At 41.6% G+C, this 57,671-nt stretch carries 51 protein-coding genes, 5 tRNA genes, 1 other RNA gene and 1 pseudogene (1 of these 58 running past the window's edge); 44 read left to right on the top strand and 14 right to left on the bottom strand.

Annotated features, from left to right (window positions below; all coding sequences use genetic code 11):
- From mnmG to rpmH, 7 genes are all read right to left on the bottom strand, one after another.
- On the bottom strand, positions 1–429 hold the beginning of the coding sequence (mnmG, locus tag JL57_RS06165; protein ID WP_034141178.1) for a tRNA uridine-5-carboxymethylaminomethyl(34) synthesis enzyme MnmG. It extends 1,476 nt beyond the left edge of the window; the window shows 429 of its 1,905 coding nt (coding positions 1–429); its start codon is at positions 427–429; its stop codon lies off the left edge, out of view.
- A gap of 8 nt (positions 430–437) precedes the next feature.
- Positions 438–1,802: a tRNA uridine-5-carboxymethylaminomethyl(34) synthesis GTPase MnmE gene (gene mnmE, locus JL57_RS06160; RefSeq protein ID WP_034141177.1), complete on the bottom strand. Its 1,365-nt coding sequence runs from the start codon at positions 1,800–1,802 to the stop codon at positions 438–440.
- 136 nt (positions 1,803–1,938) lie between these two features.
- The gene (gene jag / locus JL57_RS06155; protein WP_034141176.1) at positions 1,939–2,565 is read right to left on the bottom strand and encodes an RNA-binding cell elongation regulator Jag/EloR; all 627 of its coding nucleotides are present in this window, start codon (positions 2,563–2,565) and stop codon (positions 1,939–1,941) included.
- A gap of 29 nt (positions 2,566–2,594) precedes the next feature.
- Positions 2,595–3,269: a YidC/Oxa1 family membrane protein insertase gene (locus JL57_RS06150; RefSeq protein WP_034141175.1), complete on the bottom strand. Its 675-nt coding sequence runs from the start codon at positions 3,267–3,269 to the stop codon at positions 2,595–2,597.
- An 11-nt stretch (positions 3,270–3,280) separates the two neighbouring features.
- Complete coding sequence (yidD, locus tag JL57_RS33670; RefSeq protein ID WP_291299762.1) at positions 3,281–3,487, bottom strand: membrane protein insertion efficiency factor YidD; 207 nt, start codon at positions 3,485–3,487, stop codon at positions 3,281–3,283.
- Positions 3,484–3,831, bottom strand: coding sequence for a ribonuclease P protein component (rnpA, locus tag JL57_RS06145; protein ID WP_034141174.1), 348 nt, complete (start codon positions 3,829–3,831; stop codon positions 3,484–3,486). The genes yidD and rnpA overlap by 4 nt, the downstream gene beginning before the upstream one ends.
- Before the next feature lie 128 nt (positions 3,832–3,959).
- A complete protein-coding gene (gene rpmH, locus JL57_RS33665; protein WP_007777819.1) occupies positions 3,960–4,094 on the bottom strand; it encodes a 50S ribosomal protein L34 in 135 nt (44 codons plus the stop codon).
- Positions 4,095–4,450: 356 nt separating this feature from the next.
- Between rpmH and dnaA the strand changes: the two genes are divergently transcribed.
- From dnaA to JL57_RS06075, 14 genes are all read left to right on the top strand, one after another.
- Positions 4,451–5,812 carry a chromosomal replication initiator protein DnaA gene (gene dnaA, locus JL57_RS06140; protein ID WP_034141173.1) on the top strand — a complete coding sequence of 454 codons (1,362 nt, stop codon included), beginning with the start codon at positions 4,451–4,453 and terminating at the stop codon, positions 5,810–5,812.
- 262 nt (positions 5,813–6,074) lie between these two features.
- On the top strand, positions 6,075–7,178 hold the full coding sequence (gene dnaN / locus JL57_RS06135; RefSeq protein ID WP_034141172.1) for a DNA polymerase III subunit beta: 1,104 nt from the start codon (positions 6,075–6,077) through the stop codon (positions 7,176–7,178).
- 7 nt (positions 7,179–7,185) lie between these two features.
- Positions 7,186–8,277, top strand: a complete 1,092-nt coding sequence (gene recF / locus JL57_RS06130) for a DNA replication/repair protein RecF (RefSeq protein WP_034141171.1) — start codon at positions 7,186–7,188, stop codon at positions 8,275–8,277.
- A complete protein-coding gene (gene remB / locus JL57_RS06125) occupies positions 8,278–8,538 on the top strand; it encodes an extracellular matrix regulator RemB (protein ID WP_034141170.1) in 261 nt (86 codons plus the stop codon).
- Between the two features lie 95 nt (positions 8,539–8,633).
- Positions 8,634–10,568 (top strand): DNA topoisomerase (ATP-hydrolyzing) subunit B, encoded by a 1,935-nt coding sequence (gyrB, locus tag JL57_RS06120; protein WP_034141169.1) that lies wholly within the window; start codon positions 8,634–8,636, stop codon positions 10,566–10,568.
- A 14-nt stretch (positions 10,569–10,582) separates the two neighbouring features.
- Positions 10,583–13,066 carry a DNA gyrase subunit A gene (gyrA, locus tag JL57_RS06115; protein ID WP_034141168.1) on the top strand — a complete coding sequence of 828 codons (2,484 nt, stop codon included), beginning with the start codon at positions 10,583–10,585 and terminating at the stop codon, positions 13,064–13,066.
- A 192-nt stretch (positions 13,067–13,258) separates the two neighbouring features.
- Entirely contained in the window at positions 13,259–14,143 is an 885-nt protein-coding gene (gene pdxS, locus JL57_RS06110) for a pyridoxal 5'-phosphate synthase lyase subunit PdxS (RefSeq protein WP_034141167.1), read from the top strand.
- Positions 14,144–14,145: 2 nt separating this feature from the next.
- Positions 14,146–14,733, top strand: a complete 588-nt coding sequence (gene pdxT / locus JL57_RS06105) for a pyridoxal 5'-phosphate synthase glutaminase subunit PdxT (protein ID WP_034141166.1) — start codon at positions 14,146–14,148, stop codon at positions 14,731–14,733.
- A gap of 30 nt (positions 14,734–14,763) precedes the next feature.
- Positions 14,764–16,029 carry a serine--tRNA ligase gene (serS, locus tag JL57_RS06100; protein ID WP_034141165.1) on the top strand — a complete coding sequence of 422 codons (1,266 nt, stop codon included), beginning with the start codon at positions 14,764–14,766 and terminating at the stop codon, positions 16,027–16,029.
- Between the two features lie 104 nt (positions 16,030–16,133).
- Positions 16,134–16,223 (top strand) — tRNA-Ser (locus JL57_RS06095).
- Positions 16,224–16,301: 78 nt separating this feature from the next.
- A tRNA-Arg gene (locus JL57_RS06090) sits at positions 16,302–16,378 on the top strand.
- An 80-nt stretch (positions 16,379–16,458) separates the two neighbouring features.
- Positions 16,459–16,536, top strand: a tRNA-Arg gene (locus JL57_RS06085).
- A gap of 15 nt (positions 16,537–16,551) precedes the next feature.
- Positions 16,552–16,998, top strand: coding sequence for a tRNA adenosine(34) deaminase TadA (gene tadA, locus JL57_RS06080; protein ID WP_034141218.1), 447 nt, complete (start codon positions 16,552–16,554; stop codon positions 16,996–16,998).
- Between the two features lie 65 nt (positions 16,999–17,063).
- A tRNA-Ser gene (locus JL57_RS06075) sits at positions 17,064–17,152 on the top strand.
- Between the two features lie 317 nt (positions 17,153–17,469).
- Here the strand turns inward: JL57_RS06075 and JL57_RS06070 are convergent.
- The 3 genes and pseudogenes from JL57_RS06070 to JL57_RS06060 all read right to left on the bottom strand — a co-directional run.
- The gene (locus JL57_RS06070; RefSeq protein WP_034141164.1) at positions 17,470–18,141 is read right to left on the bottom strand and encodes an RloB family protein; all 672 of its coding nucleotides are present in this window, start codon (positions 18,139–18,141) and stop codon (positions 17,470–17,472) included.
- Positions 18,138–19,400: an ATP/GTP-binding protein gene (locus JL57_RS06065; RefSeq protein WP_034141163.1), complete on the bottom strand. Its 1,263-nt coding sequence runs from the start codon at positions 19,398–19,400 to the stop codon at positions 18,138–18,140. Before JL57_RS06065 ends, JL57_RS06070 begins: the two co-directional genes overlap by 4 nt.
- A gap of 233 nt (positions 19,401–19,633) precedes the next feature.
- Positions 19,634–20,005, bottom strand: a pseudogene (locus JL57_RS06060) (DUF3102 domain-containing protein); the annotation flags it as partial.
- Between the two features lie 1,270 nt (positions 20,006–21,275).
- Between JL57_RS06060 and spoIIR the strand changes: the two are divergent.
- A complete protein-coding gene (gene spoIIR / locus JL57_RS06055; protein WP_034141162.1) occupies positions 21,276–21,995 on the top strand; it encodes a stage II sporulation protein R in 720 nt (239 codons plus the stop codon).
- Positions 21,996–22,134: 139 nt separating this feature from the next.
- On the opposite strand, the gene speD is transcribed toward spoIIR, so the two are convergent.
- Positions 22,135–22,911 (bottom strand): adenosylmethionine decarboxylase, encoded by a 777-nt coding sequence (speD, locus tag JL57_RS06050; RefSeq protein WP_034141217.1) that lies wholly within the window; start codon positions 22,909–22,911, stop codon positions 22,135–22,137.
- 232 nt (positions 22,912–23,143) lie between these two features.
- On the opposite strand from speD, the gene JL57_RS06045 reads away from it, so the two are divergent.
- From JL57_RS06045 to rsmI, 17 genes are all read left to right on the top strand, one after another.
- A tRNA-Ser gene (locus JL57_RS06045) sits at positions 23,144–23,235 on the top strand.
- Positions 23,236–23,298: 63 nt separating this feature from the next.
- An RNA gene (ffs, locus tag JL57_RS33660) (signal recognition particle sRNA large type) lies at positions 23,299–23,564 on the top strand.
- Positions 23,565–23,643: 79 nt separating this feature from the next.
- Positions 23,644–25,317, top strand: a complete 1,674-nt coding sequence (gene dnaX, locus JL57_RS06040) for a DNA polymerase III subunit gamma/tau (protein ID WP_034141161.1) — start codon at positions 23,644–23,646, stop codon at positions 25,315–25,317.
- Positions 25,318–25,374: 57 nt separating this feature from the next.
- Positions 25,375–25,722 (top strand): YbaB/EbfC family nucleoid-associated protein, encoded by a 348-nt coding sequence (locus JL57_RS06035; RefSeq protein WP_034141160.1) that lies wholly within the window; start codon positions 25,375–25,377, stop codon positions 25,720–25,722.
- Between the two features lie 7 nt (positions 25,723–25,729).
- Positions 25,730–26,326: a recombination mediator RecR gene (gene recR / locus JL57_RS06030; protein WP_034141159.1), complete on the top strand. Its 597-nt coding sequence runs from the start codon at positions 25,730–25,732 to the stop codon at positions 26,324–26,326.
- Positions 26,327–26,696: 370 nt separating this feature from the next.
- Complete coding sequence (gene nifJ, locus JL57_RS06025) at positions 26,697–30,227, top strand: pyruvate:ferredoxin (flavodoxin) oxidoreductase (RefSeq protein WP_034141158.1); 3,531 nt, start codon at positions 26,697–26,699, stop codon at positions 30,225–30,227.
- Between the two features lie 194 nt (positions 30,228–30,421).
- Positions 30,422–30,676, top strand: a complete 255-nt coding sequence (locus JL57_RS06020) for a pro-sigmaK processing inhibitor BofA family protein (RefSeq protein WP_034141157.1) — start codon at positions 30,422–30,424, stop codon at positions 30,674–30,676.
- A gap of 353 nt (positions 30,677–31,029) precedes the next feature.
- Entirely contained in the window at positions 31,030–32,601 is a 1,572-nt protein-coding gene (locus tag JL57_RS06015; protein ID WP_291299761.1) for a spore germination protein, read from the top strand.
- A gap of 2 nt (positions 32,602–32,603) precedes the next feature.
- Positions 32,604–33,725, top strand: coding sequence for a GerAB/ArcD/ProY family transporter (locus JL57_RS06010; protein WP_034141156.1), 1,122 nt, complete (start codon positions 32,604–32,606; stop codon positions 33,723–33,725).
- Positions 33,726–33,727: 2 nt separating this feature from the next.
- Positions 33,728–34,822, top strand: coding sequence for an endospore germination permease (locus JL57_RS06005; protein ID WP_034141155.1), 1,095 nt, complete (start codon positions 33,728–33,730; stop codon positions 34,820–34,822).
- Positions 34,819–36,051: a Ger(x)C family spore germination protein gene (locus JL57_RS06000; protein ID WP_034141154.1), complete on the top strand. Its 1,233-nt coding sequence runs from the start codon at positions 34,819–34,821 to the stop codon at positions 36,049–36,051. The genes JL57_RS06005 and JL57_RS06000 overlap by 4 nt, the downstream gene beginning before the upstream one ends.
- A gap of 28 nt (positions 36,052–36,079) precedes the next feature.
- The gene (locus tag JL57_RS05995) at positions 36,080–36,343 is read left to right on the top strand and encodes a sigma factor G inhibitor Gin (protein ID WP_034141153.1); all 264 of its coding nucleotides are present in this window, start codon (positions 36,080–36,082) and stop codon (positions 36,341–36,343) included.
- Positions 36,344–36,585: 242 nt separating this feature from the next.
- The gene (locus JL57_RS05990) at positions 36,586–38,010 is read left to right on the top strand and encodes an aminotransferase class I/II-fold pyridoxal phosphate-dependent enzyme (protein ID WP_291299760.1); all 1,425 of its coding nucleotides are present in this window, start codon (positions 36,586–36,588) and stop codon (positions 38,008–38,010) included.
- 53 nt (positions 38,011–38,063) lie between these two features.
- Complete coding sequence (locus JL57_RS05985; protein WP_034141151.1) at positions 38,064–38,942, top strand: DNA polymerase III subunit; 879 nt, start codon at positions 38,064–38,066, stop codon at positions 38,940–38,942.
- Entirely contained in the window at positions 38,935–39,750 is an 816-nt protein-coding gene (locus tag JL57_RS05980) for a stage 0 sporulation family protein (protein ID WP_034141150.1), read from the top strand. The genes JL57_RS05985 and JL57_RS05980 overlap by 8 nt, the downstream gene beginning before the upstream one ends.
- Positions 39,747–40,052, top strand: a complete 306-nt coding sequence (locus tag JL57_RS05975; protein WP_034141149.1) for an initiation control protein YabA — start codon at positions 39,747–39,749, stop codon at positions 40,050–40,052. Before JL57_RS05980 ends, JL57_RS05975 begins: the two co-directional genes overlap by 4 nt.
- Positions 40,053–40,087: 35 nt before the next feature.
- Positions 40,088–40,945, top strand: a complete 858-nt coding sequence (rsmI, locus tag JL57_RS05970; protein WP_291299769.1) for a 16S rRNA (cytidine(1402)-2'-O)-methyltransferase — start codon at positions 40,088–40,090, stop codon at positions 40,943–40,945.
- A gap of 285 nt (positions 40,946–41,230) precedes the next feature.
- Here rsmI and JL57_RS05965 read toward each other — a convergent pair whose 3' ends face one another.
- The gene (locus JL57_RS05965) at positions 41,231–41,506 is read right to left on the bottom strand and encodes an AbrB/MazE/SpoVT family DNA-binding domain-containing protein (RefSeq protein WP_034141148.1); all 276 of its coding nucleotides are present in this window, start codon (positions 41,504–41,506) and stop codon (positions 41,231–41,233) included.
- Between the two features lie 277 nt (positions 41,507–41,783).
- Between JL57_RS05965 and metG the strand changes: the two genes are divergently transcribed.
- The 9 genes from metG (at position 41,784) to JL57_RS05915 (ending at position 51,154) form a co-directional block, all read left to right on the top strand.
- Positions 41,784–43,733, top strand: a complete 1,950-nt coding sequence (metG, locus tag JL57_RS05955; protein ID WP_034141146.1) for a methionine--tRNA ligase — start codon at positions 41,784–41,786, stop codon at positions 43,731–43,733.
- Positions 43,730–44,497, top strand: a complete 768-nt coding sequence (locus JL57_RS05950) for a TatD family hydrolase (protein WP_034141145.1) — start codon at positions 43,730–43,732, stop codon at positions 44,495–44,497. Before metG ends, JL57_RS05950 begins: the two co-directional genes overlap by 4 nt.
- 62 nt (positions 44,498–44,559) lie before the next feature.
- Positions 44,560–45,435, top strand: a complete 876-nt coding sequence (locus JL57_RS05945) for a G5 and 3D domain-containing protein (RefSeq protein ID WP_034141144.1) — start codon at positions 44,560–44,562, stop codon at positions 45,433–45,435.
- A 73-nt stretch (positions 45,436–45,508) separates the two neighbouring features.
- Complete coding sequence (locus JL57_RS05940; RefSeq protein WP_034141143.1) at positions 45,509–46,681, top strand: 3D domain-containing protein; 1,173 nt, start codon at positions 45,509–45,511, stop codon at positions 46,679–46,681.
- Between the two features lie 134 nt (positions 46,682–46,815).
- Positions 46,816–47,526 (top strand): N-acetylmuramoyl-L-alanine amidase, encoded by a 711-nt coding sequence (locus JL57_RS05935; protein WP_034141214.1) that lies wholly within the window; start codon positions 46,816–46,818, stop codon positions 47,524–47,526.
- A gap of 110 nt (positions 47,527–47,636) precedes the next feature.
- Entirely contained in the window at positions 47,637–48,815 is a 1,179-nt protein-coding gene (locus JL57_RS05930; RefSeq protein WP_034141142.1) for a glycosyl hydrolase family 18 protein, read from the top strand.
- A gap of 116 nt (positions 48,816–48,931) precedes the next feature.
- Positions 48,932–49,489, top strand: coding sequence for a ribonuclease M5 (gene rnmV, locus JL57_RS05925; protein ID WP_034141141.1), 558 nt, complete (start codon positions 48,932–48,934; stop codon positions 49,487–49,489).
- Positions 49,473–50,300 carry a 16S rRNA (adenine(1518)-N(6)/adenine(1519)-N(6))-dimethyltransferase RsmA gene (rsmA, locus tag JL57_RS05920; RefSeq protein ID WP_034141140.1) on the top strand — a complete coding sequence of 276 codons (828 nt, stop codon included), beginning with the start codon at positions 49,473–49,475 and terminating at the stop codon, positions 50,298–50,300. Before rnmV ends, rsmA begins: the two co-directional genes overlap by 17 nt.
- Before the next feature lie 263 nt (positions 50,301–50,563).
- The gene (locus JL57_RS05915; RefSeq protein ID WP_034141139.1) at positions 50,564–51,154 is read left to right on the top strand and encodes a hypothetical protein; all 591 of its coding nucleotides are present in this window, start codon (positions 50,564–50,566) and stop codon (positions 51,152–51,154) included.
- Here JL57_RS05915 and JL57_RS05910 read toward each other — a convergent pair.
- Positions 51,138–52,010 carry a glycosyltransferase gene (locus JL57_RS05910; protein WP_045691762.1) on the bottom strand — a complete coding sequence of 291 codons (873 nt, stop codon included), beginning with the start codon at positions 52,008–52,010 and terminating at the stop codon, positions 51,138–51,140. The genes JL57_RS05915 and JL57_RS05910 overlap by 17 nt on opposite strands.
- Before the next feature lie 187 nt (positions 52,011–52,197).
- On the opposite strand from JL57_RS05910, the gene yabG reads away from it, so the two are divergent.
- The gene (gene yabG, locus JL57_RS05905) at positions 52,198–53,034 is read left to right on the top strand and encodes a sporulation peptidase YabG (protein WP_034141138.1); all 837 of its coding nucleotides are present in this window, start codon (positions 52,198–52,200) and stop codon (positions 53,032–53,034) included.
- A 108-nt stretch (positions 53,035–53,142) separates the two neighbouring features.
- Here yabG and JL57_RS05900 read toward each other — a convergent pair whose 3' ends face one another.
- Positions 53,143–53,481 carry a L,D-transpeptidase gene (locus tag JL57_RS05900; RefSeq protein ID WP_034141137.1) on the bottom strand — a complete coding sequence of 113 codons (339 nt, stop codon included), beginning with the start codon at positions 53,479–53,481 and terminating at the stop codon, positions 53,143–53,145.
- Positions 53,482–53,603: 122 nt separating this feature from the next.
- Here JL57_RS05900 and JL57_RS05895 point away from each other — a divergent pair, with 122 nt between their 5' ends.
- Positions 53,604–54,404: a cyanophycinase gene (locus tag JL57_RS05895; protein ID WP_034141136.1), complete on the top strand. Its 801-nt coding sequence runs from the start codon at positions 53,604–53,606 to the stop codon at positions 54,402–54,404.
- Positions 54,405–54,496: 92 nt separating this feature from the next.
- On the top strand, positions 54,497–57,154 hold the full coding sequence (gene cphA / locus JL57_RS05890; protein WP_034141135.1) for a cyanophycin synthetase: 2,658 nt from the start codon (positions 54,497–54,499) through the stop codon (positions 57,152–57,154).
- The last annotated feature ends 517 nt before the right edge of the window (positions 57,155–57,671 follow it).

The raw sequence follows: 57,671 nt of genomic DNA, 5'->3' as shown, positions 1-57,671 counted from the left end.
AGTTCGAGTCACAACTCCAACAATTGAGTTTTGTTCAACAACAATAGTTTCAACCAACGCCTGAATTATGGTAAGTCTGGGTTGTGACAAAAGGATATTTCGCATCCGACTATGATACGCCTGTTTATCGGATTGAATACGTAAGGCATGCACGGCAGGGCCTTTCCCAGTGTTAAGCATTTTAACTTGTAAGGAAGTCTCATCAGCAACTATGCCCATTTGACCACCAAGAGCATCAATCTCCCTCACTAAGTGTCCTTTAGCTGGGCCTCCAAGGGATGGATTACAAGGCATATGGGCGATCGTATCCAGATGTAAAGTCAGCAGGAGTGTTTCAGATCCAAGTCTAGCCGAAGCAAGTGCTGCCTCACAACCTGCATGTCCTGCGCCAACTACTATAACATCATACTTTCCAGCAAAATATTCCAATGTTTGACCTACTTTCCGATACAAAATCGAGAAAAAATATCTTCGAGAAGCGATTCTTGCACATTATGTCCCGTAATTTCGGAAGCATATTGTAAAGCTTGGCGTATATCAATTGAAAGTATATCCCAAGGCATTCCTTGCTGTAAACTTTTTAATGATTGTGATAAAGCATTGTCACACCGTTCTAGAGACGTAATCTGCCGTACATTGGAGAGAAATGGCTCATTGGTTCCGATAGCCTCACCCTGGTAGACTCGTTTACGAATTTCCTTTTCAAGCTCATCAAAACCCTGTAGTTGTAGAACAGAAATTGGAATCCAAATACCTTTCTCGTTGCTCCAAATATTAGTTTGACCTTGTTCTAGTAAATCAATTTTATTGACAAGTACAATCACCTTATCAGAGTAACTATCAAGTATATGTCGTTCTACCTCAGTCAGTGGCAAATTAGCCTGTACCACTAATAGAATTAATTCAGCAGTTTTTAAGGCCTTCCAAGTTCTCTCTATGCCAAGACGCTCCACCAGATCATCACTCTCGCAAATACCAGCGGTATCAACCAATTGTAATAGAATTCCACCAACACTAACAGATTCTCGGATCTCATCACGGGTTGTACCAGGGATATCTGTCACAATAGCTCGTTCCTCATGTAAAAGTGCATTTAACAAACTAGATTTACCAACATTAGGCTGTCCTACAATAACAGTAATTAACCCATCTCTTAAGATCTTACCTGTTTTACTTCCTTCTAAAAGAAGTTTTATATCTGCATGAGCTTTGTTAATCATTGATTCAAGAGACTCCCGATCTAAGCTTTCAACATCATCTTCAGGAAAATCAATACCCGCTTCGATAAAGGCGAGGATTTCTAAAATCTCTTCACGTAATGCTAAAATTGTCTCTGAAAGTCCTCCACTCAATTGAGATAGAGCCAAATTCGCAGATGTCTCAGTGCGGGAACTTATTAAATCAATGACTGCCTCCGCTTGAACTAAGTCAAGCTTTCCATGTAAAAAAGCTCGTTTAGAGAACTCACCAGGCTCCGCTAATTGGGCACCATGTCGGAGAATAGCTTGTAGAATTCGCTGGGCAATAAATAAGCCACCGTGACAATTAACTTCATAAACATCTTCTCCTGTGTAGGAGGAGGGGGCCAACATTCTCCCAACAAGTACTTCGTCTAAAACCCGATTGTTATCACTAAAAAAACCCCGATTTAAAGTAAACTTTTCTCCGCGTAACCAACGTTCTTTATTGCGTGGTTCAAAGCATTCTTCAATAATCTCGGTCGCTTTAGGGCCACTCATCCGAATGATATGAATACTTGCATCACCTATGGCCGTTGCCATAGCAACGATAGTATCTAGCAAAACAACTCATCTCCAATAATAAAAATTGCTATTCTTTATTCTTTTCAAGTAAACAACATCACATACCAACTATCTAATGAGATAGAAATTATATGGGGGAGTCTGACTGTACAAAAAAGAGGGGGTTATTCCCCCTCTATCCTCTTTTAAGTGCTATGACAACACGACGATTTGGATCATCACCTTCACTAAATGTAGATATTCTGGTTTCATCCTGTAAGGAAGTGTGAATTATGCGCCGTTCATGAGCATTCATTGGCTCTAAAACAATTCTCGTTCCATTCCTCTTAACCTTTTCAGATAATCTTTTTGCTAGACGGATGAGTGTTTCTTCTCGGCGTTGTCTATACCCTTCCACATCAACAATAATTCGAACTCTTTCTGATAATCTCTTGGCCACAGCTAAATTCGTTAAATACTGAAGAGCATCTAATGTATCCCCGCGTCGACCGATCAAAATTCCAAGCTCAGGCCCCGTAATATTAATATGCCAATGTTCGCCGGTATTACTGACCTGAGTATCTGCCTTAACCTGTATTGATTGACAGATTTTTTCAATGAATTCAATAGCCAATGCTCCAGGATTATCTTCATAAAAAACTCTTACTCTTGCTAGAGTGGTCCCAAATAGCCCAAATAAGCCTTTTTTAACGGGTTCTTCTAATACTTCAACTTTAACACGATCACGATCTACAGCTAACTCCATAACACCAGCGCAAATCGCCTCTTCAACCGTTTTCCCGGTTTTCTCTGCAATCCTCATGAACGATCCTCCTCACGCCTTCCACGTTCCTATATTGCTTTTTTTGTTTGACTAGACAATCGCTTATTTATAAAAAGCTGTTGGAAAATCGAAACAACGTTCATAGTTACCCAATATAAGGCCAATCCCGCTGGGACTGTAGCACTAATGTAAGCGAAAAATATTGGCATCATATAAAGCATAGTCTTCTGGGTAGGATCCGTAGTTGCATTAGGACTCGTTAATTTTGTCTGCAAATAGGTCGTAGCAGCGGCGAAAATCGGTAAAACTAAATGATATGAAGGTGCAAATCCGTAAGTTTTAATTAAATCAAAGCCTAGAAACCAATGGGCTGCAGCATTTGCTGGATCGTAAGGAAAATTAAGTAATGTACTATACAATGCCCAGAAAATTGGTAATTGAACAAGTATAGGCAGACAACCACCTAAAGGGTTTACCTTATGTTCTTTATATAACTCCATAACGGCTAGATTAGCTTTTTCTTTATCATTTTTATGTTTTGCTTGAATTGCCTTAATCTTAGGTTGTAAATCAACAGTCTTTCGCATTGAAGCCATTTGTTTATAAGTTAATGGGAAAATCAAAGTTTTAATTAAAATAGTTAAGAGAATAATCGCCACACCATAATTAGGAAGACCGATAGAAGCAGATAAGTTATAAAGTATATTTAGTAAATAAGTCATCCATTCAACAATAATACTCACAAAAGCCCTCCTTAAACTGGGTCATGCCCACCAGGGTGAAACGGATGACACTTAAAGATCCGTTTAATTGATTTCCAAAGTCCTTTAATAAGCCCATATTTTCGTAACGCTTGAATAGAATATTCTGAACAACTGGGATAAAAGCGACATGTTTGCCCTTTTATAGGCGAAATAACTATCTGATATAGACGAATCAATCCAACTAAGATTATCTTCATTCAAGTTTACTCACTTTAATTAGTGTATTAGCATTTTTAAGCATATTCATCATATATCTTTCTACTTCGATGAAGGAAACTCCTTTGATTCTCGCCCTCGCAATAAAAATTATTTGTATATCATTTCTGATTTCCGAAATATGAAGCCGGATAACTTCTCGCATCAGTCTTCTGGCCCTATTTCTTTGAACAGAATTTCCAACTTTCTTGGAGGCAATAAAACCAAACCGTTTAGGACCTTTAATAAGGTACATTGCTACATATTTTACCGAGTAATTTCTACCTTCTTTAAAGATAGTTTTAAAGCTCGATTTACGGCGTAAGCGGAACTTTCTTTGTAACATAACTCCTCCAAAGCTTACATACCTTTCAATCTCTATTCTAACTCTTATTGCTTTGATTTAAACGTTTTAGAAAAATATTAATGCTTGTCAGAAAAATTTATTTAAAAAAAGGCCACATAATTGCGGCCTTAAACTGATAATTTTTTCCGACCTTTTAAACGACGGCGCTTTATTACATTTCGCCCCGTTGGCGTACTCATTCTACTCAAAAAACCGTGAACGCGTTTATGACGCCTATTCTTCGGTTGATAAGTTCTCTTCAATTTAACGACACCTCCTTTATTTCAAACCAGAAAAACATCCCATGTAATCAAACTTACTTAGAGATTATACTCTAAAAAAATTTAATCTGTCAAGCAAAGGACTTTGTTAAGATGTGGATAACCTCAAGTTTAAAAGTTATCCACTGTGAATAATTTTTTGAAACTGACTATCTACCTGTTGATAACCCCGTGAAAACTTGATATTATATTTGCACAGCCCCTTACGACAACAATAAATCGTGTAATAGTTATTCACAACACGTAATTTATTTAAGTTATCCACAAATGTGTATAAGTTTGTGTATAACTTTTTTATTGTCATCATTCCTACAATTTTAGACAAGGGAGGTCCGTCCATGCCACCACAACCTGTGTCGCCCCAATTATTGTGGCAGGAAACTTTAGCAAAACTGAAAAATGAACTATCCAAGCCGAGCTTTGAAACATGGTTAAGCTCCACAAGGCTTCTTCATATCGAGGGCGATACGCTAATCATTAGTGTTCCTAATGACTTTGCTAAGGACTGGCTGGAAAGCCGTTATGCATCCTTGATTCGATCTTCAGTTCAATCAGTCTTAGGCCATTCAGTTAGTCTCCGTTTCATTATTCCTTCTCCTGAAGTTTCTTATGCCGAAGACAAAGTAGTCCCTAAACAGGATTCCTTTGTTATCCCTAAGCCTAGCGATCCTCTGCCTAATTCCCTTAATTCAAAATACATTTTTGAAACATTTGTTATCGGTAACAGCAACCGTTTTGCCCATGCTGCTTCTTTAGCTGTTGCAGAATCACCCGCTAAGTCCTACAATCCTCTATTTATATATGGAGGGGTTGGTTTAGGAAAAACCCATCTTATGCATGCAATTGGGCATCATGTTCTACAACGATCCCCCAATACAAAGGTTCTTTATGTTTCCAGTGAAAAATTCACAAATGAATTGATTGACTCGATTAGAGACGAAAACTCTATTGAATTTCGTAATCATTACCGTAACGTAGATATTCTGCTGATCGATGATATTCAATTTTTAGCAGGCAAAGAACGAACTCAAGAAGAGTTTTTTCATACGTTTAATGCACTTCATGAAGCCAATAAGCAAATTATTATTTCTTCAGATCGTCCACCTAAAGAAATTCCCACTTTAGAAGATCGCTTACGCTCGCGTTTTGAATGGGGCCTTATCACAGATATTCAAGCACCTGATTTGGAGACCCGAATAGCAATCCTTAGGAAAAAAGCTAAATTAGAGAATCTACAGGTTCCGAACGAAGTTATGGTCTACATTGCTGATAAAATTCATTCCAACATTCGTGAACTCGAAGGTGCACTTATAAGGGTAATGGCTTTTGCTTCTCTTAGTTCATTCCCTATAACGACTGAAGTCGCAGTAGAGGCATTAAAGGATATTATTCCCGCCAATAACACCAAGCAAATTACAATTGAAATTATTCAACAATCCGTAGCAGGATATTTCCATATGTCTCCTCATGAGTTTAAAGCTAAAAAAAGAACCCGCGAAGTAGCCTTTCCCCGACAAATCGCCATGTACCTTTCTCGTCAACTTACTGATTCTTCTTTACCGAAAATTGGGGAAGAGTTCGGTGGGAGGGATCATACGACCGTAATGCATGCTCATGATAAAATTACACAAGCTATCCTTAATGATCCCTTACTCGAAAAAAAAGTAAATGAGATGATTCAACGAATTCAATCTGAGTAAACGTAGGATTAAAGGATATGTTAATAACTTGTCTATAAATACTTGAAAACTAAATTTTACAGTTCTATTTGTGGACATGTGGATAACCTCAATCCGTTTGTCCACACCTTTTTCAACATACATTTTAGCAGTAAATTAGCGCTATACGTATACTTATCCACATGTTGACAAGTAATACTACTATAACGACTACTTATTATCCTATTATTAATAACCTCTGTTTAGAACATGTAAGAAAAATTTATAGGAGGATTCGATAGATATGAAAATCTTCTGTTCCAAAGATGCCTTGCTTTCAGGTGTAAATGCTGTTCAAAAGGCTATATCAAGTAAGAACACACTACCAGTCCTTCAAGGAATTTTGATGACAACCGAACAACAGTCTTTACAATTTGCAGCAACTGATCTTGAAATGGGGATTCGATGTGAAGTAACCTCAAATGTTACAGAAGAAGGAACAATGGTAGTTCCAGCAAAACTCTTCTCCGAGATTGTTCGTAAACTACCTGACACAACTATAACTTTAGAAGAAAAGGATAAATCAATCACCATTTGTTATTACGAGTCCGAAATTGTCCTAAATGGCTATGATCCAGAAGAATTCCCCTTGTTGCCAGACCTTATGGATCCGATTACCTTTTCTTTACCAACCGTAATTTTCAAAAATATGATTAGACAGACTGTATTTTCGTGTTCTACTGAAGAAAATCGACCAGTATTCACGGGTACTCTTCTACAAATTGAAGGTACAAATATTCGATTAGTAGCAACGGATACACACCGCTTAGCGTATAGTATTTCTGAAATATCTAATACAGAAGAATCACGTTTTAGTGGAATTATTCCAGCAAAAACACTAACCGAAATATATCGCCTATTGAGAGATGAAGATGAAAATTTAACCATTAGCTATGGTAATAATCAAGTTGTATTTCAATTTGGATCTATATATTTGATATCCCGACTTATTGAGGGACAATTTCCAAACTACAAACAAGTTATTCCCCAGAGCTGTGAAACAAAAGTCATTTTAAGTGTAAAAAAACTTTTAGAAGCAGTAGAACGTGCCTCAGTACTTACCCGTGATAAAAGCGGAGCAAATATCATTAGAATTAGCGTGGAAAATAATGAATTAAAAATAGATCAAACGTCTGAATTGGGTAAAATTTCAGAGCAGATCGACGTTGAGATGGAAGGTAAAGATGTAACAATTGCCTTTAATGCAAAATTTCTTATTGATGCGCTAAAAGTAATTGATAGTGATCAAATTTTATTTGAATTATCAGGGCCATTTAGTCCAGGAGTAATCAGACCTATAGACAATAGTAATTATATATATCTTGTATTGCCGATCAGGACGTCATAATTGAATTATGATAATTAAGAACTTTCATCTCCAAAATTTTCGTAATTATATTGATGAGAACGTAAAGTTTATGCCTGGTACTAATATTTTGATAGGTGATAATGGTCAAGGTAAAACGAATATTGTTGAAGGAATTTATTATCTCCTGACAGGAAAGTCATATAGAGTACAAAGGGAACAAGACCTATTGCGCTGGGAACAAAGTGAGTTTCATCTGTACGGAGACTTCGTTTCCAAAGATCACAGAATCTCTTTAGAAAGTCATTATAGAAATAAAAAGAAAATGATCAAGATTAACAAAGTGCCCTGTCAGCGCTTATCAGATTTTGTGGGTACCATTAATGTAGTTTTCTTTTCTCCGGATGACCTTATAATGATCAAAGGAGGGCCTTCCGAAAGAAGAAGGTTTTTAGACTTACATATTGCCCAAATGCGTCCAGGACACGTAAGCATTCTTAATGCTTATAACAAGGTTATTCAACAAAAAAGCGCGCTTCTAAAAACATATTTAGAAAAATCTCATAAATATTCACAGTTGCAACTTTGGAATGAGCAAATAATTGAGTTAGGTAAAAAAATAATTCTTAATCGGGCAGACATGACCGAACGATTGCAAGCTGCAGCAGACTCAATTTATGCTAATTTAACGTCTGAACAAGAAAAAATGCAGGTTTTTTATCTTGCTTTGGGTAAAAAAAATATTAGCGAAGCTATTTCTGAATATCCAAAAATACTTCATGATAAATTGGATCAAGAAATAGAGCGCCAAATGGTATTAGTAGGGACACACCGCGATGACCTTCAAATTCTTTTAAATGATAAACCTGCACGTCTATTTGCTTCACAAGGACAACAGCGATCGATCGTCTTAAGTCTAAAGCTAGCTGAATTAGAGATTATAAATCAGGAAAAAGGGGGGTATCCTCTTCTTCTTCTAGATGATGTATTGTCTGAATTAGACCGTTTTAGGAGAGAATACTTAATAAAATTCATTGAGTCATCACGGATTCAAACGATAATAACTATGACAAGTGCTGAAACTCACCAGTTAGGTGAGATGTATCGTGTGGAAAAGGGACGTATAAGGAGGGAGCCTTAGATGTATTTACATCTTGGAGGAAATATTCTTATTAAAAAAGATAAGATAGTTGCAATGATTGACTTAGATACAACAAAGAAAGGGCAAACAAACCAAGATTTTATTAGTAAACTCAATAAAGATAAAAATTTAAACTATATTTGTGAACCAGGAAATGAAAAAACCCTAATTGTTACAAGGAATGAACTATTTTTCTCACCTATTTCTTCTACAACATTATTTAAACGTTCATTTGATGATAAAGTTAATGATTATAATTAGAGCAATTTTCCAATTATTAGTTACATTAAATTGAATCAGTTAAATATATGGTGTACAATAAAAAGGTTGAAGGTATTTTTTGGGAGGAAAAGGCTTTGCAAGAAAATAATGATGTACAAGTTCAGAATAGGGATGATAATTATAATGCAGGGCAAATAGAGGTTCTAGAAGGACTTGAAGCCGTACGTAAACGCCCTGGTATGTATATTGGCTCCACAAGTACCCGTGGACTTCATCATCTCGTATATGAAATAGTCGATAATAGTATTGATGAGGCATTAGCCGGTTTCTGCAATAAGATTGATGTTATGATTCATGAAAACAACAGTATTACAGTGGTCGATAATGGACGAGGGATTCCTGTTGATATTCATACTAAAACAGGGAAACCGGCTGTAGAAGTTGCTTTGACGGTATTGCATGCCGGAGGAAAATTTGGGGGAAGCGAAAGTGCTTATAAGGTATCCGGTGGACTTCATGGTGTTGGTCTGAGTGTAGTCAATGCCTTATCAAAGTGGTTAATCGTTGAGGTCTCTAAAGGGGGACATGTTTTTCAGCAAGAATATGCCCAAGGAAAACCGACGACTCTATTGGCTAACATTGGACAAACAGAGAACACGGGTACTAAGATAACCTTTATCCCCGACCCAGAAATTTTTGAAGAAACTGTTTATGATTTTAATATTCTGGCACATCGGTTAAGGGAATTATCCTTTTTGAATAAAAGTGTGACTATTAATTTAACGGATGAGAGAACAAATATTAAAGAAACGTTCTTACACACCGGTGGGATCCAAGATTTTGTAAGATATTTAAATAAAAGTAGAGATTGCTTACATCCCCAGCCGATTTTTATTGAAACGACTAAGGATAATGTACAAGTAGAAGTTTGTATTCAATATAATGATAGTTATGCCGAAAATTTATTTTCCTATGCTAATAATATTAATACTCAAGAAGGGGGAACCCATGAGGCGGGTTTCAAGTCAGCTTTGACAAGGGTGATTAATGATTATGCTCGTAAAAGTAATATGCTTAAAGCAGCTGATTCAAATCTGTCCGGAGATGATATTCGCGAAGGACTAACCGCTGTTATTTCTGTCAAAGTCCCTGATCCTCAATTTGAAGGACAAACCAAAACAAAACTTGGCAACAGTGAGATTCGGGGGATTGTGGACTCTGCCACTGGTGAAGGGTTATCCACGTTTTTAGAAGAAAACCCATCTATTGCTAGAAAGTTTATTGATAAATCTGTTCAAGCAGCTCGAGCTCGGGATGCTGCTCGTAAAGCACGAGAATTAACACGTCGTAAGAGTGCTCTAGAGGGTACTTCTCTGCCCGGAAAACTAGCTGATTGTTCTTGGAAGGAACCAGACCTATGTGAGATGTATCTTGTCGAGGGAGATAGTGCAGGTGGTTCTGCAAAACAAGGAAGGGATCGCAGGTTTCAGGCGATCTTGCCTTTACGAGGGAAAATTATCAATGTGGAAAAGGCAAGACTGGATAAAATATTGGGAAATGTTGAAATAAGAGCCATGATTACAGCGATGGGTACTGGTATTTCGGATGAATTTGATATTTCTAAAGCACGCTATCACAAATTGATTATTATGACGGATGCTGACGTAGATGGTGCCCATATTCGAACCCTTTTATTAACATTTTTCTACCGTTATATGAGACCACTGATTGAAAATAATTATATCTATATTGCCCAACCCCCTCTCTTTAAGGTAAAAAAAGGGAGAGATCTTCAATATGCCTACTCTGACATTGAACTCAATAAGATTCTTGAGAAAATAGGGAGAGATAAAGTCGAGATTCAGCGTTATAAAGGCTTGGGTGAAATGAATCCCGAACAGTTATGGGAAACCACCATGGACCCTGCCAAACGCACGATTTTGCGAGTGACTATGGAAGATGCCATGAGAACTGAAGAAATGTTTACGGTCTTAATGGGAGATAAAGTAGAACCACGCCGTGACTTCATAAATCGTTATGCTAAAGATGTACGTAATCTAGATACTTAAAGGAGTGCTCATTGATGTCGGATGAAATACTGGGAGGAAAAGTCCTTCCCATGGAAATTGCGGATGAAATGCAAAAATCATTTATCGACTACTCGATGAGTGTTATCGTGAGCCGTGCTTTGCCCGATGTCCGAGACGGGCTTAAACCGGTACATCGCAGAATATTATATACCCTACACGAATTAGGGCTGACTCCCAATAAGCCTTATAGTAAGTCTGCGCGCCTTGTCGGGGATTGCATGGGTAAATTTCATCCTCACGGAGATAGTTCAATTTATGATGCCGTTGTAAGGATGGACCAAGATTTTGCAAGTCGCTATCCACTAATTGACGGACATGGAAATTTTGGCTCTATTGATGGAGATTCCGCTGCTGCTATGCGTTATACAGAACTTCGTATGGCAAAAATAGCGACCTATATGTTGGCAGATATTGACAAAGAAACCGTTGATTTTACTCCAAATTACGATGAAAAACAGGAGGAACCCACGGTATTACCTGCTAAATTCCCAAATTTACTAGTGAATGGGTCATCAGGAATTGCGGTTGGCATGGCAACAAATATTCCTCCCCATAATTTATCAGAAGTTGTTGAAGCTACGATGGCCTTGTTAGATAACCCCGAGTTATCCATCGACGAACTGATGAATTATGTCAAAGGCCCTGATTTTCCAACGGGTGGAACGATCATGGGTTATGAAGGGATAAGATCTGCCTACACGACAGGAAGAGGGTCTGTCAAAACACGAGCAAAAGCCACCATTGAACGCATGGAGAAGTCTGGAAAGACGCGAATACTTGTCACGGAAATCCCTTTTATGGTTAATAAAGCAAGAATGATTGAGAAGATCGCGGATCTTGTTCGTGATAAAAAACTCGATGGAATTACAGATTTGCGAGATGAATCAGACCGATCGGGGATGCGGATTGTAATAGAGCTCAGGCGGGATGTCAATCCACAGGTCATCTTAAATCAACTTTATAAACATACACAAATGGAAGATACATTTGGCGTTAATATGCTCGCTCTAGTCAATGGACAGCCGCGGACTCTCACTCTTAAAGATATGATTCGTTACTTTATTGAACATCAAAAGGAAGTTATCGTTCGCAGAACTCGATTCGAACTCAATAAAGCAGAGGCAGAAGCGCATATTATTGAGGGGCTGAGGATTGCTCTAGACAATATTGATGAGGTTATTGAAACCATCCGTTCTTCCTCAGATGAAGCGAATGCCAGAATCAATCTCAGCCAGAAATTTGGTTTGAGCGAGAGACAAGCTCAGGCTATCGTGGATATGAGATTAAAACGACTAACAGGATTAGAACGTGAAAAATTAGAAAACCAATATAACGAACTGATGAATACTATTGCCTATCTGAAATCCGTTCTAGCGTCTGAGCAGATGGTTATTAACATTATAAAAGCTGAATTAACCGATATTAATCATAAATTTGGAGACGCACGTCGAACGCGCATAACCGTTGATGTTAGTAAGATGGATATAGAAGATCTGATAGCAGTAGAAGACGTGGTTATTACTGTTACCCATTATGGCTATATTAAGAGATTGCCCTTGAATACTTATAAAAGCCAGCACCGGGGAGGTAAGGGTGTTCACGGAATGGCAACCAAAGAAAGAGACTTTGTAGAGCATCTCTTTACCACCACGACACATCACAATATTCTTGTCTTTACGTCCCAAGGTAAAGTGTATCGACTGAAAGCGCATGAGATTCCTGAAGCCAGTCGAACAGCCAAGGGGACTGCTGTCATTAATCTCTTAAATTTGAGTCAGCATGAAATGATCACAGCAGTTATGGCAATCAAGGATTTTAGTCCTGACTTTTTCTTGATAACAGCGACTAAAAAAGGGATTATGAAAAAGACTGCCTTGAAAGAATATGACTCATCCCGACGTGACGGTTTAATTGCTTTAACCTTGGACGAAGGGGATGAACTGATTGGTGTTAAGTTAACCCAAGGGTTAGATGATATTCTACTAGCTACAAAAAATGGTATTGCCATACGTTTCCCTGAATCCGATGTGCGCTATATGGGACGTACAGCGCGTGGTGTGAAAGGAATAAGGCTAGAAGAAAATGACACAGTCGTCGGCATGGATGTGATTGGCGATGAAGGTGAGCTCTTAACCATGAGTGAAAATGGCTTTGCTAAACGCACCAATCTTAAGGAATTCCGAATCCAAGGGCGTGGTGGTAAAGGGATTATCGTCATGAAATTAAATGCCAAAACCGGTACATTGGTTGGAATCAAGGTTGTTCAAGAGGAAGACCAACTGATGGTCATCACTAATAATGGCATCATGCTGCGAATTCAAGTGTCCAGTATATCCACACAGGGCCGTTCTGCTCAAGGGGTAATGGCCATGCGTACGGGGGCAAGTAGTGTGGTTGCGATAGCCAAAGTTGTCATGAAAGATGAAGCAGAAATCGAAGATAATGATCTTACTGAGGATACCTTAGGTGAGGACTAAATTGACAAATTTTGCGCTAGGTGTTAACATTGCTGGAATCGGAAGTCAGAAGTCAGAGTCCAGAGGCCTAAAAAAGGGTATTATAAGTAAAAGATATGTGGACTTTAGCCCCCCTGGTAACTTAACTGAACTAGACTTCAGATGAGTATAAACACACTATGTCAACTGAACAAATTTTGAGGAGGAACTATAATGACTGATATTGGATCTTTAAAAGTAAAGACCGGACTTGCAGAAATGCTCAAAGGTGGCGTCATCATGGATGTCACTACTCCCGAACAGGCAAAAATTGCAGAAGAAGCTGGGGCATGCGCAGTAATGGCACTGGAGCGTGTGCCTTCGGATATACGAGCTGAGGGTGGAGTTGCTCGGATGGCAGACCCTTCTATCATTGAGGGTATTATGGCTGTAGTTTCCATCCCCGTTATGGCGAAAGCACGGATCGGACATTTTGTAGAAGCCCGAATCTTAGAAGCTTTAGGTGCTGATTACATAGATGAGTCTGAAGTATTAACACCTGCCGATGATACTTATCATATTAACAAACATGACTTTAAAGTGCCTTTTGTATGTGGTTGCCGTAATCTAGGGGAAGCATTGCGCCGAATCGGCGAAGGGGCGGCTATGATTCGTACTAAAGGGGAACCTGGAACAGGTAACGTTGTTGAAGCTGTGCGACATATGCGTACGGTTATGAGCGAAATTAGGGCTTTAACCTTAATGCCTAAAGAAGAGCTTATGACAGCTGCTAAAAACATGGGTGCTCCCTATGATCTAGTTTTGTATGTTGCTGAACATGGAAAGTTACCCGTTGTAAATTTTGCAGCAGGAGGCATAGCTACACCAGCAGATGCCGCGTTGATGATGCAACTTGGGGTTGACGGAATTTTTGTGGGCTCTGGAATTTTTAAATCAGGAGATCCAATAGCTCGTGCTAAGGCAATTGTTCTAGCAACAACTCACTATAACGACCCTAAAATGCTCGCTCAAATTTCTAAAGATTTAGGACAACCTATGTCCGGAATCGAAATTTCGACACTGACAGAATCTCAGCGTATGCAAGAACGGGGTTGGTAAGAATGAAAAAGCGTGTAGGCGTTTTGGCACTGCAAGGCGCTTTCCGCGAGCACCGTCAGGTCTTAGAAAACTTAGGTTGTGACGTTGTAGAGGTGCGTAAGTCAAGCGATCTTAATGGAATTCATGGGCTGATAATTCCTGGTGGAGAAAGCACGACGATTGGGAAACTACTAATGATTGATGAGATGGGTGAAAGAATCAAAGAATTAGGCACGAAAGATGTTCCGATTTTTGGTACATGCGCAGGTATGATTTTACTCAGCAAAACGATCGTTGATAGTGATCAGTATCGATTGAATCTTATGGATACAGTCGTAGAGCGCAATGCTTTCGGTAGACAAGTGGCAAGTTTTGAAACAGACCTTTTGGTGCCTGCCATGGGTCCCCACCCATTGCGTGCTGTATTTATCAGAGCACCTTACCTTCGTGAAGTTGCTCCGAATGTCGGTATATTGTCTGAATTTGAAGGTAAGATAGTCTTTGCACGGCAAGGAAATTTATTAGCCAGTGCATTTCATCCAGAACTTACCCCGGATCTACGAGTCCATCAATACTTCTTGGACATGATCGATGAACATTGGGCCAATTAATTTGTGTTCTGGCATGGGAGGGATTTATGTATGTTGGATATTAAGTTCGTTCGTAATAATCCCAATGTGGTTAAGGAAGCATTGCAAAAACGCTATGTTTCAATTAGCCTTGACAACTTTTTGATTCAAGAAGAAGAAAGACGTAAACTTCTTTTTGAAATTGAAACCTTGAAAGCCCGTCGTAATTCTGTATCGGAAGAAGTTGGACGCCTTAAGAAAAGCGGGGGAGACGCTGAAAGCCTCGTTTTAGAAATGCGCGAAGTTGGTCAAACAATCAGGGACTTGGAACAAAAATCGGCAGATATTGTGCAAGAAATGGAAAAGGTCCTCTATGAAATTCCTAACATTCCTCATGCCAGCGTTCCTATTGGTGCAGATGAAGCAGACAATGTTCAAATTCGCTCTTGGGGTACCCCCCGTGGTTTTGACTTTGAACCAAAACCACATTATGAAATTGGTGAAAAGTTAGATATTTTCGACTTCGTCAGAGCTTCTAAAGTTACAGGGGCCCGCTTTACCTATTGTAAGGGGTTAGGTGCCAAGCTAGAACGTTCACTTATATCGTTGATGCTTGATCGCCACATCGCTAATGGGTATACAGAGATACTTCCACCCTACATGGTAAATCGTGCTTCTATGACGGGTACGGGTCAACTTCCTAAATTTGAGGATGACGCCTTCAAAGTGGAGGGAACAGATTACTTCCTAATTCCTACGGCTGAAGTACCTGTCACCAATCTTTATCGTGAAGAAATATTAGATGGTAACCAACTCCCAATTCGTCACTGTGCCTATAGTGCTTGCTTTCGTTCTGAAGCAGGTTCAGCAGGTCGGGACACCAGGGGTCTTATCCGGCAACATCAATTTAACAAAGTAGAGCTTGTTAAATTTACCCTTCCAGAGAATTCTTATGAAGAACTTGAAACGCTGACGAGAGATGCTGAAGGCATTCTTCAAGAATTGGAACTTCCTTACCGAGTTATGGCCTTAGCTACAGGAGATCTTGGGTTTACCTCTGCCAAGACCTATGATTTGGAAGTATGGCTGCCTAGCTTTAATACCTATAGGGAAATTTCTTCTTGCAGTAACTTTGAAGATTTCCAAGCTCGTCGAGCCAACATTCGTTTCAGGAGAGGACCTAAGGAAAAACCAGAGTATCTCCACACGCTCAATGGCAGCGGATTGGCAATCGGACGTACCGTGGCAGCTATCATTGAAAACTATCAAGAACAAGACGGTAGGATACGAGTTCCTAAAGCCCTCCAGCCATATATGGGTGTGGAATATATCGGATAAAGGTTTGTTCGACAAAAAGAAACTCAAAATAGAAAATAATACTAATTGACGATAGTTGAAATTCTAAGACATTTGTGTTATGCTTTTCTTCGGCCGTTTTAATTGGAGGGGTGTTCGAGCGGTTTAAGGACCCGGTCTTGAAAACCGGTGACTTCGCAAGGGGTCCGTGGGTTCGAATCCCACCCCCTCCGCCAATATCGAAGTTCGATGTTCGATGCACGAAGTTCGAGAGAATGTTTTTCTTATAGGCTTTTCGTATAGTTTCCAATTATGCGTTCGTAGTTCAGCTGGATAGAGCGTCAGACTTCGAATCTGAATGTCGGGGGTTCGAATCCCTCCGAACGCACCATAATCGATGTTCGAAGTACGATGTTCGAGGTTCGAATATCGTACTTTTTGCTCTCTTTTAATTGTTCTAATCATCACTGTGGCCTTGTAGCTCAGGGGATAGAGCGGGGGTTTCCTAAACCCTGTCTTGCGGAGGTTCGATTCCTCCCAGGGTCACCAAAAATTGAGGTAACTATGATTCATCAAGATTGGATGCGTGTCGCACTTAGAGAGGCTCAGACGGCTTTTGAACAAGGGGAAGCTCCTATCGGAGCGGTTATTGTTCTTAATGGTCAAGTGATCGCTTCAGCGCACAATGAAAGAGAACAGAAGAACGATCCTACAGCACATGCTGAGGTTTTAGCAATTCAACGGGCAGCCAAGGTACTCGGAAGTTGGCGACTGACGGATACCACCCTCTATGTCACCTTAGAGCCTTGTCCGATGTGTGCAGGAGCTATTATACAGTCTCGTATAAAGCAACTTGTCTATGGGGCGATGGATCTAAAAGGTGGAGCTACAGGTTCAGTAATGAATGTTTTGGACTATACACTGTGGAACCATAGAGTCGATGTCGTTGCTGGGGTTCTGGAAGAAGAGTGCTCTGACATTTTAAAGTTATTTTTTAAAAGATTGCGCTGATTTTTAGCGTTAATTTTATACTTGATGGACACCTTTAAAGAGCCGCGTCCGACAAGATTAGACATGGAGAAGTAGCGAAGAGGCCGTAACGCGCCGCACTCGAAATGCGGATGCCCGCAAGGGCACGTGGGTTCGAATCCCACCTTCTCCGCCATTACATATTTAATAAATCAAGGGTCTTCGCGACATAAAATGAGAAGACCCTTTTTATTGTTTTAGGATGCTTGGATGAGAAAGGCGACGACGGAGCCGACGGGAGTCGCCATTTAGTCGCCATAATAAAAAAAAACCATCCGCTGAAAGATGGTGTTTCCTCTATTTATTATTTGTTTTTACAGCAAGAGCATCTTCACAGATAGTGGGTTACTTGCTACTTCAAGGATTCTTGTCTTGACTTCCTGTAGATGAGAGGGGCATTTCTTTCTTATCATCTCGCTATAAATAGTATGCACTATTTATAGCAAACCCCCATTAAAGGTAGCCGTATAAAAAGCCTACCAGCTCATGCACTCGCGTTGCAGGCGTTCTTTGAGAAGGCGGTGTGCCTTTTTCATAGCTGGCATACAAGGCTTTTGCATGTGCAATGGCAGTATGTGTTTTGTCCTTGAGAAGATCATAGATATTTTCCAAGGTTTTTTCGTATGGAAAATATCCTTTCAATATATCGTGGTATAGCTCTCTGCCCACATGAGCAAACAATGATTGGAAATGCAGCAAAAACCAAAGCTCTATACACTCATTCGACCAGGCCACATGGAATCTCTGCCGACACGTTCTACCCTCGGCGCTGAATTGCGTGTTATCGAAATCGTCATAGGGGAAATCATCCTGATCATACATCAGCCAGACATCTTCGCACTCAGGATATTTGGCCTCTACTGTTTCTCTTGCGTACTTTAGCAGACTTCGGGTATTGCGCCCCGTTCCAATAACCGTGATGCGGTCACCCGATGTAAACTGTGCATATTTTTGATTGACTTGCTTGGTCAGTCCCTGAATATAGAATGGCTCCGTCTTAGTACCCTCACTGAAAATAATAGTATAAGGGGGTAATTTGTGAAGCTTTTCTATTTTCTTTCGTTTCTTCTGCATGGCAGCTTCCAATTTCTTTTGGGTGCTTGCCTTTATCGGCTTTAAGCTCATTGAACCGTCCCCCAATCAAGAATATTCTTGAGATAAGGGTCGGCTCCATACCTTCCTTCAATATATTGCTTGTCATAGGTTTCATCGGGGCGCACCTTTGCACCATTGTCTTTTCTGAACTCTACCAACGAATATAATTTTGATGTGTTTTTCTTATTAAGCGCAGAGAACCAGATTTCATCTCTTCTAAATACTGTGGGTTTCATGGTGCTCATATCGTGAGAGGTAAAGATAAGCTGGGCTCCCTTGGTGTTGATAGACGGATTTGTGAACAGCGCGATAATATACCGGAGCAGCTTTGGATGCAGCTTGGCATCCATCTCATCAGCGATAACAAGACTGCCTTTATGCAAACAGCCCAACAGAAACGGCAGCAAGCCAAAGAGCTTGCGTGTTCCACTCGATTCTTCCTCAAAGGGCAATTCCTCACACGCACCATCTTCCAGGCAGTGTGTTGTGTAAACAGCAGTTATTTTACCGTTGGTATCTTCTTCTGTCCTTATGCTGGTTATATTGATATCCATCTCAGCGAGCATTTTCAAGAAAATATCTTCCTTGCTCTTGTCCTTTAGAAAAACAATTTTTTTATCCTGAAACGGATTATCATAATCCAGAACTCTGCACTCCAAAAACCATGTGATTACATTGTCAATTGTTTTGATATCATAGTTTATAGACAAGTGCGACAGCAGTGGAATAGAGGACTTAATGTTCCCAACCTTGACTTCACCCAAAACATCGGCAATATAAAAATCGGAGGTGTCCCGCTCAAACATGATTTCCAAGTCGCCTGTTTGAAGGTTTCTCGCATACAGGTTTTCCTCTACGATATTAGAGTGCAGAATATTCAACTGATACCGATACTCTGTTTCATTGATGCGAAAGAGAACATCAAATTTTATAGGCAACTCTCTACAGTTCTTGTCAAACAAATAATATTTTTCCTTTTCATCGACAGGAAAACTCCTGAATTCTTTCATTTTCCCATCCTCAAGGTTTTCATCCTTTGAAGCTGTTAAAGCCTTTAACGCGATGACTGGCAAGAGCACCTTATGAGAGAGGTACACAAACGCCTCTAACACACTAGACTTTCCTCCGCCATTTGGTCCGTAGATCGAAATAACGGGCAGAAATTTCTCACTATCGCGCGGATCAACAATTAGACTGTCCTCATGCTCGCTGATTTTTTCGGCACATAAGTCCAAGGTAGCCTCATTCTTAAATGATTTGAAGTTTTCAAATGTAAATTGACACAGCATATTTATCACTCCAATTTAGAGATTTTTTCTCGTAATTACAATATTATTATATTCATTATAGCAGTATTTTATTCAGAAAAACATTAAAACGTGAGAAAAAATCTCATTAATTCAATTAAATCGTAGTTATACCGTGTTTTATAGTGTCCGAGTCCTACACCTTTACGGCCATAGCTGATTCTTAGGTTTTTCTGTATTGGGCACAAAAAAAACACCATCGGTTGAAAGGTGATCATATCTTCAACATCATGCTGCAGGATAAATTTCTCCCGCTCATCTTCCGGAATCTCCAGAAGGAGGAGGGCCTGGTAGTAAGTCAAATTCGTCAGCGCTGACGAATTTGAGCTGCCGCCGTCATCGGTGGAAGCGAACAGTTTATCTCCCTATTCTTCAAAGAGCTGTATCAGCCTGTTGGCTGTGCGCTGGGAATAGCTCACCGATTCGACTAACCATTTTCCCCATTCTCCATGGGGGAACAGGGCCTTGGCCTCCTTCAGGCGCTTGCCGACCTCGATGGAATTGGTATGATTTTACAAGTCTGTTGTTTGATCCTATTTATCTCAGCAGATGCCTTGCGGCGTACGTTCAGTGATGGGTGCATTCATTTTGATTCCCGCCTTTTTGGTAGCTTTAATTACAGCATACGTAAACGGGCTTCGGATGGTGAAGGCTTGGTTATAAACCTATCACCAATGAATGGCTTTTAGCGCAAAGCGATCCGGAGGCTAATTAAGGGTCTCCGTGAGTACACACGAAGACCCTTTTACTATTTTGGAAATAGTGGGAGGAGAAAGTCGCTAGCAATTATTTCGGCTTTTTGGCTTGCTTAGGTTTTTTTGTCTCCTTTTTGGTGCTTTTTTCTCCCATTGTATATCACTCCTTTCGAACAAGACTGTTTTTTTATAGCAAGCATATTCCTGTTTAGAAACAGGGTAAGGAGTAAAAGAATAGTCTATGTTAAGTATACCATGATAGACGGATAAATTCCTAGATTGGTTAATCCTTCCTACCTATGAAACCCAATGGTAAAGGGAATGTTTGAACCGGGGCTTTATAATTTAAAACGACAATAGCTGTTACTGAAAATTGATTTACTAGATATTACCAGAATAACATCTAGTAAAGAGGTTAATAATATGATCATAAGGGTACGTAATGGTTGAGCCAAGATTTATATATGCTCTTTACGGGGTGTATATGGGTCGGCCAAAGATGATATACAGGTAGTAAAATGCTTTTATATTGTCGGAGGGAAGATCTTCTATGGTGGGGAAAAGCTTTACTGCAGTCTTCATCGATTGTTTTAGGGTTCCAACTTATCATATTGGGTCGAGCTAAGATTTTGCTGGGTGTTGATTTTCTTACTCAACCATATGTCAGTAGATATATGCATGTGTAAGAAAGTTCGGTTATATACAGCCGAAAGGTTGTATGTAGCTGAGTAGATATCTTGTAAGGTCGAACGAATCATGAGTATGGGTGGTGACCTGCTTGATTATGGTCGAAAGATCATAGTTGGGTAATAAGCGATCTATATTGGTGTTAGGAAGATCATTACGTGCTCTTATATATTTATCTAAAGCTAAAAGACGTGATTTCGATATGAATTATTTTATTATATAGAGAGAATCAATCTAGGGTCTTCGTGGATGGTATACGCGAAGACCTTTTAGTTTTATGGATAGAGGAACGAGCCGAGGGAAGTTGCAATTAGATAAATAATTAAAAGATCAATAAATCAACAAATTAAATAAAAAAATGAATTAATCAAAAAAGGAAGCACCTTGCTTAAATCTTCACATTCTTGGACAGACTGCTATTAGAGAAATAAATTGACCACTAATGCATGAAGTTCAGGAGGGCGGGATCAGACTTATGAAAGCATGGAGATCAATTAATATCATCCTTTTAAGTATGATTACAATTTGGGGAGTCGCGGCTTATTGGGGACCACTTAAAGAAAGTAATGCAGGTACTAGTACTGGTTTTAGTGCGAGTACTAATGCTGTGAAAGCCTATAAAACGAACGAGTCGATGGATGAAATATCATTCACTCCAACACCGGACGAACTGATACGATTTCATGTTCTCGCAAACTCTGACAGCGAACGGGATCAGGAGCTGAAGCATGCGGTTCGAGATGCTATCTTAAAAGAAGTTTCGCCTCGGCTAGCCGTTTCCCAGTCGTTAGATGAATCACGGGATATTCTTAAGCAGCTCAGCACTGAAATGGAGGATATAGGGCGTACTGTGGCCAGGGATTGGGGAAAGAATTATTCAGTCCGTACAGAGTATGGGCGTTTTTCCTTCCCTACCAAGTCCTATGGATCCTTAGTACTCCCGGCAGGTCAATATGAAGCGTTACGTGTCGTGATCGGTGAAGGAAAGGGATCAAACTGGTGGTGCGTGCTTTTCCCACCGCTCTGTTTTATTGATATTAAGAGTTCAACAGCCGTTCCAGTGGATGGAAAGGCGGGGATTCCCCATAAAATTGAAGTCTCTGTTAATTCGAAAGAACAGACGAATAAAAATCACCTCATTACGGCTAAGCCAAAAGTTCGCTTTTACTTCTGGGAATTAATCAATCGCATATAAAAAATCACATATTCCGTCCTTTTTACAAAGCCGGAAACTCTCTAAATATAAGAACGACACTTGGACTTAGCTAGGGATATGGATAAGTAAGGATAGGGTATAAGACTAGGGCTAAGGCTAGGCTAAGACTAAGCTAAGCCTAAGCTCTAGGTATATTCCTCCCGTGGAATATCTCCGACATTTCTTTAGTTAAGCGTTGTTTAATCTTTTTCTTTTCACTGGGTGAAAGTTCTTTTTTAGCCGTGCCAAATAGATAACTATCGAGATCAAAGTCTTTTAAGATCATCTTTGTATGAAAAATGTTTTCCTGATAGACGTTGACGTCGATCATTTGATAAAGTTCCTTTTTTTCCTTAGCCAAATAGTTTTGAATGGAATTTATTTTATGATCAATAAAGAATTTTCTACCGTCAAGATCTCGTGTAAAACCTCGGACGCGATAGTCGATGATGGCAATGTCTGAATAAAAATTAGTCACAAGATAGTTAAGGGCTGCCAGTGGAGAAATCTTCCCACAGGTTGAAACGTCAATGTCTGCCCTGAAGGTACTAATCCCTTTATTGGGATGACTTTCTGGATAGGTGTGAACTGTGATGTGACTTTTATCTAAATGGGCCACGACATTAGCAGGTATTGTCACATCTTGCTCCTCGGAAACAAGCATCGTAACACTTGCCCCTTGAGGATTATAATCTTGTTTAGCAATATTGAGGATATTGGCACCGATAATGCTGGCAACATCTGAAAGAATTCTAGCGAGACGATCAGAATTGTATTCTTCATCTATGTAATCGATATAGGCTTGACGGTGCTCGGGGGACTTGGCATAGCAAATATCATACATATTGAAACTCAAAGTTTTGGTTAGGTTATTAAAACCGTATAATTTTAATTCTTTTAGTGGTTTAATTTCCATTTCATCCTCCAAGGTTAGTTTTAAAAATTTAAATAATAAAGGCATACATAGAGTACTCTACGATATTTAAGCCAAAAATATTCAACTTAAACAAAGAAATATATAAGATTACATATATTAACAGCTAATTTACCATTGACGTGCCTGTTTCTTTGCGATATAATCTCTCTTGTTCACTAAACACAGAAAACACATTAATTTTATATTAATAGGTAGATTGTTTATCGAACTCGGAGAGGTGGCTGAGTGGTCGAAGGCGCCCGCCTGGAAAGCGGGTACATTGGGCAACCGGTGTCGAGGGTTCAAATCCCTCTCTCTCCGCCATTTTTAGATGATTCCAGCCAAAGTATTCGACTTCGGCTTTTTATTTTGCTATAATTGATTTAGCCGTACTAGACGGGGAGGTAGCGGTTCCCTGTAACTTGCAGCCCGCTCTAGCAAGGTGGAATTCCCGCGAAAGGTCCACGCCTGTGAAGCAGTCTTTGGTGGGCAGCGATGAGATTTGGGTCTTACGCAACAGAACACTCCGAACCGTGTCAGATCCTGACGGAAGCAGCACTAAGGAGAGCGTTTTGTGTGCCGTAAGGTTGCCTGAATTGAGTATGCCGACCAAGGTAACGTTCGGAGGCGCTGGTTCGATCTAGGGTGTACGGCTATTTATGAAAGATAAAGGTGGTCAATGTACCATCTTTTTTTAACATATTCCCCACTCTATTTATTGAGGGTGATAGTATGGCTTATTTAGCGCTTTATCGTGAATGGCGCCCTAGAGTGTTTAAAGACATTGTAGGTCAAGAACATATTACTAAAACATTAATTAATGCGCTTAAACAACAGAAGATAGCACACGCTTATTTATTTAGTGGTCCAAGAGGCACAGGGAAAACTACCGCTGCCAAAATCTTAGCTAAAGCTTTGAATTGCGAAGAATTACAAGGAGTGGAGCCCTGTAATCACTGTCCTTCTTGTACGGGTATTGACCATGGTTCATCAATGGAGGTTTTTGAGATCGATGCCGCATCAAATCGGGGCATTGGCGAAATTCGTGATTTACGTGAAAATATAAAATTGAGCTCAACCCAAGGGAAATATAAAGTTTATATTATCGATGAAGTACATATGTTAACTTCTGAGGCGTTCAATGCCCTGCTTAAGACATTGGAAGAGCCTCCCCAACAGGTTATTTTTATTTTAGCTACGACAGAGGTTCAAAAAATTCCTTTGACAATCCTTTCTCGGGTACAGCGTTTTGAATTCCATCGGATCTCCTTAGAAAATATCCAAAAACGTTTGCTTGAAGTATGTACGTCTATAGAGAGGCAGGTCAATCCGGACGCCCTTGCGGTCATTGCCCAGAAGTCTGAAGGCGGGCTACGGGATGCCTTGAGTATTTTAGACCAATGTCTTCTTCAGGATGATCCAATCGGTGTAGAAGAAGTGTATCTGGTTTTGGGTATGGTTGGGGAGACTTATAGCGCTCAGTTAGTGGAAGCATGTCTCTTCTCTGATTATGGCAAAAGTTTAAACCTTTTAGCTGATGGCATTCAGCAAGGGCGAGACCCACGTCAGATTATCCGAGAGTTGCTTGATTATCTCCGCCAAATGTTATTGACAGCGTCTACAGGGAAAACCCCTATGGTAGCGCCACATATTCAAGATCGTTTGGTCAAACAGGCTGCAACAATCGGAATTCCCCGCTTGTTGCGCTGGATCTCTGTATTACTACAAGGGGAAGGTCAGCTTAAGTATGCTTCGAATGCTCGATTAGCTGCTGAACTTTTATTAGTCCAGACCATTCATGATAGTCAACCTTCTACGATGGATGGGCAGGAGGAGATACTGAAGCGGTTGTATCTAATCGAGCAACAGCTTCAAGGCGGTGGTTTTGTTCGAGAGGGAATACCCGAAGGGAAGCCTTTGGTCAGTTCTAAATCGAGTCGTGTGATTCCGAAGGATCCACCCCAGGCCCAGAAAATTTCTCATACAGAAGTAAAAACCTCGGATTCAGGGAACACTGCCGAGGAATCTAAACTCAGCCTGACCATTGAGGGAATTCAAGAGCGTTGGAATGATGTTTTAGAACAGGTTAAAAAACTTAAAAAATCAACCCAGGCTTTTTTGATGGAAGGAAAACCAGTTCAACTTGATGGAAAAACTTTGACGATCCTCTTTCGTGAAGGTTGTTCTTTTCATAAAGACAAAGTTAATCAAGCAGAAAATCGCCAGACCATCGAAGATGTTCTTAAGCGCCTATTTGGTACTTCCCTAACCTTGCAGAATTTTATGGAAAACGAGTTTCAGACCAAGGAGACACCGTCGAGTCAAGACTCGAAAAAGCAGGAGCAAGCTTTGATAAACAAAGCCAGAGACATGTTTGGCTCAGATCTGGTAGTGGTTAGGGAGTAATAGATAAGAGCAACGAGTGAATAATACTAGTAATAACGAAGATAGGATGTGTTTAAAATGGCGGGTTTTAAAGGTATGGGCGGTGGCGGTATGGGTGGTAATATGAGCCAAATGCTCAAGCAAGCTCAAAAGATGCAAGAGGATATGGCGAAGGTTCAGGAAGAACTTCTGACCAAAACAGTGGATGCCTCTTCTGGCGGAGGGATGGTTCAAGTTGTCGTCAGTGGGAAAATGGAATTGGTCGAATTGAAAATCAAGCCTGAAGCAGTTGACCCTGAAGATGTTGAAATGCTGGAAGATCTTATCAAAGCGGCATTAAATGAAGGGTTAAGGAAAGCTCAGGAAATGGCTAGTCAAGAAATGGGTAAACTTACCGGCGGTTTAAAGATCCCCGGATTGTTCTAGGTGATCTATGGATTTCTTACAATACCCACAACCCTTGGCGGATCTTATTAGTAGCTTAGCGCGTTTGCCGGGGATTGGGCCCAAAACGGCTGGACGGCTTGCTTTTTACTTACTTCAACAACCCCTAGTTTCCGAGGATTTAGCACGAGCTATTGTCGTAGCAAATCGTGATATCAAAAAGTGTTCTATTTGTTCGAATTTTACAGATCAAGAGCCGTGTGCGCTCTGTCATAATCCACAAAGAGATCAAACCGCACTTTGTGTAGTTGAGCATCCAAGAGATGTGGTATCGTTAGAGAAAACTAAGGAATTCAAGGGACGTTATCATGTGCTACACGGGGTTCTCTCCCCAATGGACGGAATTGGTCCAGAGCAATTGACCGTTAAACAGCTCTTAAGACGTTTAGATGGAATAAAAGAAGTGGTTATGGCAATGAACCCTACCGTTGAGGGGGAAGCGACGGCTCTTTATTTAGCGCGCTTGCTAAAACCAATGGGAATTAAAGTATCTCGGATCGCCCATGGTCTTCCTGTAGGAGGAGACCTAGAATATACTGATGAGGTGACCATTGCCAGGGCTTTAGAAGGTCGCCGACAATTATAGCTAGTATATAAGCTAACAACTGTAATTAAAAAGGTTTCCCTAGAAGTGAACCTTAATAAAGAATCTGATAATTTTGAAACTTCCTAGGTGCTCGGAATTTGAAGATTGCATTTTACCCATAAATTTAATTGTTGACGGATATAACAATTAAAGGGTATACTGAGGTTGTCGAAAGGGAACTATTCGGGCTTATACCTGAATTAGTTCCCTCAGTCTATTTTTATGGTAATTTTACAAAAATTCTTTCTTTTTTTTCCCAACTTTTTCCCTTAACCTATGTTGGGGGATAGAATCTGGGGTTGCCATAAATAGAGCACTTATACTTAGAGATCCAAAATTAAATTAATCACATGATTAGGAGGAGAAAATTATGGCCAAAATGAAAACTATGGATGGTAACGAAGCGGCCGCGCACGCCTCATATGCGTTCACGGAAGTCGCCACTATCTTCCCCATCACTCCCTCTTCAACAATGGCAGAATTAGTTGACGAATGGGCTGCTCATGGAAGGAAAAACGTTTTTGGGCAAACAGTTAAAGTTGTTGAGATGCAATCCGAGGCTGGAGCAGCTGGCGCAGTGCATGGTTCACTTCAGGCAGGGGCTTTAACTACGACCTATACGGCTTCCCAAGGCTTACTTTTGATGATTCCTAACATGTATAAAATTGCTGGAGAGCTCTTGCCATGTGTATTCCATGTCAGCGCTCGGGCCTTAGCAACGCATGCCTTATCCATCTTTGGTGACCATCAGGACGTTATGTCCGTGCGCGCAACGGGTTTTGCACAGCTTTCATCTCATAATGTGCAAGAAGCATTAGACCTTGGCTTTATTGCTCACTTAGCGACGGTTAAATCCAGAGTACCGTTCCTTCATTTCTTTGATGGATTCCGGACCTCTCATGAAATTCAAAAAATAGAAGTTCCAGAATATGAAGAAGTTGCTAAACTTTTAGATATGGACGCAGTACAAACCTTCCGCGACAGTTCTTTAAATCCTGAACGTCCTGTTCTTCGTGGAACGGCTCAAAATCCGGATGTTTACTTCCAAGGTCGAGAAGCTTCGAATCGTTTTTATGATGCCATTCCAGACATGGTTGAGCATTATATGCAAGAATACAAGAAACTCACTGGCCGAGAATATCATCCTTTCCAATACTATGGTGCAGATGATGCAGAGTATGTCATTGTGGCCATGGGCTCGATCTGTGACACGATTGAAGAGACTATTGACTATCTCGTGGCCAAAGGGGAAAAGGTTGGCGTTGTTAAGGTTCACTTATATCGCCCGTTCTCCAGTGATTACTTCTTTAAAGTCTTGCCTCCTACTGTTAAAAAGATTGCGGTTCTTGACCGTACCAAAGAACCCGGTGCTACGGGCGAACCTCTATATCTAGATATAAAGGATATTTTCTATTCAAGCGATCTTAAACCAGTGGTTGTCGGTGGCCGTTATGGCTTAGGGTCAAAAGATACGACCCCATCCCAAGTACTGGCTGTCTATAAAAACCTTCAATCTGAAAGCCCAAGACATGACTTTACGATTGGAATTATCGATGATGTCACTAATAAATCCTTAGCAGAGGATGAAATCATTGACACTGCTCCAGAAGGGACAATTTCCTGTAAGTTCTGGGGTCTTGGTGCTGATGGTACAGTCGGTGCTAATAAACAAGCGATTAAGATTATTGGGGATCACACCAAGCTCTATGCTCAAGCTTATTTCCAATACGACAGTAAGAAATCGGGCGGAATTACGGTTTCCCATCTTCGCTTTGGCAAAAAGCAAATTAAATCCCCTTATTATGTGACAGGCACGAACTATATAGCTTGCCATAACCAAACTTATGTCTACCAATATGACCTCTTAAAAGGGCTCAAGCAAGGCGGCAACTTTGTCTTGAATTGCCAGTGGACCCCAGAAGAACTGGCTGAAAAGCTTCCTGCTACTATGAAACAGGCTTTAGCCAAAACCAAAGCTAACTTCTATATCATCGATGCAGTATCGATTGCCCGAAAAATTGGTCTTGGTAACCGCATTAACATGATCATGCAAGCAGCCTTCTTTAAACTTGCCAACGTAATTCCTGTCCAAGAGGCTGTTGATTATTTAAAAGCTTCCGTTGTAAAAACCTATGGTAAAAAGGGTCAAAACATCGTAGATATGAATACTGCGGCGATTGATCTCGGCGTATCTTCCCTTATCAAGGTAGAAGTTCCGGCCGCTTGGGAAAATCCAGACAACGCTCAAGCTCAGGCTGCCGCGGCTGTTCAAGAACCGGATTTCATAACGAATATTCTGCGCCCGATGAATGCGCTAGAGGGAGATAGCCTTCCTGTCAGTACGTTCTTAGGACGTGAAGATGGAACCTTCCCGGTAGGAACTTCTTGCTATGAAAAACGTGGGATTGGTGTTATCGTACCGGAATGGCAGATCGACAATTGTATCCAATGTAATCAATGTTCTTATGTTTGTCCCCATGCAGCAATTCGTCCGTTCTTAATCAATGAAGAAGAAGCAAAGACTGCTCCGGAAACCTTCGTGGGTAAGAAGGCGATTGGTAAAGAAGTAACGGGCCTGCAATTCCGTGTTCAAGTAAGTGCATTGGATTGCACAGGATGTGGAAACTGTGCTGAGGTTTGCCCAGCCAAAGTTAAAGCTCTGGTCATGAAACCAGCGGCTGAGCAGATGGAACAACAGACCAAGAACTGGGAGTTTGCTGTTACCCTGAAAAATAAGAGCCAACTCTTTGATGTCACAACTGTGAAAGGTAGCCAGTTTGCGCAACCGTTACTAGAGTTCAACGGTGCATGCCCAGGCTGCGGTGAGACTGCCTACGTTAAACTTATTACTCAGCTATATGGCGATCGCATGATGATTTCCAATGCTACCGGCTGTAGCTCCATCTGGGGTGGCAGTGCTCCTTCAATTCCATATACCACTAATCAGGAAGGCAAAGGACCAAGCTGGGCTAACTCCTTGTTCGAAGACAACGCCGAGTTTGGCTATGGTATGTACCTGGGCGTTCGTCAACAACGTGAGAAACTTGTGGATTTGATGAACCAAGCACTCGAGATGGAGATAAGTGCTGAGTTGAAAGAAGCATTCCAAGAGTGGCTGACGGGTTGGGATGATGCTGACGCTTCTAAAGCTGCAACTGCAAAGATCCTTGCTGGACTTGGAAGTTATGTTGGAGACAATAAGGTCCTGGCGGAAATCTTTGCTAAGAAAGATCACCTTATTAAAAAATCCCAATGGATCCTCGGTGGGGACGGTTGGGCTTATGATATCGGATTTGGTGGCTTAGACCATGTACTAGCTTCTGGAGACGATGTAAATATCTTCGTTATGGATACTGAGGTTTACTCCAATACTGGAGGACAATCCTCAAAATCTACTCCTCGAGCAGCAGTAGCCAAATTTGCTGCAGCAGGTAAAAAGATTCGAAAGAAAGACCTAGGCATGATCGCGATGAGTTATGGATATGTTTATGTTGCGCAGATTGCCTTAGGTGCTAACATGGCTCAAACCATTAAGATTATTAAAGAGGCTGAAGCCTATAAAGGACCTTCTTTGATTATTGCCTATGCTCCTTGTATCAACCATGGTCTTAAAGCTGGTATGACTAAGAGTGTCCAAGAGCAGAAGAAAGCGGTTGACTCTGGTTACTGGCACCTCTATCACTATAATCCAGATTTGATCGATCAAGGAAAGAATCCATTTAGCTTGGATTCTAAGGAACCTAGCACATCCTTCCGTGAGTTCATCATGGGCGAAGTTCGTTACTCTTCCCTGTTGAATACCTTCCCGGATAGTGCGGAGGAACTTTTCGTCGGTGCTGAAAAATACGCTAAGGTACGCTATGAATCCTACAAGCGTTTAGCCAATCAAAAGTGGGACTAAGAGATAAAAAATTAAAAAAGTAGCAAAGATTAAGATGTTGAAGAGAGCAGGTTAGCCTGCTCTCTTTACTATGAGGACTCCTTGCCGCTTAAGTAGTATCACTGATGAATGAAATCAGATTGAGATTGATATTTTGTTCTACTTTGTCCTTATGTGCATAGTATGTACTATGCTTTAGGCAAAGGAGGATTTCCATGACCTTTGTTTTTTTAGGACTCTTCATAATTTTATTAGCCTTTGTTGTGCGCTCTTCCTTAGGAAAACCTCGGGTATTTCTCAAAGTGATGATACATATTCTAGGTGGGATAGTTGGACTTTGGCTTATTAATTTTCTCTTAAGTGTCTTTGGGTTAGAGGTTCCTATTAACTTCTTTACAATCCTACTTGTCGGGTTGTTAGGATTTCCGGGTGTTATGGCACTATCAGTATTACAGTTGCTGGGAATTTAACATTATTTTTTAGGTAGTATTATTAGAATTCAAAAGAAAATATACTCAAATAGTGTAAGGGGAACTATTTAACGGTAGTTCCCTTTACACTATTTTTTGTGAAGAAATTCAAGAGTAGGGGTCACTATTTTAGCATCTTATAAGCTAAAGGAGTGAGACCGACAAATTCAATATATGAACATTAGATCCCATGATATTAAAGGAGCGCCTTTAGTGTATATCGATTGTTGTGGTTTTTATTTAAAAAAATTGGGGATAGGGGTTTGTTTCTGCTGAATAGAGTAGCGAACTAAGGATTGGCGCATTAATCAACTTGTTGTCGGACAAGATAAGCTAGATAAGGGGGAAGAAACGTGGGCAGTTGGCTGAAAATGATCAAAGAGCTTACCATTCGTCCGAAGGGAGATAAGCAGATACGCAAGTCTCCCTCGTATTCGTTTGACGAAGAGCTGAATAAGCCTTTATCTGGACAAACAATAAAGGAGATCTTATCCAAGAGTAGCGATGTCGTGTTCCGGGAGTTTTTCCTCCAAGGGAAAGAACGTATTCCCTGTATTTTAGCGGCGGTGGATGGTCTGGTTGATAAGAATCTACTCGATCAATTTATTCTCAAACCTCTCATGGTGGATTTGGCGGGACATCCGGAATTAGCTCAAGTGACCTTATTAAATGTTGTGGATAAAACACTCCAGAGTCTTCTCCCTGGCCTAGAAATTAAGAAAATATCCAAAATGGGAGATGCTATTGATGCTATTCTTTCGGGTGATTCAGTAATTTTTTTCGGCAACTTGACGGAGGCTATCGTTATCGGTGCCAGGGGATGGGAAAGTCGAGGCGTTGCTGAACCGATTACGGAGTCGATCGTCAAAGGGCCACGTGAAGGATTTTCGGAAACGCTTCGAACTAATACCTCACTTTTGCGGCGCAAGATCAAACATCCCTCCTTAAGGATAATCTCTTTAAAACTTGGAGAAATGACGAATACGGATCTTGTAGTTACCTATATTGAAAAAATAGCAAGTCCAGATATCGTTTCCGAAGTTCTTAGGAGACTGAGCTCCATTAAGATGGATGGCATGCTAGGGAATGGATATATCGAGGAAATGATTGAGGATAATCCTTATTCTCCCTTTCCTCAAATCTCCTTTACAGAGCGTCCAGATGTCTTGGCGGGAAAGCTACTGGAAGGGAAAGTGGGCATTATTTGCGACGGAACCCCCATAGTACTTGTGGTACCAGCAGTATTAACACAGTTTTTAAATGTGAATGAAGACTACTATCAACGGGCCATGGTTGCGATCCTTTCACGCTTTGTGCGGTATGTAGGAGCATTTGTAGCCATTGTAGCCCCTAGCGTCTATATTGCAGTGACGACGTTTCATCAGGAAATTATACCGACAGATCTCTTGATGAGTATATCTGCAGGTCGGGAAGGAGTGCCCTTTCCGGCTCTTTTAGAGGCCTTAACTATGACGATTACTTTAGAAATATTACAGGAAGCAGGGCTCCGCTTACCAAAGCCGATTGGACAGACGATCGGGATTGTCGGGGCACTTATTATCGGCGAAGCAGCGGTGACGGCCGGCCTGGTCAGCCCCCTGATGGTTATCATCATTGGATTGACAGCTGTGTCTAGTTATGCTATTCCTACCTTCGATTTGAGTCTTGCGGTTCGGCTCATGCGATTCCCACTAATGATTTTGGCTGGTATTCTTGGTTTTTTTGGGGTAGCTGTGGGTCTTTATGCGATCTTAATTCACCTCCTAAGCCTTCGTTCTTTCGGAGTACCCTACTTAAGCCCGATAGCCCCGCTGCGTATTCGGGCCTTGTTACAAGATACATTCGTTCGGGCACCATGGTGGGCGTTAAAGCGTCGTCCTCAACTCATGGACGTCGAGGAACCCCGACCAAATGGGAAGGGGTAACCATGGAAAGAATTTCTCCCCACCAATTTATGACCTTAGGAGCGGCCGTACTCCTTGGTACAACGTTTCTTCCCGTAGCATCCATCGTGACTGGAGTCGGCGGTCGAGATGGATGGATGAGTGTCTTACCGGGATTTGCCGTGGGAATTCCTTACGGCTTAATGGTGTTTTCCCTTTTAGAACAGTATCCTCAAAAAAATCTATTGACGATTTCAGAAACACTGCTTGGAAAGTGGATCGGGAAAATCATAGGTACCATTTTCATACTAATAACGGGTTATCTTGGTGGCTTGTTGCTGGGGCAAGTCGGGGACATCTATCAGGTTTCGACTATGCCTGTAACCCCTCTCGGAGTGTTCTATCTAGGAGGATTATTACTCGTTTTCTATCTAGTGAACTCTGGGATCGAAGTGTTAGGTTTTTCCGAAGTAGTTTTTCCACTGATCGTCATCGCCTTGCTTCTGAATATTGGACTCTCTATACCTCGGATCGAACAAGGGGAACTTTTGCCTATTTTAAGTGAGGGATTTAAACCAATTTTTATAGGGGCATTTAAAGTAACCCCCTTTGTGATGACCTATATGCTCTTTCTAGCAGGAATTATCGCTTTTCTACCCACCGGAAAGCAAGAGCTTCGTCAGTTGAAAACTGGGGTTTGGCGAACTGTTTTCTTGGTGGGCATTCTAGACACGTTGGTTGTCTTAATCCAAATGCTTGTTTTTGGACCAGCGGAAACTATCCGTGTGGTCTATGGTTTACTTGTCTTAGGGAAAATGGTAGAAGTAAGCCGAACGGTAGCTGGAGTTGAATCCATATTTTTGGGGGTTTGGTTTGGAGCGGCGGTCTTAAAAATCAGTTCTCTCTTTTTTGCAGCGATTTGGGGTTTAGAAACCGTCTTTGGCTTGAAGGGGTTAAAATGGAACCTGGCAATGGGTGTTGCATTTTTAGGGATTGCTTTCAGGTTTATAAGAGGTCCTTCTTTAATTATGGAAATCGGACTTGTTGATGAGTATCTGATAGTGCCTTTTATATCCCTTTGGGTACCTATTCTATGGGGAGTCTCGCTCTGGAAGAAGGGAGCGAGTGTTCGACGAATGAGACCCCAATCAGGAGGGCAAGGGTAACGATGGAAAGAATCTCATCACATCAATTTATGACCTTAGGGGCAGCCGTGCTTATGGGGACAACGTTTTTTCCTGTAGCATCGATGGTTACTACAGTCGGTGGACGGGATAGCTGGATGAGTGTCTTACCGGGCTTAGCTGTGGGAATTCCTTACGGCTTAATGGTGATTTCGCTTCTCGAACAGTATCCAGGCAGAAATTTGTTACAGATTTCAGAAACGCTGTTTGGAAAATGGATTGGGAAAATCATTGGGGTCCTTTATATTTCAATCACGGGTTACTTTGGCGGGCTGTTGTTGGCCCAAGCAGGGGATATCTATGAGACTTCAATTATGCCTCTAACCCCCCTTGGGGTGTTCTACCTAGGAGGGCTTTTACTCGTTTTTTACTTGGTTAATTCGGGGATCGAAGTATTTGCGCGCTTTTCCGAAGTTATCTTTCCTCTAATTGTGATTGCCTTGGTTCTAAATGTCGGTCTCTCCATACCGCGTATGGAACAAGGAGAACTTATGCCTATTTTAAGTGAGGGATTTAAACCGCTTTTTTTAGGGGGGCTCAAAGTAGTACCCTTCGCGATGGAATATATTCTCTTCTTAGCGGGAATCCTTCCCTTTCTAGCTACTGATAAACAAGTGCTTGGACAATTGAAGACAGGGGTTTGGCGAGCAGTTTTTTTGGTAGGATTCCTGGATACAATGGTTGTCTTAATTCAAATTCTAGTGTTTGGACCTGCAGAAACCATCCGTTTAGTCTATGGTTTACTTGTCTTAGGGAAGATGGTGGAAATAAGTCGGACGGTAGCTGGAGTTGAATCCTTATTTCTAGGGGTGTGGTTAGGAGCCCTGGTCATAAAGGTCTGCGCATTTTTTTACACAGTGACTTGGGGCTTAGATACCGTCTTTAAATTGAAGGGATTAAAATGGAATCTCGCAGTGGGCGTCATATTTATGGTGATCGCTTTTAGGTTTAAAAGAGGACCTTCATTAATTATGGAAATTGGAATCGTCGACAATTATCTCATTTTACCTTTTGCGTCTGCTTGGATCCTTACTCTATGGGGAGCCTCGCGCTGGAAGAAGGGAACTGGTGATTCATGAAAAGTATTAGCCAACTTAAAAGAGGGCTTATAGGGATCTTGATTGTATGCCTTATGTTATTGCCTGGATGTTGGGGAAAACGGGAAGTGGAGGAATTAGCCCCACTATTAGGAGTAGGATTTGATCTTGGGGAAAAAACCGGTACTTTTGTCATAACATTTCAATTTGCAAGGCCAACAAAAGGAGCTGCGAGCGGTGCGGAAATTAAGGACCGAACATTTGGCGTAGAGACTTCAAGCGTCAGGGAAGCTATCGAAAAGATTTCTAAAATCACCTATCGGACCCCTTTTATGGGTTCACTGAAGGTGATCATTATTGGCGAGGAGGTAGCAAAAGCTGGTGGTTTTAATAATATGTTGGACTTTGCACAACGTTATTCTGAATTTCGTCGCTCAATGTACCTAGTTCTAGCTAAAGGGAAGGCCCAAGACATCTTGAGGCTAGAATTGCGCTCTGAGCTATTACCAGCTATGGCTACTAAAAATATCATTGAAGGTGGAGATGAAATATCGAGCTTCCCGATGGTACGGTTAGGGCATTACCTTACTATTTTAGGTACAACAAGTACGGCACCAATTCTCCCGGTGCTTGAGAGCGTAAAGCCTGGGGAGGGCCTTGAATATAAAGCGGACGGAAATGATGAGGCAGGAGAGATACGGATACAAGGTGCGGGAGTTTTGCGTGGGGATCGCTTGGTGGATTTTTTGACAGACGAAGAAACTAAAGGATATATGTGGTTAGAGAATGACGTTGTACATCGCTTAATTAACACTGTTGATCTTAAAGATGAAGAAAAAGAAAACGCTAAGTTTGGAGGGCAAGTATTAACATCCCGTACAAAGTACAAAGTACAAAATAATAACGGAAAAATAGAATTGCAATACCAGATCAACACAAGTATTGCAATTGATGAAGTTCTGGGATTAAAGAAACCACTGTCGGGTCCGGAGTGGGTAGAATTAGGGAAAGGGGCAGAAAAGAGCTTTGCTAAGGTTATCGAGAAAGAATGTGAGAGTTCGCTTAAAAAGCAACGAGAGCTAGGCCTTGATTTTTTGGGAATTGGACGGCATATTGAACAGAAAAATTCGGCATATTGGAAGACAATAAAGGATGATTGGGAGGCGGAAATTAAAGATTTTCCGATTTCCCTGGATGTACAAGTTACGGTTCATCATTCTGGAATGTCAAGCGGCAGTGCGGTTAATCCAACGGTAGAAGGGCAAGAATAGGGGTAGAAGTAACTAGGGGGGTATAATCATGATTAAGATGTTCCAGAACAATATAAAAAGCCCATCAGAAACTCAAGAAGTTGTTGAAGACTATAATACTTTTGTCAACGGGGGTAAGGTTCTCCCAGTATGTTACCGTTGTACTCAGGTCCCTAAAGAGGGCCTATATGATGGTTTTCGAGTTCAGGGAATGTTTTTTTGTTCGGATTGCCAACAGGAGTTGTTCACAGCAGAGCAAGGCACACCGGAATATCAGGAGTTCATGTTTTTGATAAAAGGAATTTTTTATTAAGTCAGAACGGTAAACAAATAATTAGTTTAATAAGATACAAACTAGTTTTACTAGCAATGAAGTAAGGAAAATATATAAATGTATCATTAGAACTTAAACTTTTCTTTACTACTTGGTTCCCTGAATAGAGGATTTGTATTAGGGATGAAAAAAAACCTATTTCATGTTAAACTATAAGGAATACCATGTGTCAGTTATATTCAAATGGTAAACAAGTCTGGTGAATGGAGGTTCTTCATTCGGTGGGTGATCTTGGAGCGGGATTGAGCCATTACCATAAACAAGGATTTTGCTCTTTCCATACTCCTGGCCATAAAGGTCGACAGGAGTTTTTTATTGGCCTTGATTTTCGGGGATTTGATTTAACTGAGCTTCCGGGGCTTGATATGCTTCATTCGCCGTACGGGATTATTGCCAAGGCGCAAAAACGGGCTGCAGAGATTTTCGGGGCAGAGGAAACCTTTTTTTTAGTTAACGGGGGGACGGTTGGAAATCAAGCGATGTTTCTCGCTTTGGAAGATACTGCGGATAAAAGGGTTGCTGTAGAAAGAAGCTCTCATCGTTCCGTTATGTCCGCCTTGGTGTTAAGTGGTTTAAAACCAGATTATTTGTTGCCCATCATTCACCCGGATTTTAATCTTCCTTTAGGACTCGACGTGAAGAAACAACAGATTTCATGGCAAGGGTTATCTGCCTGTCATGTCACGTATCCCAGTTATTACGGTACAGGCTTTGAATTAAGCCGTTTGGTGGATGAAAGAACGCGTTTGGAATTTGAAACGCCTATTCTCGTCGATCAAGCGCATGGCTCACATTACCTTGGCTCGTTATTTCCACCCAGTGCCTTAAAGGTTGGAGCAGACCTGGTCTTACATAGTTCTCATAAGACTTTAAGTGCTTTAACTCAATCTGCTATGCTACATGTTCAAGGGAGCAGGGTCTCTCGCACTCGCTTGAGGCAAAGTCTAGAGTTTTTGCAATCCTCAAGCCCGAGTTATTTATTTCTTGCCTCCTTGGAGCGAGCCGGAGAATTCGCCTTAGATAGTGGGCGGTGGGAATGTCTTAGGGAAGCAGTCGATGAACTTCATAGGAAAGTAGGGACTGGTTTTCGAATTCTCTCAGGAGAAGATGTCGGGACTTATGGTATTCATACGGTGGATTGGTCAAAAATTCTTATTAATACATTGCCGTTGGGTATTTCAGCTCCACGTTGTGTAGAATACCTCAGAGAAGGCTTCGGAATTGAACCAGAGTTATGGGATGAGGAAAATATCCTATTTATGTTAGGGATAGGGAATACACCAGAGGATATTCGTTGGCTTACCAAGGGGTTAGAAAGTCTAATTGATTTTGCTCCCTCTGTTGCAAGCAGAATCATAAAAAAGGGAGTAGAAAGATTGGTTCCTAAGATTCTTCCTTTACCTCGTCGGATTCTTTCTCCACGGGAAGCTTTTTTTGCCCATAAACATCAAATCCCCCTCAAGCAGAGCTTAGGTCATATTGTTGGGGAAACGATCTCGCCCTATCCGCCCGGAATCCCAGTGGTCGTAATGGGAGAGCAAATGACTCAAGAAGTTTTAGATAGGTTACTCACTGCCGGAGAGGGACGTTGGCAAGGCTGGGACGGTTTTGAGAATCAAACAATTTGGATTGTCGAGGAGGGCTAAAGGATGAAGAGAGTAATCCCGATTGGCGAGGACAAAGGTGTTGATGTGACGATATGAAACGACAGTTAGAACACTTAGAGAAAGCGGCAAGTGAAAGGCGATTAGCCCATCTCTTACTGTTCCATGGAGGAAGTTCGCTTCATCAACGAGAGGTTGCTCTCCGTTTAGCGCAAATTTTGAACTGTAGTAAGCCGATTTCCAACGGACCTTGTCAAAGTTGTTCGTCTTGTCGAAAGATTCTCAGTGGGAATCATCCAGAAGTTTTATGGCTAAAACCTCTTAAAACGACCATCGGGATTGAGCAGGTACTTAAGTGGCAAGAAAAGGTGAATCTTAAGCATTACGAGGGAATTTATAAAGTTTCTATTATTGAGCAGGCAGAAGCTTTGACGATTCCGGCCGCAAATTCCCTGTTAAAAGTTATTGAGGAACCGCCGGAGCGGACAGTTATTATTTTGAGTGCTGATAATGCGGAAGGCATTTTACCCACGATACAGAGCCGCGCACAGCTTGTTTATTTCCCTAATCTTTCTGAAGAAGCCTGGTTAAAGGAAGTAGGAGACGAGGATAGGCATGAGGCAATTCAAGCTTTTCGGCTAAGTGGAAGTAATCAGAATCTGGCGACAGAGATTTTAAAACATGGAATTTCTACACTGCAAGAATGGCTGGAAAAGTTTGGGATTGCTGTCCAAGAGAGAGATTTCCTTAAACTCTTTGCTCTTTTCCCCATCGATAAGAATCAAGCCAACCTTTATCTACAGGTAATGGCGGTACAGGCCCAAGCAGGAATTCGAAATGGGACGATCCGACCCTTCGACCTTTTGGCGATCGGGAAGGCCGTTGATGTACTAAGACAACAAGTAAATCCAAGATTAGTGATTGAAGTGTTAGCTTTGGAATTATTTCAACAAGGGGGGGCTCTCTGTGATTGAGATTGTGGGCGTTCGTTTTAAACACGCCGGAAAAATATATTATTTCTCCCCGGGAGACCTTGAACTCGCTGCATTTGATAAAGTAATTGTTGAAACAGCAAGGGGTATTGAATTTGGGGAATTGGTTATTCCCTCTCGTCAGGTTCCAGACGAAGAGGTGATTTTGCCATTAAAGCAGGTTATGCGTAAGGCCACGGCAGCGGACGAACATTTTGTCGAACAAAATAAAGCGAAAGAAAGAGACGCCTTTCAAATCTGCTTGAAGAAGATTGCCGAACATCATCTACCCATGAAATTAGTGGATGTTGAATATACGTTTGACGGGAATAAGATTATTTTTTCCTTCACGGCAGAGGGGCGGGTTGATTTCAGGGAATTGGTGAAGGATTTAGCAGCAATCTTTAGGACGCGCATCGAACTACGCCAAATCGGAGTGCGCGACGAAGCCAAAATGCTTGGCGGAGTTGGTTCTTGTGGCAGGATCCTTTGCTGTACTTCTTTCTTAGGGGATTTTGAGCCAGTCTCGATTCGGATGGCCAAAGACCAAAAACTCTCCCTTAATCCAACTAAGATCTCTGGAATTTGTGGTCGTCTGATGTGCTGTCTTAAGTATGAAAATGGCTGTTACAGGTCTGACGATAAAGAGCATTGTTCACGACAACACATTACTCTAGATACAGATAAGCTTATGGAAGGCTCCGATGAACAGAATCCCCGCGCGGAAAGCGTTCTCTCTCCTAAACCTGACGGGAGACAGCAACGCAATAGGAAAGGGGAAAGGCCTAAAGGAAAGAGTGAGAAAGTATGAGCCAATTGACCCAGGCCTTGACCGAAGTCGAAGAGAAATTACGTTCTTTACTCGAGGAAGTTAATCGCTTAAAGCCTTATGTTCAAGCGTTAGAGAATGAAAATATTAAGTTAAAGCGAGAATGGACTCTCCCGGAGAAAGAAACAGAACGAGTTATCGCTAATGCAGAGCACATCCAAGGAGTGGCCCATGATAATCTTGTTCGCCTATACCAAGAAGGCTTCCACGTTTGCCATCTTCATTTTGGGCAACCGTTAGAAGGGGATTGCCTATTTTGCATGGGCTTTTTAAGGAAAGATTAACGAAGTATCGGGATGGAAACAAGGAGTCGAAGGCATTGTTGGCTAAGGGTACATTGTATGTATGCGCGACACCCATTGGAAATTTAGGAGATATCACGTTAAGGGTTTTAGATACGTTGCGGGAAGTAGATCTGATTGCTGCAGAAGATACACGTCATTCACGTAAGCTTTTACAGCATTACCAGATTACGACCCACATGATTAGTTATCACGAGCATAACGAAAAGAAGAAATCTCTAGAACTGGTGGAGAAACTTAAAAGCGGTTTAACAATTGCACTTATTTCCGATGCTGGTCTACCGGGGATTTCTGATCCCGGAAATGAAATAATCCGGCTTTGTCAGAATGAGGATATACCAGTCGATGTTTTACCCGGACCTAATGCAGCACTTACAGCTTTGGTCTTGTCTGGAATGCCCACGGAACATTTTTCATTTCACGGGTTTCTGCCCACTACCACGGGGGCTAGGAAACGAAGTCTAGAGCCACTGGCAAATCTCTCACAGACTCAGATATTCTATGAGGCTCCTCATCGTCTAGTGGCTACTCTCCAAGGGATGTCAGAGCATTTTGGGGATCGTGAGGCGGCGGTAGTACGTGAGCTGACCAAATTACATCAGCAAGTGCATCGAGGAACCGTTTTAGAGTTAATAAAAGCTTTCGAACAAACCACACCTCGGGGAGAGTGTTGCATCATATTAGCACCCTACGTCCATGTTAAATTGGTAGGAAGCCCAGAAGAATGGTGCACAGAGGTCCAGGAAGGGATTGACCGGGGATTAAGTAAAATGGAGGCCATGAAAGAAGTGGCCAAGCGCCATGGAGTAAAAAAGCAACAAATCTATCAAGCCCTCCTCGATGCGCCGACCATGGATGGTCAAGTGTCCCCGTAGCCATGGATGGCGGGAGGGGACCGCAGGCCATGGACGGCCAAGTGTCCCTGTAGCCATGACTCGAACAGGGATGTTCGAGATTAGAGCATCGCCATGGATGGCTAGATGCCGGATGGCAAGGCGCCGTGACGGCGGGAAGAGACCGTTAGACCATAATAGTTGCTCATATGAGGACCTGAAATTAATCTTTCGGATAATAAGAAAAAAAGAAGGCCTTTAAGGCCTTCAAAGTTAATTATATGCACATATGCGTTTTAGTAAATTTCTCTAAGTATGGTTTAGCTATTAAACAGCTTTTGAGGATTCGACACTACTAGCTAAATTTTCGCTCATAGCAACAGCACAGTCTCGGCAGACGTTTTTACCGTGAAACATTTGGTTATTACTGGCATTACCACAAAATACACAAGCAGGCTCATACTTTTTGAGAATAATTCTTTCTTGGTCCACATAGATCTCCAGAGCGTCTTTCTCGTCAATACCTAAAGTGCGTCTAAGCTCTATCGGTAAAACAATACGACCGAGTTCATCTACTTTTCTTACGATTCCAGTTGATTTCATCATTTTTTCTCCACACTCCCTTTACAACAACATTCGACAGGAAACTACAGACTTATGATACCAATCGTTCCATATAAAGTCAACCAGTTTTTTGAAAAGATTTTCAAAAATATTGTCTTTTGAACTAAAAAAGCGCCTTTTATCATACGAAATCTCAATTGTGGGTATACTTGACAAATGTCAATCTGCCTTTTTTTTACCAGTTTTCTAATTCCTGCGTTTTTAAGTGGGATTTTCAACTAGTTCACTCTAATGAAATTGAGAAGGAGACGTAACGGTGAAATATTACATAACCACTCCGATTTTTTATCCTAATTCAAGTCCACATATTGGTACCGCATATACAACGGTTGCAGCAGATGCACTTGCCCGTTATCATAGATTGATAGGGGATCAAGTTTATTTTCTAACGGGTACCGATGAAAATGCTCAAAAAATAGTTCGTACCGCCGAAGCGCATCAGATGGACCCCAAACTTTACGTGGATGGTGTGGTAGAACGTTTTAAAGAACTATGGAACGCCTTAGAAATTTCGAATGATGATTTTATACGGACAACGGAGCAACGTCATCAAATAGTCGTTCAAAAAATCTTTACTCAACTTTTTGAACAAGGGGATATCTATAAATCAGAGTATTCTGGGTGGTATTGTACCCCTTGTGAAACGTTCTGGATGGAAAACAAACTGATTGATGGAAAATGTCCTAATGCAGATTGTGGTCGTGACGTGGAATTACTCAAGGAAGAAAGTTATTTTTTTCGTCTTTCAAAGTATCAGGGAGCTTTGCATCAATATATTGAAGAGTATCCGGAATTTATTCAACCAGTTTCCCGGCGCAACGAAATGCTGCGTTTTATTGAAGGTGGTTTAGAGGACCTTTGTGTTTCGCGTACCACATTTCAATGGGGAATTAAAGTTCCCTTTGACCCTAAACACGTTGTATATGTCTGGCTGGATGCTCTGATAAATTATATTTCGGCGCTTGGGTACCCTGATGGGGAGAATTATCAGAGGTATTGGCCTGCTGATGTGCACATTATGGGGAAGGATATTGTGCGTTTTCACGCTGTGATTTGGCCAATTATTCTGATGGCCTTAGACATTCCACTACCTAAAGTGATTTATGGGCATGGTTGGTATTTAACCAAAGATGGTGGGAAAATATCCAAGTCTCGCGGTAACGTACAGGATTCTTTCGAATTAATTCAGAGATATGGCTCAGATGCTATCCGTTATTTCTTACTGCGAGAAATGCAGGTAGGAACAGATGGTACGTATTCCGAAGATAACGTGGTCGAACGCCTAAACAGCGATTTGGCTAATGATTTTGGGAATTTTATATCTCGAAGTTTAGCAATGGTTGTCAAGTACAGAGAGGGAATTGTACCTCAGCCCGGACAAGACAGTGAACTGGAGCGGGAATTAAAAGCATTGAGTCAAGAGGTCAAGAAATCTGTCGAGCAAAGCCTCAGTAGCTGCGATCCAGCCAGGGCCCTTGAAGAAATTTGGCGGTTTGTGGCACGGTGTAACAAGTATGTGGACGAAACAGCCCCCTGGGCGCTCGCTAAACAAGAGGAGCAGCGGGAGCGCTTAGATACGGTGCTTTATACCTTTGTAGAATCGATACGAATTATGGCAATTTTAACGGCCCCCTTTATGCCGGGCTTACCCTCGAAGATTTGCAGGCTCTTAGGGTATGATGAGGGCCTCATTCGCTGGAATGAAGCGGACCAATGGGGAATACTGAATCATGGAACCCGCGTTCAAAAGGGAGAGCCACTTTTTCCGAGAATTGATATCGCCCAATATCTAACGGTAGGGGAGATTAAAACAGTGGACCTAGCACAAGCTCCAAAGGAAAGCCTAGAACCTGTTCAGACCATAGAATTTGAGCCTATTAAAGAAGAAATCAGCATTGAAGAATTTGCCAAACTGGATTTACGGGTCGGGAAGGTTTTAAGTGCCGAGAAAGTGGAGAAGACGGATAAACTCTTGAAGTTAGAAATTGAAGTGGCTGGAGAAGTACGCACAGTGGTTTCTGGTATTGCTAAGCACTATGCACCAGAAGACCTTATTAATCAATATGTTGTCGTGGTCGCTAATTTGAAGCCCACTAAGCTGAGGGGAATTACGTCCCAGGGTATGATCTTAGCAGCTTCGCAAGGGGAAATCTTGGAGGTTCTTACGCTGAAAAAAGATCTTCCTGGAGGGGCGCGAGTTAAATGATCTGGGATACTCATGCACACTTAGATGATCTTGGCTATAAGGAAGACTTTCTTGAAGTCGCTGCACGCATGAAGTCAGCCGGAATTTCTCGGCTGACGAATGTAGGTTATGATCTACCTTCTTCAGAGCGGTCTGTTAAGCTAGCCCAAGACTATGATTTTATCTATGCAGCGATTGGTGTACACCCTCACAATGCGGAAGAGGCTACCGATGAAACTTGGGAAAAGCTTTTAGGAAAATTGGTTAAACAACCGAAAGTTTTGGCTTGGGGCGAAATTGGGCTGGATTATTATCGAGATCTGTCTCCACGCCCAATTCAAAAAAAGGTATTTATCCAACAAATAAAGTTGGCTAATGAAGTTGGCTTGCCTATTGTTATTCACAATCGCGATGCACATCAGGATGTTATGGAAATTGTTAAGTCGAATCCCCCTCAATACGGTGGAATATTTCATTGCTACTCAGGCTCTTGGGAAATGGCAAAGGTTCTCTTAAACCTGGGATTCTATCTATCGTTTGCTGGACCAGTAACCTATAAAAATGCCCGCCATACGGTCGAGGTGGCTAAAAACGCCCCGTTAGATCGAATTTTGGTAGAGACAGATTCTCCCTATTTAACTCCAGAACCGCGACGTGGAAAGCGTAATGAACCGACGTATGTTGTAGAAATAGTTAAGAAACTAGCTGAGATCCGAGGCGTGCCTTTTGAAGATCTTGCTATCCAAACCATGCATAATGCAGAAACCATTTTTAGACTTGTCTAAAGAACTGATTTAACAGTTCTTTTTTTTTGTTTACTTCATAGATTTTAGTAAGGAGGGATAAAATGTATTCGCTACCGATTACTACTTATTCCGATTATTGGCGAAGAACCAAGCAATGGAGTTCGTACTTAGGCGGATTAGCAGTGTTTGCAGCTGGTACACGTTATTCAATGTTGGAGGTGCCAGATATTTCTCAACTCTACTCACTGCAGACCTCACAACTATTAAGTACAAAAAAATTAAATATTGAACAATTGAATACAAGCCAAGAAATAGACAACCAAGCAGGAGGTATTCAAGAAATAAATAGCCAAACACTGCCAAGTGAAGGGACTGGAGATCAGGCGATAACTAGCAGGATTCAAGTTGTAGAGCAAGAGATCCCGTTTGAAACGCAATATGTTGAATCGGATAAACTTCTTCCAGGTATGAGTCAAACCGAGGAACAAGGGGAAGAAGGCGTTTTGCGTCAAGTCATTAAGACCTTCGAAGTTGATGGACAACCCGTTGATCAACAAGTGGTCGCTAGCCTCGAACTTAAAAGTCCCAAGAAGGAAGTCATTATTCAAAACTCAGAGCCAATTCCAAAAAAGAAAGTAATTGTTCAAACTCCTAAAAAAGCTATTGCTGAAAAGGAACAAGTTGATTTAATAAATTTGAATATTAGTAAAACATTGGACGTTGAGGCTACCGCTTATACGTATACTGGAAATAACACAGCGACGGGAGTCAAGCCAAGGGAAGGCTTGATTGCTGTCGATCCAAAGGTTATTCCGATGGGTACCAAAGTCTATGTTGAAGGATACGGTTATGCAATAGCTGCAGACACGGGGGGAGCAATTCTTGGCAATAAAATTGATGTTTTCTTTGGTACCCTACGTCAGTGTATGGATTGGGGTCGAAAGCCTGTGCGCATTCATATCCTTAGCCCCATATAATGGAAATTATTTTGACAACTGACTACTTATCCATTAAAATAAAGTTGTTATTAGCATATTTTGGAGGGATTCAATGTTACAGATTACTCGAACTAAAGGCTTTGTCTTAGTTCGTACATCTCGTATTGCCCAATTTGTCGTTGCGGGATTTGTTATTTTCCTGATTGCCACAATGGCCCTTTTTTACAATATGAAAACGATTAACCTTACTATTGACGGAGAGCCCATTCAGATTACAACAATTTTCGGGACTGTTGGTCAGGCACTTAATCATTCGAAATTTGAATTTTATCCTGAAGATATTGTAATTCCTTCACGTGACACAAAAGTTATAAAGGGATTAAGCGTTGAAGTAACCAAAAGTGTACCGGTTCAGTTCTCAGTCGATGACCAAACGTTTACGACACGGACCCCCGCTAAAACTGTGGGAGAAGCTATAACTGAATTAGCTGAGAGATATAGTATTGAAGTTAAAGATGTTGACGAAGTGAATGTTTCACGGACTGAAGTGGTTTCCAGCCAGATGGAAATCAAGGTACATAAGGCTATTCCTATCATCGTGAATGCAGATGGCAAGAAGTCGGAAGCATTTATAGCACCACGTACCGTAGCGGATGCACTAAAGAAACTAGGCCTTACCCTCGGCGCTAAAGATAAGATCTCGTTAGCACTTGATCATATGCTAGTACCTAATGACCAATTGGATGTTGTTAGAGTTTCTGAGAAAATAGAAGTTTTGACGAGTGAGATTCCTTATCAGACCGTTGCACAGCCGGCGGATTATCCCGTTGGATTACCGGACAAAGTGGTCAGTCGTGGCTCAAATGGTGCCCAAGAGCAGACGATACGACTTACCTTAGAGGATGGAAAAGAGGTTGATCGAGAGATACTTGGCCAACGAGTAGTCAAGGCTCCCACTAATCAAGTAGTTTCTCGCGGTACACAAACTTCTATTTCACGGGGTGGAAGCACGATTCAGTTTAAAAGAGCTTATGTTATGAGAGCAACCGCTTATTGTATACCTGGAGGCACAACTGCAACAGGGGCAGCGGTCCGCACGGGGATCATTGCTGTCGATCCTAGGGTTATCCCACTGGGTAAGAATGTATATGTTGAGGGGTATGGAGTAGCACGGGCGTTAGATACAGGAGGGGCTATCCGAGGTAATCGTATCGACCTTTACATGAATTCGAAGGAGGAAGCCTTGTCCTGGGGTGTTCGTAGTGTTTTGGTATATGTCCAATAAATAAATAGATTAGTAAAGGGTGACTTCGCTTAAAGTGAAGTCACCCTTTTTATACTAAAAACTGAAAGTCTATCTTTATTTCTCAGCACATACTCTTAAAGAGAACCACAAGTAAGGGAGTGCTGGAAACGATGGTGCGATGGCCTAAAATAATACTAGGTAAAAAAACGGCAATAGTTCTTGTTTTGGGTGTAATGGGTATGTTAGTAGTCTCAGTATTTTGGCATGGTTCTACCGCCGTTGTTAGCCCTCTGGAAGATCGTTACGTTGTGATGCTTGATCCCGGACATGGAGGGTATGATCCAGGAGCGGTTTCCTCTCAGGGTGTTTATGAAAAAGAGATTAATCTCCAAATTGCCCATAAAGTTAAGGAGATGCTTCGTCCAAGTGGAATAGTGGTTTTTCTTACTCGGGAAGAAGATTCGGATTATGTTCCTAATGGGGTGATGGGTAAAACTTCCAAGAAGAAAATTGACCTAAATCACCGCATTGATATGGCAAATCAGGAGAAAGCTAATGTTTTTGTCAGTTTACATGTTAATGCAACCGCCAAAGGTCAAAATTCAGGGGCCGAAACATTTTACCATTATAAATCTGAATCTGGAAAAAGGTTAGCTGAATTAATCCAACAAGAATTGATTAAAATATCAGGGATGAATCGTAGAATTGCCAAGCCTGGTGATTTTTACGTAATAAAAAACACCAAAATGCCAGCTGTTATTGTGGAAGTTGGGTATTTGTCCAGTACAAAAGAACAGACAAAGTTACAACAAACTTGGTATCAAGAGCAGTTATCACGGGCGATTGCCAAAGGAATTTCTAATTATTTTTCAACACACCCATAATTGACTTAGGAAGGATATATATGACTGAAATTATTTAGATACATAACCTCTTTTGAAGCGGGGAAAATAAAGTCAGTGACCGAATCTAGATTAAGGAGTTGAAGCGCAGCATGAAACGGTTTTTGACTTTTATGAGTAGTGCCTTAATTTTGGGCCTTACCTTGACAGGATGTACCAATGTACAATCTCCCCAAGCTCCGGGCGAAGCACCGGATCAGTCAACACAACAAACTACAAAGCTCCCTGAAGCAGAGGCAGGAGCAACGCGAGAATCCGTATTAGGACCTGAAAAACGTGTGGTCATGGGATTTTACACTGACCAAGAAGGGTCTGTACCTAGTTCGAAAGAAACGACGTTGAAAAATGCTAAGTTGCTGGATGAAGTTGCGTTTTTCTGGTACTCTTTTGATGCAAACGGCAAGGTTATTAAGACAGGTGACGTTGATTTAAAAATTAAAGATCAGGTTCAAAAAAATGGGTCCAAAGCCTATGCTTTAGTGCATAACATGAAGTTAAAAGGAACGGTTGGCTTTGATGAGAATCTAGCACACAGTGTATTATCTAACCCAGGAAAAAGGTCGAACTTAGTGACAAGCTTAGTCAACCTGACAACCCAAGACAATTGGGATGGAATTTCGGTGGACATTGAGAAAACTCCTCCTGGAGATCGAGAAAATTTCTCTTCCTTTGTTGCTGAGCTTAAAAAAGCATTAAAAGCGAAAGATAAAGTCTTGAACATTTCTATCCCGGCTAAATTTGTAGATTATCCATCAGATCTATGGTCAGGTGCCTACGATTATGCTGCAATCGGAAAATCCGCTGACCAAATCATCCTTATGACCTATGATGAGCATGGACTCGGAACAACCCAAGGACCAGTAGCCTCTGAGGGATGGGTAGATCGAGTTATTAAATTCGCAGTGGGAAAAATACCTAAAGAAAAAATTGTGATGGGTCTCCCGGTATACTCCTTTGACTGGGGAACGAACAAACCTATCATGCCAGATTATCTGTCCTATGCTCAAACGGTTGAGCGGGCTAAGAAGCACGGCGTAGAAATTGTTACCGATCCCAACGCCAAAGTGCCACAGTTTACCTATACAGCAAATGGGATACGTCACGAAGTTTACTTTGAGAATATCGCCAGCTTAAGGGCAAAAATGGATGATGCGCTCAAATACAAGTTGCATGGCGTTGCTGTTTGGCGTTTAGGAATGGAGGATCCCGCAATTTGGGATCAGCTCATAAAAACTTATGGCACCAATAAAGAAACCAGGGAGAAAAAATAAACTCCTTAACGGGACGGAAGAGAAAATCTTTCGTCCCGTTAACGTATGCCCCCTTAATTTGAGTATTTGGACATTCTCGGTTAAGATATAGGAGTTGAAAGCGGAGGAATCAAAGAATGATAAAAGAATTAATTGTAGTTGAAGGGAAAAATGACGCACATGCAGTGCGCCTTGCCCTTGGAGCAGTGGATCTTCTCTGGACTGATGGTTATGGGCTAACCAAGAAAAAGTTAGACTATATTGCAGAAATGGCAAACCATCAAGGGGTGATTGTTTTTACAGATCCGGACACGGTGGGAGAGCAAATTCGCAATCGTATTCGGACTTATGTTCCGCATGCTAAACATGCTTATTTATCTAGGAAAGTAGCGACAAAAGATGGGGATATCGGGGTTGAAAATGCTGCATTACAAGAAATCCGTCGTGCCTTTGAAACTATTCAGCAAGATCATAAGACTTCCACTAACGGTGAGAAGTTTACGATACAGGATTTATTTCAAGCTGGTCTTGCGGGCGTAGAGCAGGCAAGTGAATATAGGATAGCCGTAGGGCGAAAGCTAGGAATCGGGGATACGAATGCCAAACAATTCCTTCATCGATTAAACCGTTTCGGAATTTCACGGGAGGTTCTTTTCAAGGCAATAGAGGAGGTTCAGCATGGAAAGCGCATCTGAATACACGCAGCGACTCATAAAACATGGGGCACGCGCCCATAAATCGCTGGGCCAGGTTTTTTTAATCAGTGACGAAGTGATTGATTGTATTATCTCAGCCAGTACGTTACAGCCGGATGTTCCACTCGTAGAAATCGGGCCCGGTCTTGGAGTCTTAACACGGGTCCTCGCGCCCAAAGTGCCCAAGATGTGGGCGGTTGAGTTGGATAGCCATAAAATTGGGATTCTGAACAGAGAGCTAAAAGGGCTTCCCATAGAAATTGTCAATCAGGATGCCTTAAAGCTAGATCTAAAGGACCTCTGGGGAGATCAATTGGGATATTTGGTAGGGAATCTGCCTTATTATATTACCAGTCCACTGATCATGCATTTTCTTGAGCAAGCGGATAGATTAAGTGGGATGACGATTATGATCCAGAAAGAAGTAGCAGATCGTATTGCAGCACCACCAGGGAGTAAGACATATGGTATTTTGTCAATCGCGGTGCAGATTTCGGCAAGCGTAACAAAAGTAACGGATGTCTTACCGAGTGCTTTTTGGCCGTCGCCCAAGGTTACTTCGTCCGTACTTAGACTAGACCTTCGCCCCTACCCAGGATTTGACGTCAATAAAAAGGACTTTTTTCGAATAGTTAAAGCCGCTTTCAGTCAACGGAGAAAAACCTTGAGTAATTCGCTAATGGGTGGACTAGGGATTAAAAAAGAAGAAGTCATCGAACGCCTGCAAAGCGTAGGCATTTCGGAAGGGCGACGTGCAGAATCGTTGAGCATAGAAGAGTTCCAGATTTTAACAAGATCCTTTCAGGACTAATAGTAGGAATTTAGGAGTATACACCACTTTGTCGGTGTATACTCCTCTTTTTGTGACGAAGGTTAACGATCTAAAAGGGTAATCAAGTATGCTAAAAAATTTTCTTGATTTTTAAGGGCATAAAAGCCGTGTAATTTCCAAACTATAAGGTTGCTCGATAAACACAGTTCGAAGCTCTAAGTTCGAGGTTCGAAATCGAGTCTATGATTATCCTAGAAGTTCTCGTTTTAGATAATGTTGCAGATGATGGAGGTTGACTGGGGTTGGGAAAAGCAAAGAATGGTTATCTTAAATGGTCAAGTGTTATTGCGACGATGGCAACGACCGTGCTTGCGCTTACGGCGTTGATTACTGTCTATTTGACAATGTCCGCTTGGAAGGTACAGCAAGAGACCGCACGGCCCTATTTCATTTTAAAAGAATCCCCTAAAATTGACTTAGGTAATGAATTAAGCTTTGAGTTGAGATTCAATAATGTGGGAATACACCCCGCGGTCAATCTTTCGAGTAAGACAGTTATCTTTGATGAGCGATTGGACGATAAACCGATTTACGAAGATGAATCCTCGATTGTTAACGACATCCCCAAAGAAACTTCATCGAGCTTAATTGTCACGATCCCCAGCGAAGAGATTTACCCTAAACAGCTTGAAATCAAGGCGCACTTTATCGTCATAGATCTACAGTACTCAGACCCCATTTTAAATAAAGCCTATAGTCAAACGATTTATATGAAATGGACCGGAGTCAAAGAGGGTCAATTGCAACCGATTGTCCATGTGCGGGTGGATGAAAAGGAAACTATTTTAGGGTACTTTCAAAAGCAAAAAATCAATCCTAAACTGAGGAATTAACTATTTCTCGACTTGCGCAATTAGAGGTTCCGGGGATGATGACATGTTGCTCGTAAAACAAGCTCTGAGATTTTAGAGACTCTTGCCAATCTCTAAGAAGATCAAAACGCCGTTCAGGATGGTAGCCCAATAAGTTGTGTTTTCCTAATGATCGAGTCATAGGGATAGCTTGGCTTAGCGCTATGCCCATAAGGCAATCTCCGATGATAGTTTCGGCAATCAGTCGAGCATGACGTCGATGCTTTCTAGGAGAGTGGAGGGCTTCGTGAGGAATTGAGGTGGCCACTTTAATCGAAAAACCGATCTCCTTTGCCCAATACAGGGTGAGCGGGGGTATTGCAATAGCCTTGATAGGAAGGGTATCTAAGGCGTGTTTAGAAAGGGCATGAGGCCCGTGTGTGGGCGTTGCAAGACCTAGGGTCTTAAAAAGATCTAATTCACGATTGAGCTTCGAACGGAATTTAAGGACGAGATTAGCGAGTTTTTGCCGATGTGGAATGTAAGGATAACAATTTGTTAAAGCAACATCGACTCCTGATTCAATGGAAGTAAGGAGTTGGACAAGATTGTGATAGATATCTCCGGACATATCCCCATCGACAAACAGTGCTCCCGTAACTCCTAAATGACGTGCATAAAGCGCTCCGACTGCTCTCGGAATATCAATACCTAAGGGTTCTGAAAAATATAGAATATGAATCCGAGTATCTGGTATTGAGCGAGCAAGCTCTAACGTCCGATCCGTACAGCCATTAAGGACAAGGATTATATAGCTTATAGGAAGACGCAATACAGTGGTTAAGACTGCCAAGATGCTCTTTTCCTCGTTTTTGGCTGGAATAATCACTCCGAACATCATTGGACCCCCTTTATCTTAACTTGCTATACTATATGCCGTTTGGCTATATTCGACATAGTATATAGCATATTTGAAGGTCGATATTCGCTATTCGAATTATGGAAAAAGATTCACCAGCTGTATTTTATTTTGATATTCGAACCACGAACAACGAACTTCAAACCATGTAAAAGGAGGTCTAGCTATGTTTCAGGTTGGAGATATTGTTGCTCGACTCTCACATCGACAGGATATTTACTTTCACATTGATCAGTTGAAGGTAAATTTAAAAGGGGAAGGATCGGCGATTCTTAAAGGGATTAATTTACGACTACTCGCGGATGCTCCAATCTCAGACCTTGTCGCAAAGAGTCCAAGTGAAGTCGCGAACTACGAGCGTGAAGATAGTAAGCTGATTTATCAAAAGTTACACAAACTAACCAGTCAACGAAAGGTGGATTTGGATGATAAAAGAGAATTTTTTGAGGTGCCAGGACGAGTGATACAGCTTGACGGGGACCAAGATTATTTAAACCAATGCATTAAAATGTATCGGCAAATGGGAATTGATGCTAAGGGAATTTGTAAATCAGAGATTGAACAACCGAGAGTCATTCGCAAAATCTTACAAGAAAACCCAGCCGATATCTTAGTATTGACCGGTCACGACGGCTTCATCTATGGAAAAAAGGATTTTCACAGTAATGATAGTTATCGGAGTTCACGCTATTTTGTGGAATCTGTATTGGAAGCAAGACGTTTTCAGCATAACCGTGATGCATTAGTAATTTTTGCAGGGGCTTGCCAATCTAACTATGAAGCGATTCTTTCAGCAGGAGCTAATTTTGCTTCATCACCTAAACGCATGCTCATCCATGCATTTGATCCAGTGTTCATCGTGGAGCGAATTGCTTTTACCCCAACAGATCAAATTGTTTCAGTGAAGGATATTTTGACGCATACGATTACGGGGACGGATGGAGTCGGAGGGGTAGAGACTAGGGGGCAAATGCGACGGGGGTATCCTAGAAGTCCTTATTAAAACCATCAAGGGAAAAATTGGTTTTTGAATGTTGGGGGAAAATGTTGGGGGGACGGTCCTTTTAACACATGCGTGTTAAAAGGACCGTCCCCCCAACACAGAGGGCTATTAAGGATCAATAGTCACAGGGGTGCCGATTTCGACCAGTCGGAATAGGTTTTCGACGTCGTGGTTATGCATGCGGATACAGCCTTTTGATACGGCCTGACCAATGCTTGAGGGGTTATTAGTACCGTGAATTCCGTAAAACGGAATTGAGAGACCCAGCCAACGACTGCCAAAGGCTCCGCCAGGATTAACTACTTTCGTGGCAATGGTGTATTGCCCTGGGGGGGTGGGGGTTGATCTTTTGCCTACTGCGATGGGATAATAACCAATTCGCTGAGTCCCGTCATAAAGCTCTAGCAGTCGACGGGCGGGGTAAACGACAATTCTGTAATTGAGCATAGAGAAGCCTCCTAACTCTAAGGAATAAGATCTATCTCATGCTATGTTCAGAATTTCTGAATGTTCTTGCATAATTAAACCCTCTTTAGGTAGAGAATATAGCGGACAAGGAGGGATCAGCTTTGACGGAACATGTAGAAGGAAAGCTTTTAATTATTGGCGGAGCGGAAGATAAAAAGGGAGAGTGCAAGATCCTAAAACGTTTTGTTCAAGAATCTGGTGGTAGAGAAAGCCGGATTACGGTTTTAACGGCTGCCACAGAATACCCGCTTCAAGTAGGAGAAGAGTATCACGCCCTATTTCTTAGTCTTGGGGCTCAAGAAGTACAGGTTCTGGACGTTTCAGACCGCATTCAGGCGAATAGAATAGGGATTGGCAAAGACTTTGAAAATTCAACGGGGATCTTTTTCACAGGGGGGGATCAATTACGGATTACGGGTTTGTTGGGAGGGACATTGCTCGGCCATATGCTGCAACAGTTGTACGAAAAGGGGATTATTATTGCTGGCACGAGTGCAGGGGCCTCCGTTATGTCTGATACGATGATTGTTGGAGGGGAAGCGGGAACGGCAAAGAAAAGTAATTTGTCAATGGCTCCGGGATTGGGCCTTTTGCGTTCTGTGGTGATTGACCAGCATTTTGCTCAGCGTGGTCGAATAGGCAGACTTTTATCGGCAATTTCTCAAAACCCCTATGTTCTTGGTGTGGGAATTGATGAAGACACCGCTATCTTAGTGCAGTCTGACGCGCGCGTTTTGGTAATTGGCAGCAATACGGTCACTGTGGTAGATGCGTCTCCCTCTACTACAACGAACGTTTCAGAAACCACTCCAGGTCAACCTTTAGTGTTGAGCCCGATAATTTTGCATGTACTTTCCGATGGCTACAGTTTTGATCTAAAACGCAGGGTTTCTTTACTTTAGCCTACGGATGATATTTGAGGAATACCTATTGTAAAAAAGGTTTAAACTAATGGGGAAAATATCCATGCATCTTAAGGGGGAACAACAACAAAATGGAGATTAGAGAAGTCCAAGCGATCGAGGGGGTCAATGTATATAGCCATCGCCCAATTATTCGAGCGATTGTGGATCTCCAAGAATGGACTGAGCGATTTAGTGATGAACTGGGGAACTTTCGTTTTCGGCTCGTGGAGACTCTACCCTCATTGGCAGAGCACCATTGTGCGCGAGGTAAAGTGGGTGGTTTCCTAGAACGCCTAGAAGAGGGGACTCTTATTGGGCATGTCATAGAACATGTGACTATAGAACTTTTGACGTTAGCAGGTCAAACTATTAAATACGGTAAGACTATGGCGATTTTGGAAAAACCGGGATGGTATGAAATTATCTTCAACTACGAAGCTAAAGAGGGTGCTATAGAAGGGTTTAAGCAGGGTTTTACCCTGGTTAAGAAGCTTCTAGATCAAGATTCCTTTGATGTAGCACACGCGGTAGAGCAAATTAAGAAAGTGACGGCTGCCTATGAATTAGGAGTTTCAACGCAAGTCATTGTTGACGCATGTAAGGAGCGGGAGATTCCAGTCCATCGTCTCAACGAGGGAAGTCTGTTACAGTTGGGGTATGGACGTAATCAACGCCGTATTCAAGCAACGATTACAGACAAGACATCATGCATTGCTGTGGATATTGCCTGTGATAAGGAAATGACCAAAAGGATACTGCACGAGGGCGGGGTACCAGTGCCCTTTGGGCATATTGTCAGGACGGAAGAGGAAGCTGTTCAGGCGTTCCTCGAAATGGAAACGTCCGTTGTAATCAAGCCCCTGAATGGGAACCAGGGTAAAGGGGTTACACTCCATATCACGTGCACGGCGGAAGTAAGAGCTGCGTTTAAGGTCGCTCAAACTTATGGGGATTGGGTCGTTATTGAAGAATATATAGAGGGGCAACATTATCGTTTGGTTGTGGTGGGAGATCGATTGATTGCTGCTGCAAAACGGATCCCGGCCCATGTGATAGGGAATGGCATATCCACGATTGCGGAATTAGTAGACCAAACTAATGCAGATCCTCTGCGTGGAGATGATCATGAGAAAGCCTTAACTAAAATTAAGGTTGACTCGGTAGTCCTCTTAACACTCACTCAAAAGAACTTAACGATATCCTCTGTTCCAGAGCCAGGTGAAGTGGTTTATTTACGGGACAGTGCAAATATAAGTACAGGTGGAACTGCTGAGGACGTGACGGATCTCGTCCATTTAGATAATATTGATTTGGCAGTCTATGCCTCGAAACTGATTGGTTTAGACGTTATAGGTATTGACTTAGTCATTGAAGATATTGAGGCGTCCTATCGTGAAAGGGGCGGGCATATTATTGAAGTGAATGCCGCGCCGGGGATTCGTATGCACCATTTTCCAAGTGTAGGCAAAGCACGAGATGTGGGCAGAGCAATTGTCGAAAAAGTGATGCCATCGGGAAATGGACGAATCCCTATAGTTGCTATCAGTGGAACGAATGGAAAAACAACGACAACTCGCATGATAAATAAAATGCTGATAGATCAACAACTTGTCGTTGGCATGGCTTCAACCGATGGGATTTACATTAATAAGAAACTGTGGACACAAGGAGACATGACAGGACCGGATAGCGCTAGGTCTGTTTTGAGACACCCAGATATACAAGTAGCGGTTCTAGAAACGGCTAGAGGCGGGATTCTAAGGGCTGGCTTAGGCTATGAATATGCAGATGTAGCAGTGATTACCAATGTTTCTAATGATCATTTGGGCCAGTATGGCATAGAGACCCTCGAAGATATTGCTCATGTAAAAAGTTTGGTTGCAGAGGCAGTCAGGCCTCATAGTTACGTGGTCCTAAATGCAGATGATCCTCATGTCGTACAAATGGCAGGAAGGACTAAAGGGAGAATAATCTTTTTCAGTACTGAAAAAGAAAATATACAGATTATTAAGCATTTAGCCAAAGGTGGGACCGCTGTTTTTATGCGACGGGGCACGATTTTACTTTGCCAAGGCTCTCAAATCTTTAGAATCTGTTCAGTTAAACAGATTCCCGTGACTTGGGAAGGGAAAGCCAAGCATAATATCCATAATGCTTTAGCTGCAATCGCTGCGGGCTGGGCTTTGGGATTGAGTGCGGTGGCTATTCGAAATTCTCTTCAGGAATTCTGTTCTGATGCTGAGCACAATCGGGGACGCTTAAATCTCTACGAGTTACAAGGTGTCCAAGTATTTATTGATTATGGACATAATGCAGCAGGCATTCAAGAAGTTATCAAAACACTCGAGCATTTTAAAAGGAAATCACTGGTGGGCTGCATTACGGTTCCGGGAGATCGACCAGATGAGACAATCCGCGAAGTGGGTCGGGTAGCCGCAAGAGGTTTTCAACGCTTAATTATTCGAGAGGATGCTGATCTGCGGGGGCGTAAACCCGGTGAAATTGCCCAATTGCTTTATGCTGAGGCAATTCGAAGTGGTATGAATCCCCAAAAGATAAGTATTGTACTTTCCGAAACAGAAGCCTTTCGAACGGGATTAGATAGTTGTATCCCAGGCGATGTCTTCGTGATGTTTTATGAGTACCTTGAGCCGATTGAAGAAGAAATTCGTATCAGAATGGAATTGCAAAAATCATTATCCTATATTCCATTAGAAAGCGAATGGGTTGTTGGTGGTGAGTTTTAAAAGGTACTATGGCTACAATCAATTAAAAATTGAGGAATTAAAGGGGCGAGGATTATCTTCGTCCCTATATTTCTAATACATCAAAAAGTGTAATTTCGGGTAAGTATAAAGCAACTAAGGCTTCTGAGTGCGCCAAGGCTGACAGAATTGACTAATACGTGCGAAGACAGTGTCTGCGAGAAGGCTAATTCGTGCGAAGACAGTGTCTTCGCGGGCACAAGCCAAGTTTTCTTACGAAAATGAATCTACGCGCTGTCATTTCATACTGTTATTTCAGTGAACATTAAAACCCTCAAAACCCTCTAAATCTTTGTTTCCAAATCACCTACCCCTAAAAAGACAATAACATGCCCGAGAACACTGTTATAGCTACGAACGGAGTTTATGATGCTTTAACTATTTGGTATCCTTTTGATTCTAGTGCCTTAATCAAACGTTGTTCTTTCTTCTTCTCCTGATTTTCGATAAACTGTGTACCAAGTTCTTGATATGGGGTTTTAGTTTGTAAAATTTGATA

The organism is Desulfosporosinus sp. BICA1-9 (genome assembly GCF_000802135.1).
This window is presented reverse-complemented; position numbering and strand designations above follow the sequence as displayed.

Bases quoted from the DNA above. Each gene is read 5' to 3' on its own strand.
- JL57_RS06010 (WP_034141156.1), top strand. From the start codon at position 32,604: ATGGAAAGAATTTCTCCCCACCAATTTATGACCTTAGGAGCGGCCGTA.
- rsmA (WP_034141140.1), top strand. From the start codon at position 49,473: ATGGAAAGCGCATCTGAATACACGCAGCGACTCATAAAACATGGGGCA.
- rnmV (WP_034141141.1), top strand. From the start codon at position 48,932: ATGATAAAAGAATTAATTGTAGTTGAAGGGAAAAATGACGCACATGCA.
- JL57_RS06020 (WP_034141157.1), top strand. From the start codon at position 30,422: ATGACCTTTGTTTTTTTAGGACTCTTCATAATTTTATTAGCCTTTGTT.
- JL57_RS06005 (WP_034141155.1), top strand. From the start codon at position 33,728: ATGGAAAGAATCTCATCACATCAATTTATGACCTTAGGGGCAGCCGTG.
- yabG (WP_034141138.1), top strand. From the start codon at position 52,198: ATGTTTCAGGTTGGAGATATTGTTGCTCGACTCTCACATCGACAGGAT.
- dnaX (WP_034141161.1), top strand. From the start codon at position 23,644: ATGGCTTATTTAGCGCTTTATCGTGAATGGCGCCCTAGAGTGTTTAAA.
- JL57_RS06000 (WP_034141154.1), top strand. From the start codon at position 34,819: ATGAAAAGTATTAGCCAACTTAAAAGAGGGCTTATAGGGATCTTGATT.
- cphA (WP_034141135.1), top strand. From the start codon at position 54,497: ATGGAGATTAGAGAAGTCCAAGCGATCGAGGGGGTCAATGTATATAGC.
- nifJ (WP_034141158.1), top strand. From the start codon at position 26,697: ATGGCCAAAATGAAAACTATGGATGGTAACGAAGCGGCCGCGCACGCC.
- pdxS (WP_034141167.1), top strand. From the start codon at position 13,259: ATGACTGATATTGGATCTTTAAAAGTAAAGACCGGACTTGCAGAAATG.
- jag (WP_034141176.1), bottom strand. From the start codon at position 2,565: ATGAGGATTGCAGAGAAAACCGGGAAAACGGTTGAAGAGGCGATTTGC.
- JL57_RS05975 (WP_034141149.1), top strand. From the start codon at position 39,747: ATGAGCCAATTGACCCAGGCCTTGACCGAAGTCGAAGAGAAATTACGT.
- JL57_RS05900 (WP_034141137.1), bottom strand. From the start codon at position 53,481: ATGCTCAATTACAGAATTGTCGTTTACCCCGCCCGTCGACTGCTAGAG.
- JL57_RS06035 (WP_034141160.1), top strand. From the start codon at position 25,375: ATGGCGGGTTTTAAAGGTATGGGCGGTGGCGGTATGGGTGGTAATATG.
- JL57_RS05995 (WP_034141153.1), top strand. From the start codon at position 36,080: ATGATTAAGATGTTCCAGAACAATATAAAAAGCCCATCAGAAACTCAA.
- JL57_RS06065 (WP_034141163.1), bottom strand. From the start codon at position 19,400: ATGCTGTGTCAATTTACATTTGAAAACTTCAAATCATTTAAGAATGAG.
- JL57_RS05965 (WP_034141148.1), bottom strand. From the start codon at position 41,506: ATGAAATCAACTGGAATCGTAAGAAAAGTAGATGAACTCGGTCGTATT.
- spoIIR (WP_034141162.1), top strand. From the start codon at position 21,276: ATGAAAGCATGGAGATCAATTAATATCATCCTTTTAAGTATGATTACA.
- JL57_RS05950 (WP_034141145.1), top strand. From the start codon at position 43,730: ATGATCTGGGATACTCATGCACACTTAGATGATCTTGGCTATAAGGAA.
- JL57_RS06070 (WP_034141164.1), bottom strand. From the start codon at position 18,141: ATGAGCTTAAAGCCGATAAAGGCAAGCACCCAAAAGAAATTGGAAGCT.
- recF (WP_034141171.1), top strand. From the start codon at position 7,186: ATGATAATTAAGAACTTTCATCTCCAAAATTTTCGTAATTATATTGAT.
- JL57_RS05930 (WP_034141142.1), top strand. From the start codon at position 47,637: ATGAAACGGTTTTTGACTTTTATGAGTAGTGCCTTAATTTTGGGCCTT.
- dnaA (WP_034141173.1), top strand. From the start codon at position 4,451: ATGCCACCACAACCTGTGTCGCCCCAATTATTGTGGCAGGAAACTTTA.
- remB (WP_034141170.1), top strand. From the start codon at position 8,278: ATGTATTTACATCTTGGAGGAAATATTCTTATTAAAAAAGATAAGATA.
- gyrA (WP_034141168.1), top strand. From the start codon at position 10,583: ATGTCGGATGAAATACTGGGAGGAAAAGTCCTTCCCATGGAAATTGCG.
- JL57_RS05945 (WP_034141144.1), top strand. From the start codon at position 44,560: ATGTATTCGCTACCGATTACTACTTATTCCGATTATTGGCGAAGAACC.
- serS (WP_034141165.1), top strand. From the start codon at position 14,764: ATGTTGGATATTAAGTTCGTTCGTAATAATCCCAATGTGGTTAAGGAA.
- JL57_RS05940 (WP_034141143.1), top strand. From the start codon at position 45,509: ATGTTACAGATTACTCGAACTAAAGGCTTTGTCTTAGTTCGTACATCT.
- yidD (WP_291299762.1), bottom strand. From the start codon at position 3,487: ATGAAGATAATCTTAGTTGGATTGATTCGTCTATATCAGATAGTTATT.
- rnpA (WP_034141174.1), bottom strand. From the start codon at position 3,831: ATGTTACAAAGAAAGTTCCGCTTACGCCGTAAATCGAGCTTTAAAACT.
- dnaN (WP_034141172.1), top strand. From the start codon at position 6,075: ATGAAAATCTTCTGTTCCAAAGATGCCTTGCTTTCAGGTGTAAATGCT.
- JL57_RS05985 (WP_034141151.1), top strand. From the start codon at position 38,064: ATGAAACGACAGTTAGAACACTTAGAGAAAGCGGCAAGTGAAAGGCGA.
- JL57_RS05910 (WP_045691762.1), bottom strand. From the start codon at position 52,010: ATGTTCGGAGTGATTATTCCAGCCAAAAACGAGGAAAAGAGCATCTTG.
- tadA (WP_034141218.1), top strand. From the start codon at position 16,552: ATGATTCATCAAGATTGGATGCGTGTCGCACTTAGAGAGGCTCAGACG.
- speD (WP_034141217.1), bottom strand. From the start codon at position 22,911: ATGGAAATTAAACCACTAAAAGAATTAAAATTATACGGTTTTAATAAC.
- recR (WP_034141159.1), top strand. From the start codon at position 25,730: ATGGATTTCTTACAATACCCACAACCCTTGGCGGATCTTATTAGTAGC.
- pdxT (WP_034141166.1), top strand. From the start codon at position 14,146: ATGAAAAAGCGTGTAGGCGTTTTGGCACTGCAAGGCGCTTTCCGCGAG.